The organism is Nonomuraea sp. NPDC003709, from assembly GCF_040610775.1.
Lineage (GTDB): Bacteria > Actinomycetota > Actinomycetes > Streptosporangiales > Streptosporangiaceae > Nonomuraea > Nonomuraea angiospora_A.
In genome coordinates, this window is record NZ_JBEXMW010000006.1 from 113,868 (window position 1) to 168,659 (window position 54,792).

Consider the following 54,792-nt stretch of genomic DNA (forward strand, 5'->3'; position numbering starts at 1 on the left):
GGTCTCGCGAGCGGTTCCGTGTCGCTCTTGACGGTCTTCGGCGTGCAGGCGGGGATCTTCGTGGTCCTCTTCCCGTACTTCCAGGCGGTGCTCGGCTGGTCCGGCCTTCGCTCCACGCTGGCGCTCATGCCAATGGCGCTGCTGATGATGTTCGCCTCCGGCCTCGCCCCGCAGGTGGCCGCGCGCATCGGCAGCCGTTCGACGATGGCCTCAGGGATCTTCCTGGGCGGCGCGGGGCTGGTCCTCATGGCCACCTTCGTCTCCGTGGACGGTGGCTACCTGTCGATCCTCCCCGGCATGCTCGCCATGGGACTCGGCATGGGTTTGACGATGACGCCCTCCACCGAGGCCATCACCACCGCCTTGCCGCGTGAGCGCCAAGGTGTCGCGTCCGCGCTCAACGACGTCACCAGGGAGTTCGGGACGGCGCTCGGTGTCGCGCTGCTGGGAGCGGTTCTGACCGCCGGGTACCGCGGCGCCATCGACTCCCGGCTCGCCGGAGTGCCGGACGCCGCCGCCGACACCGTCCGCGAGGGGGTCGCCAACGCCCTCGCGGGCGGTGTCGAGACGCAGGCGCTGATCCGGGCCGCCCAAGAGTCCTTTGTCGCCGGGTGGCAGCAGGCCATGTGGGCGGGCGCAGTGGTCATGGCGGTCCTGTTCGTGTACGTTCTCGCGCGAGGTCCGCGGCCACGGCCCTGGGGTTCCGACAGCGGCAGCCGTGAATCCAACGATGTAGTCGCCGACCTGCGCTGACTCACCGAGGCGACGGTTCTCAGGATGTCCTCCCGGTGTGCTCGCTGCCGTCCTTGCCCGTCTCGGTCCGTCCGAAGGCCCACAGGTCGTCCGGGGCGACAAGACCATGTACTGGTCGTGGCGGCCCGTCCCGTTCAGGACGAAGAAGGACTCGGAGAAGGTCCGGTGAAAGTGAGGTCCTCCCCCGGACGGCTCGGCGCCCATCTCCCACCGGTAGAGCCTGTACTGGCCGCCGGTACTCGCGCCGGTGGCCAGGTAGTGCACCCTCGTACGCCCGCCGATCAACAGGTCGGGCGCTTTGTGACACCCAGGCTCGGTGGTGTACGTCACATCGTCGAGTTGTCACAGGAACCGGGTGGCCGGCATCTCCATGCCGTCAGGACGCCGCGCGAACGATCCGCGCGGCGTGCAGCTCCACAAGTGAGGACGAAGTCATGGAACCCCGTATGAACCTGAACGCCAACGAGTTCGGCGCCAAGCTCGGCAAGCGGTTCTACAACGTCAGCCTGGCGATCGAGCAGTCGACGCTGCCCAAGCCCACCCAGGACCTGGTGATGCTGCGGGCCAGCCAGATCAACGGCTGCGGCTTCTGCGTCGACTACCACTCCAAGGATGCCGCGGCCGCCGGGGAAAGCGCGGTGCGGCTCAGCCTGGTCGCCGCCTGGCGCGAGTCCACCGTGTTCACCGAGGCCGAGCGGGCCGCGCTGGCGCTCGCCGAGGAGGGCACCCGGCTCGCCGACGCCTACCAGGGGGTGTCCGACGAGACCTGGGCGCAGGTGCGCAAGCACTACGACGACGACCAGATCACCGCGCTGGTCTACCTGGTCGCCATGATCAACGCGGCCAACCGGCTCGGCGTGATCGTGCGCACCCAGGGAGGCTCCTACGAGCCCGGCATGTTCGCGAGCATGTCGAGCTGATCGACGGGCGAACCCCGGTCCAGGATCGTTCGATCCGGGCCGGGGCCCGCCCATGGCCGGGTGCGGCGGCGGCCGGTTCGCGCCGCGCGGGCTAGGATCGCGCCATGCCTTTGACAGTGGACGACGTCGACCGGTTCGAGGCGTCCAGGCCGCGCCTGGAGGCCATCGCCTACCGCCTCCTCGGCTCCGCCGCGGAGGCCGAGGACGCCGTGCAGGAGACGTTCCTGCGCTGGCAGGCCGCCGACGTCGACCGCATCGAGGTCCACGAGGCCTGGCTGACGAAGGTCCTCACCAACCTGTGCCTCAACCAGCTCACCTCCGCGCGGGCGCGCCGCGAGACCTACGTGGGCCGATGGCTTCCCGAGCCGCTGCTCGCCGGGGACCCGATGCTCGGCCCGGCCGACACCGCCGAGCAGCGCGACTCGGTCTCGTACGCGGTCCTCACCCTCATGGAGCGCCTCTCCCCCAACGAGCGGGCGGTGTACGTGCTGCGGGAGGCCTTCGACTACCCGCACCGGGAGATCGCCGAGATCCTCGACCTCACCGAGGCCGCCAGCCAGCAGATCTTCCACCGCGCCAAGAAGCACGTCGCGGACGGCAAGGCCCGTACCGAGATCGACGCGGCCGCCGCCCGGCGGATCGTCGAGGAGTTCCTGGCGGCCGCCACCAGCGGCCGGACCGAGCCGCTCGTACGCCTGCTCACCGAGGACGCCATCTCGGTCGGCGACGGCGGCGGGAAGATCCCGGCCCGCACCAAGGCGTTCGAGGGCGCCGTCGCGGTCGCGAAGTTCCTGCGGGGCCTGTTCAAACCCGCCGAGGCCAAGCGCACCATGGTCGGTGGCTCGCCCGAGATCTACGCCTGGATCGCCAACGGCGACCCCGCCGTGGTGGCCGTCGTGGACGGCCGGGTCGTGGGCATCATGTGCCTGGAGGTCACCGCCGAGGGCATCACCGCGTTCCGCAACCAGGTCAACCCCGACAAGCTCGAACGCGCGACCGCGCAATGGGCGGCCGCCGACCACGGAGAGCCCCTGTTCGATATGTGAGGTGCTTCACATCCCGTTCCTGTCAGGAAACGGCGGGCTGCCCGGTTCAAGAGGCAACCGCACCAGACAGGAGCAGGAAATGCAGCACCGCATCGTCGTCCTCGGAGCCGGATACACCGGAGCCGTCGCCGCCGGCCGCCTCGCCAAGCGGCTCCACCGCGAGGACGTCGCCATCACCCTCGTCAACGCCGAGCCCGACTTCGTCGAACGCGTCCGCATGCACCAGGTGGCGACCGGCCAGGACCTCAAGCCCCGGCCGTTCAGCGAGATGTTCGCGGGCACCGGCGTCGAAGTCCGGCTCGCGCAGGTCACCGGCGTCGACGTCGACCGCAAGACCGTCGCCGTCATCGACGCGAACGGCGCCGGACAGCTCCCCTACGACACCCTCGTCTACGCCCTCGGCAGCCGCTGGAACGCCCAAGGCGTCCCCGGGACCGCCGAGCACGCCCACGAGATCGCCAGCCGCCCCGGAGCGCTCCGGCTGCGCGAGCGCCTGGCCCGCCTCGACGCCGGGCAGAGCGTGGTCGTCGTCGGCGGCGGTCTCACCGGCGTGGAGGCCGCGACCGAGATCGCCGAGGCCCGCCCTGACCTCGACGTCGCCCTCGCCGCCCGGGACGGCCTCGGCGACTGGCTCTCCCCCAAGGGCCGCGAGCACCTGCGCAAGGTCTTCGGCAAGCTCGGGATCACCGCGTACGAGCACGCCGCCGTCACCGGCGTCGAAGCCGATCGCGTCACCACCGCCGACGGCACGGCCATCCCGGCCGCGGTCACCGTGTGGACCGCCGGCTTCGCAGTTCATCCGATCGCGAAGGCGACCGCCCTGGAGGTCACCGGCAGCGGCCAGATCGTGGTCGACGGGACCATGCGCTCGGCCTCGCACCCGGACGTGTACGCCATCGGCGACGCGGCCATGGTGATGGGCCCCGGCGACAAGCCGCTGCGCATGTCGTGCGCCTCGGGTACCCCGACCGCGTGGCAGGCCGCCGACGCGATCGCGGCGCGCCTGACCGGCGGGAAGCTCCCGAACGTGTCGATCCGCTACTTCAACCAGTGCATCTCGCTGGGCCGCAAGGAGGGCTTGATCCAGTACGTCACCGCCGACGACCGCGCCGTGCAGGCGGTCCTGACCGGCCGGCTCGCCGCCGTCTACAAGGAGCTGATCTGCAAGAGCGCCGCCTGGGGCGTCGCCAACCCGACGCTCGGGCTGCCGACCCGGCGCCGCCGCGTCACGTGGGAGCGCGCCTCGACGGGCTCGGCCGTCAAGGCGTCGGCATAGAGCGCGAGGTGAGGCGGGCGCCCGCGCGGCCCCAGAGACGTCCTCGGCCCGGCTTGACCTTACCCTCAAGGGCAGGGTTTACCGTTCTTCGAGGTGAGAGGCATGCGGATCAGCGAGCTGGCCCGTCGGGCGGGCGTGACGACAAAAGCGGTGCGTTACTACGAATCGCTGGGACTCCTCACGCCCGAGCGGCTGGCCAACGGCTACCGGGACTACGACGAGCACGACGTACGACTCACGCGGGAGATCAGGGCGCTCGGCGACCTCGGGATCCCCGTCGAGCGCACCCGCCCGTTCCTGGACTGCCTCACTGCCGGCCACCGGCACGCCGACGACTGCCCGGCCTCGCTGGCCGGGTACCGGGACGCGATCGCCGAGCTCACGCAGCGGATCGAGGGGCTCACCGCCCGCCGGGCAGTGCTGATCGGGCACCTGGAGGAGGCCGGCCACCGCAACAGCCGCGTCTCACCGGCCACCGAAGGAGAGGACCCGATGACCGACTACGCGAGCCTGCCCGCTGACCTGCCCGTTCCCGAGGACGACGGCGCGGCCGCCCATCTGCCGGGCATGAAGGTGCCGCACCTGGAATTCCAGGGCACCGGCGGCGGGACGATCCGCCTTGACGCGCTCGGCGCGGGCCGGACGGTGCTCTACATTTATCCGCTCACGGGACGCCCGGGCACCGACCTGCCCGACGGCTGGGACTCGATCCCCGGAGCGCGTGGCTGCACCCCCGAGGCCTGCGGCTTCCGCGACCACCATCAGGACCTGCTCGCCGCCGGCGCGGCCGGCGTGTTCGGCCTGTCGAGCCAGGACACCGACTATCAGCGCGAGGTCGTCGAGCGGCTCCACCTGCCGTTCCAGATGCTCTCCGACCCTGCGCGGAGCCTGGCCCAGTCGCTCGATCTGCCCACGTTCGAGGCCGGCGGGCGGACGCTGTACAAGCGGCTGACCCTGATCATCCGCGACGGCGTGATCGAGCACGTCTTCTACCCGATCTTCCCGCCGGACGAGCACGCCGGCCAGGTCCTGACCTGGCTGCGCGACAACCCCCTGGTCAGGCCGTTTCGGCGCTGAGGGTCTGTGCCACGGGCCGACGGGCCGCCCAGCGTGCGGGTACGGCGGTGAGTGCCGCCGTTGCCAGGACGATCACGAGTGCGGCCGCCAGCATCCAGGAGACGGGCGGTGTGATCGTGTTCCCGACGCTGAAGAGCCCGAACAAGCCGATGCCCAGGGGAACGCCGGCGAGCGCGCCGAGCAGGGCGGGCAGGAGCTGGGCGGCGGACAGCCCCGCGGAGATCTGTCCCGGGGTGGCGCCGAGGGTGCGGGCGATGGCCATGTTCGCTCGGGCGTCCATCGCCGTGGTCCAGGTGAGCGTGATGGTGTTCACGACCGCGAGTGCGATCAGCAGGATGGCGACGGCGAGCATCAGCCGGCGGTCGTGCTCGCCCCGCAGGTTGGGCAGGGCGGAGGAGCCGTTGAGGCCGTAACCCCGCTCCGATTGGACGTAGAGGGTCAGCAGGGCGACGATCGCGATCATTGTGGTGGCGGTGGAGCACGCCTGCAGCACGGCGCGGCCCGGCCGGCGCGCGGTCAGCCGCAGCCCGAGCAGCAGCGGCGTGGGCAGCAGCGCGGACAGCGCGGTGAGCCAGGGCCGATGACGGGGCTGGTGCGCGGTGGCGGACAGCGCCGTGACGGTCGCCGTACGCATGGCCCGCAGGGTGGGACGCAGCGTGGACAGCACCGCCACCGCCACGGCGAGGACGGTCGCCGTGGCGACGGTGGCGCCGCCGGGCCCGACCGCTTCGCCGATCCGGCTGGCGGTGGGACTGGCGATGGCGGGCACGGTCAGGCGGGCGATCACCAGCCCCAGCACGTCCCCGACCAGCGCCAGCACCAGGTACTCGGTGAACAGGACGGCGGCGATCAGCCCCGGGGTGGCGCCGACGGCCTTGAGCAGCCCGGCCCGGCGCGTCTGCTCGACGGCGCGTCCCGCGGCCAGTGCCGCCACTCCGGTGATGGCCAGGAAACTGAGCAGCCAGCTGCCGACGACCAGGATCGGCTGGCTGTTCCTGAGGATGACCATGTCCTGTTGCGCGGTGAACTGCCAGGAGCGGAAGTTGACCCTGAGGGTGGGCACGCTGCGGGCGTCGATGAAGGCCTCGGTGGCGGCGGGGTCGCGCAGCTTGAGGTCCATGGCCGTGGTCACCGGGAGGTCTTGGGACGACGCCAGTGTCCGGGCGTCCGATCGGGTCATCCAGGCCAGGCCGCTGTAGTCGCTGGGGCCGCCGCCCGGGCCGATCTGCGCCGCCCAGGGGTAGATGGAGGTGGCCGCGGTGACGGCGATCCCGACGACGGGGTACGACCGGCCGGCGATGGTGACGTGGTCGCCGACGCCGACGCCCAGCGCGGTGGCGAAGCCCCGTTCGAGGACCGTGCCGCCGGAGCGGACCCACTGACCCGAGGTCACCAGGGGCCGGTTGACCGCGCCGGGCTTCTCGGCGAAGCCCTGCACCACCACTGGGGACGACGTGGAATCACGCGTGGTGAGGTCGGCGTAGACGATGCGATAAGGGCCATGGTGGGCGACCACTTCGGGAGTGTCCGTCAGCGAGACCAGGGTCGGGGTCACCGCGGGGCCCGTCTCGCCGGAGAGCACCACCACGTCCGGCCCTGCGGTGGTTGCGCGGGTCTGCACGTACAGCGCGTCACTCACGCCGCGCAGGGACAGGCCCAGTGCCATCGTGGCGGTGGCCACGGTCACCGCGAGCAGGAGCATCACGGCCTGGACCCGGTGCCGCCGCACGTCAGCCAGCACCAGACGCACGACGAGGACGATGGAGCCCATGCCGTTCAGCCCTCCAGCCCGATCAGGCCGCCGAGCCACCCGGTGCCGGTGCCCGTGCCGGCCATCCGGGTGTCGTCGACGAACATCCCGTCGCGCATCGAGATCAGCCGGTCCGCGGTGGCCGCGACCCGCTCGTCGTGCGTGACGATCACGAGGGTCTGCCCCGCCGAACGCAGGTCCTCGAAGATCCTCAGCACGTCGAGTGTCGCCGCGGTGTCGAGGTTGCCGGTCGGCTCGTCGGCCAGGACGACCAGCGGGTCGTTGGCCAGCGCGCGGGCGATGGCGATCCGCTGGCGTTGCCCGCCCGACAGCTGCGACGGCAGATGCCGGGCACGGTCGGTGAGCCCGACCCGTTCCAGCAGCAGGCCCGTGCGCCGCCTGGCCTCGCGCCGCGAGCGCCCGGCCAGCAGTACGGGCAGCTCCACGTTCTCGGCCGCCGACAACTCCTCCACCAGATGGAAGGCCTGGAAGACGAACCCCACCGACCGGCGCCGCAGCCGCGCCAGAGCCCGCTCGCTGAGGGTGTCGATGCGCCGGCCGGCCAGCCACACCTCCCCGTCGCTGGGCCGCTCCAGGCCGCCGAGCAGGTGGAGCAGGGTGGACTTCCCGCAGCCGCTGGGGCCCATCACCGCCAGCATCTGCCCCTGGGGCACCTCCAGGTCGACGTCGTCGACCGCGCGGACCCGGCCCTGCCCCTGACCGTGGTGTTTCACCAGGCCGCGGACACCGACCACGGGACTCGACTCGCTCATGCGTCCTCAACCTTGTCGTCGATCCTGGACCAGGCTCGCTCGCAGGCCGCCAGCCAGCGCAGGTCCGCCTGCAGCCGCAGCATGATCCCTTCCAGCAGCAGGGCGGCGCCCGAGCCCGCCGGCTCGGCCAGCGCCGCGTGCTGCGTCTCGTTCAAGCGGCGCAGCAGCTCGCGGCGCTGCGCCGCGACCAGTTCGACCGGGTCGGCCAGCCGGGCCGCGGCGGCCGCGACGAGCTTGAGGTGAAACTCCGCCAGGTCCGGTTTCGGCCAGCCCACCTCGGCCAGCCACGCGGCCACCCGCTGCTGTCCGGCCGGCGTCAGCGCATAGACCTTGCGGTCCGGCCGCTCGGGAAGGCCGTCGGCCCGCTCGCAGACCACGAGCCCCGCCTTTTCCAGCCGGGCCAGCGTCACATAGATCTGACCGCGGTTCATCGACTCACCCAGCGGCCCGAGACTCTGCCGCAGCCGGGCGTGCAGGTGGTAGCCGTGCGACGCCTCCTTGGCGAGCATCGCCAGCACTGCGTCTTGCACTTCCCTCCCTCCTAAGGCTTCCTGAGCCGGAACCCGGTGGTGACGTCGTCCCCTTCGAGGGGATCGCCGTCCTCGAACGGGTCGTCGCCGACGTCGTCGTCGGTGGACGGCTCCTCGGTCGGCTTGGGCGTCGGCTTCCGCACCAGGTCGTGCTGCCGGCCGCCGAAGGTCGGCGCCGGGAACGGCTCGACCGGCTTGCCGTCCATCGCGATCGTCATGAAGTCACGCCAGATCTTGGTAGGTGTCCCGGCGCCCTGGATGTTGCCCAGGGAGACCTCCTTGGGCAGGGGGTAGCCGTTGGCGTCCTTGATGACCTTCTTGGTCTTCGGGTCCGTCCGCGGGACCTCCTTGTACATCCCGACGGCCGCGGAGAGCTGCGGGGTGTACCCGACGAACCAGGCTTCCTTGTTCTCGTTGTTGGTGCCGGTCTTGCCGGCGATCGGACGCCCGCCGGGCAGCGAGGTGCCCCTGGCGGTGCCGGACTTGACCACCTGCTGCATCGCGTAGGTCGCGTCCGCGGCACTGTCCGGGCTGATGACCGTTTTGGGCACGCCGGCCTCCTCCATGACGGTCATCCCCTTGAACGTCTTGACCGAGACGACCACGTGCGCGTCGTGGTGGACACCGCCGTTGGCGAAGATGCCGTACCCGTCGGCCTGCTCGACCGGAGTGACCAGGCCGGCGCCGATGGACATGCCGAACGCGTGGTCCTTGACGGCCTGGTCCAGATTCTTCTTGTTGATCCCGGCGTCCCCGGCGATCCTCTCGACCTCTTTCAGGCCGACCTCCTGCGCCATCGTGGCGAACGCCGTGTTCACCGACTCGGCGGTGGCCCGGTCGATCTGCACGGCCGCGCCGACGTCGTGCGAGTTGCCGATCGGCTTGGTGCCCGGCAGCGTGACCGGGCCGTTGCCGGACACGTAGCTCTTGAGGCTGTAGCCGTTCTCGAGCCAGGCGGCCAGCACGTACGGCTTGAACGCCGACGCGGCCTGCTTGTAGGCGTCGAAGGCGTTGTTGGTGAAGCTCTTCAGGTAGTCGCGGCCGCTGTAGAACGCGATCACCCGGCCGTTGCGGGGGTCCACGGCGGCCATGTTCGCGCGGATGTGCTTGTCGTGGACGGTGGCGAGGTTGCTCTCCACCGCCTTCTTCGCGGCCTGCATGAGCTTCCTGTCGAACGTCGTCGTGACCCGGAAACCGCCGCTGCGCAGGCTTTCCCTGGAGATCCCCCGCTGCTCCAGCTCACGCTGCGCGATGTCGACCATGTAGCCGTTGATGCCCTTGAGGGTCTCTTTCTTGTCCAGCTTGGCGAGCTTGGGGAACTTCGCCGTCTTGGGCAGCTGCCCGTACTTCGCCGGGTCGACGATCGCCATGCCGCCGATGACGTACGCGAACCGCTCCCGGGTCGGCGCCCAGTTCTTCTTGGCCTCCGTCTTGTCGAAGACGACCGGGTTCTGGACCCGGCCCGCCAGGTAGGCCGCCTCGGCGGGGGTCAGCTTGTCGACGTCCTTGTCGAAGAACGCCTGGGCGGCGGCCTGGATGCCGTCCGCACCGCGGCCGAAATAGATGGTGTTGAGGTAGTTGGCGAGGATCTCGTCCTTCGACATCTCCTTGCTGGCGCGGATCGAGACGAAGATCTCCTTGACCTTCCGCTGGATGGTCCGCTCCTGGCTGAGGCCGTCGTAGTAGGCCCGCGCCATCTCCTGCGTGATCGTCGAACCGCCCTGGACCTGCTGGCCGGTCAGGGTGCTCCACGCCGCCCGCGTGATGCCGGACACCGAGATGCCCGGGTCGGTGCGGAACGTGCGGTTCTCGGCGGCGATGAAGGCGTCCTGGACATGCCGCGGGATCTTGGTGATCGGGACGATCTCGCGCTTGGTGCCGAGCCGGGCGATCTCGGTCTTGCCGTCCCGGTAGTAGATGACGCTGCCCTGCTCGGTTGCCTTCTGCTGGGTCGCCAGAGGCAGCGGGGTGTTGGCGTACGCCACCATGATCATGCCGAAGAGACCCACCGCCAGCACCGTGCAGGCGAGGACCACGACCTTCCAGCTGGGGATGAACCGCTTCCAGCCGGTCCGGCGCGGCCGGTCGCCGTCCTCGTCCGGCCCTCCCCCGGGACCTTCGCCGCCCGGTCCGCCTCGTCCCTGGCCGCCGGATCTCCGTAACCCGTCACCACCTGGCACCGTCGCCTGGGGGGTGGCGCGGCGCCGCCTCCTGCGCGGGCTTTCCCCGGCGCCGCTGCGGTCGGCCTCGCGCCGAGTATGTGAGCGGTACCCGTGCGACGGCTCCTCGGCCATTGCCAGCAATCCATCCCCCTAACGGTTAGCCAAATAGATAGCGGTTACCCAAAGGGGTGTCAAAGCGCCGGGGGCGCGAGGTCGGACTCGTTCCAGATCCGCAGGACTCCGTCGCCCCCGGAGGTGACGAGCACGCACCGGCCGTCGACGATCGCCGGCTCCATCGTCGTGATGCCGTGCCCGTGCGCGTTGACATGGCCGACCTCGGTCCCGTCGGTGGCGTCCCATAGGCGCAGCGAGTCCTGGGCCGGGGTCACCACCAGCGGCCGCCCGTCCACCGTCATCACCGCCACTGACTCCAGAGCCCCGCCCGAGGCAGAGACCGGTCCGTACAGCGGCTCGTCCGGTTCGGCGTCAAGGGCCCAGGCGTACAGTTCGCCCTTCTCGGTGACCGCGACGATCGCCGTGCGCTCTGCGAGAGCGCAGGCGGTCACGGCCCACACCCGCCCCTCGTACGGGTAGAAGGAGCCGAGCTCGGTGAGGCTCGCGGCGTCCCACACATGGGCTCCCGAACCGCCCGCCAGGATCAGACGGCGGCTGCCGACCTGTGCCGTCCCCAGGCAGGACAACTCGCCCACTTCGTCAAGCAGGGTGTCCGTGCCGTCCGGCGACCAGAGCCGCACCTCCTCGGAATACTGCTGCGCGGTGACGAACCGGCCGTCGTGCGCGATGACGTCGGCGAGGTAGGCGCCGTTGAGCGGCGTCCGCCACAGGAGCTCACCGCTGCCGAGATCCCACAGAGCCGGCTCCTGCTCGTCCCCGCCGGCCGCCAGGAGGAGCCTGCCGTCAACGGAGAGTGCGGCGACCATGTCGATGACGTTCGCGGCATCGGGGAACTGCGCCACGATCGGATCGCCCGCGTGCGCGTACGGCAGGGAATGCCCCGACCATTCGCCGGTCGACGGAGACCACGTCCACACCCCGCCCCACCTGTCCGCGCAGACGATCAGGGAGCTTCCCTCGTGGCGCACAACGGAGAGGTCGCGGATCGGGGAATCGGTGGGGATCGTTTCGCTCATGATCATCCGCAGAGTGTAGCCACCCGCTGCGGGCCACCATCGGATACGGCCGGAATGCGACGGAAGGTGCAGAGACCGTGAGGCCGGGGCCACGTTGTCGCTTCAAGCCGACTTGAAGTCAAATAGCATCATGGATGATGAGCTTCTTCCGATCGGCGAGGTAGCGGCGCTGTTCGGGATGGCAACCTCCGCCCTGCGCTACTGGGACGAATGCGGACTGCTGCCGGCGGCCGAACGCCGGTCAGGACGGCGTTATTACCAGGCCGAGGACCTGCACCGCATCGCTTTGATCCGGACGTGGCAGGAGACCGGGTTGATGAGCCTGGAAGAGATCGGCACGGTGCTGACCGCCGGGGGCGACGGGCAAGACTGGCGGACCATCGTGCGGGGGCGAGTGCGGGCCATCGACGCCCAGGTCGAACGGCTGGGTACCGCCCGTGCCTACCTGGAACACCTGCTGGAATGCCCCAACCATGATCCGGCGGGCGACTGCCCGTACCTGCGGGAGGCCACTCGCCGATGGACCAAGGCCGATCGCGGTCAGTCGAGCAGTGGTTCGGAGGCGGGCACCGACTCGGCGGGCAGTCGCTCGGGAGCCCGCCGCTGAACGGCCAGCAGGACGGCGGCCACGAGCGTCACGGTCCCGGCCACCAGCAGGCTGAGCCGCATCCCGTGCACGTGATCGCCGCTCCCGGCGACGATCGTGCCGAGCACGGCGACGCCCAGGGCCGTACCGACCTGACGGGAGGTGTTGACGGTGGCAGCGGCGATGCCCGACCGTTCCCGCGGCACGATCTCCAGCACCGCGGCCGCCGCCGGCGTGATCGCCAGCCCCTGCCCGATCCCCGCGACCACGAACAGCGCCGCGACCACCGCATAGGAGGTGTCGGTATCGAAGACGGCCATCGCGCCCAGCGCCGCGCCCGTCAGCACGTATCCGGTGAGCATCGGCAGCCGGGGGCCATGCGCGGCGTTCAGTCGCCCGGCGGCCAGCGAGGCCGGCAGGACCGCGAGGGTCATCGGCAACAGCAACAGCCCGGTCTCCATCGCCGAGTGCCCGCGCAACTGCTGCAGATACAGCGCCGACAGCAGGAAGAACGCGCCGTTGGCGGCGAATCCCAGTGCGATCGAGGCCAGGTTGGTGATGGTGAACCGGGCATCGCCAAACAGCCCCATCGGCAGCAGCGGCCGGACAACCCGGCGCTCGACCAGCGGCACCAATGCGGCGGCCAGCACAGCGGCAGCCAGTGAACCCATCGTGATCCATGATCCCCAGCCGTGAGTCCTGGCCTCGATGATCCCGTACGACAACGCGCCCAGCGCACCGATCACGAGCACCTGCCCTGCTGGATCCAGCGCCGCGTGCTGCGGATCAGCGCTCTCGGGAATCGCGCGCAGGCCGATCACGATGGCGACCAGCCCCACCGGCACGTTGACCAGGAAAATGCTGGGCCAGCCGAGCGTGTCCACCAGCAACCCGCCCAACAGGGGACCGGCGATGACGGCCAGAGCACCGGCCATGCCCCAGTACCCCATCACCCGAGCGCGGGCCCGCGGGTCAGGCACGGCCTGCCCGACCAACGACAGCGCACCGGGAACGATGACCGCCGCCGCGGCCCCCTGCAGGCACCTGCCGGCGACCAGGACCGCGAGTGCCGGCGCCAAGGCGCACAGCACCGAGGCCACCACGAAGACTCCCATACCGGAAAGGAACATCCGCTTACGGCCGTAGCGGTCTCCCAGCGATCCGCCCGACAACATCAACGCCGCCAATGCCAGCACGAACCCATCCACCATCCACTGCAGCCCGGCCAGATCGGTGTGCAGATCGGCCTGGATACTCGGCGCCGCCACATTGACGATCGTCAGGTCCAGCAACGCCACGAACGTCCCCGAGAACGCCGAGACCAGCAGCAGCACATTGCCGGGCCGCCCGCTTCTCACATCCACTTGCGCAATCTCCTTCGATGAGCGCGCCATCACGACGGGCCAACCGTAGAAGTTCAAGCCGACTTGAGCTCAAGGCCTCACCACCGAGGAACCCGGCAGGTCACTCTGCTTGGCAGGAATTGGTACACGCCGGTAACGTCCGATCCTGTGGGGCGATTGAGGACCAATTCCGGACTGGCCGAAGACTTGCTCATCGAACTGGACCGCGACGCCGGGGTGCCACTGCACCGGCAGATCGAGGCGTCCATCCGCGCGAGCATCCGGGCCGGTCGGTTGCGAGCGGGTACGTCGCTGCCACCCACCCGCACTCTCGCGGCCGGGCTCGGGGTCTCCCGCGGGGTGATCGTGGAGGCCTACCAGCAGCTCGTGGCCGAGGGCTACCTTGCCAGCCGATCGGGCGGTTACACCCAGGTCGCCGCGTCGATGCCACCGGCCGCCGCCAGCGCGAGCTCCGCGACTTCGATGGCGGCTTCGACGGCGGCTTCGACGGCGCAACCGGCCACCCGCAGCGTCGGCTTCAGGGTCGACTTCGGGTACGGGCGCACCGACGTGTCGCAGTTCCCGCGGGCCGCCTGGCTGCGCTCGGTTCGTACCGTGCTCACCACCACACCCAACGACCGGTTCGCCTACCTCGACGGGCGCGGCGTACCGGAACTGCGCCAGGCCCTGTGCGACTATCTCAACCGGGTACGCGGCACGCTGGCCGTCCCCGACAACGTGGTCATCTGCAACGGCTACGGGCAGGGCATCTCGCTGCTGATCCAGGTGCTCGCGCGGCGTGGCGCCAGGCGGATTGCCCTGGAGGACCCGTCGTCCGACGACGATGCCCGGGTGCTGGCCGGGGCCGCGGGACTGGACGTGGTCGGCATCCCGGTGGGTCCGGACGGCGTTCAGGTCGACGCCCTCGACCTGGCCGACGCCGACGCGCTGGTCCTCACGCCGTCGCACCAGTGGCCAACCGGCGGGGTGCTGTCGGCGGCGGCGAGGGCCGAGGTGATCCGCTGGGCGAGGCGCCGCGGCGCGATCGTGGTCGAGGACGACTACGACGCGGAGTACCGCTACGACCGGTCTCCGGTGGGCGCCATGCAGGGCCTGGCGCCCGATCACGTCGTCTACTGCGGCACGGCCAGCAAGACGCTCGCGCCGGGGTTGCGGCTCGGCTGGATGGTAGTGCCTGCCCAGCTGGTCGACGACGTCGCCGCGGCAAAGCTGCTCGCCGACCGCGGTTCGTCGGTCATCGACCAGCTGACGTTCGCCGACTTTCTCGGCCGCGGCGAGTTCGACCGTCACCTGCGCCGGATGCGTCCGGTGTACCGGCGCCGCCGCGACGCGCTGCTGGACGCGCTGCGCACCCGTCTGCCGGATCTGCGACTGGCCGGGATCGCCGCCGGGCAGCACGTGGTCGCCTGGCTCCCGCCCGCCCTCGACGAGGCGGCGGTGGTGGCGGCAGCCGCCCGGCACGGGCTCGGCATCCAGGGCGTCGGGCCGTTCCGGATCGCCGGCGCCGGGCCCGGTGGCCTGATCTTCGGCTACGCCATCCTCAGCGAGAGCGCCATCGCCGAGGGGGTCGCGCTGCTGGCGACGGCCATCCGGGAGGTACGGGGATCCTGACGCGCGCCGTCACAGTGCCGGACGGATGTTCTGGTTCAGGTGGAACACGTTCGCCGGGTCGTACGCGGTCTTCACCGCGGTCAGCCGGGCCAGCTTTGCGGCCGAGTACGCCCGCCGCACGCCGCGCTGCCCATCGGCCAGTTCGTCGGCCGTCAACGAGTTGACGTAGATCCCGCTGGCGTACGGCTCGAGCGAGGCACCGGCGGCGCGAGCGGCACCCATCCTGGCGTCGTCCTCGACCGGGTCGGTCCAGCGGGAGCCGGCACCGAACTCGAACATCGTGCCGCGGTGGCTGAACGCCGCGTCCGCTTCCGGGACATCGGCGATCGCGCCGCCGTGCGCCTGCAGGCCGACGCCCGGCAGGTCCAGGCTCGCGCTCAGGTCGGAGCCGCCGCGCAGCAAAAACGCCTCGATCGCCGCGGTGGGAAAGCTCCGCAGGTAGTGCCCGTTGGAATAGCGGCGGTATGCGTGGCCGCCGGTGGAGTCCTCGCGTTGCTGAAGTTCGAGGTAGGACGGTGTGGTGACGCGGGAGGCAACGGGACGCCCGAGCGCCCGCATCGCGGGCAGCAGCCGGCGACCCTCGGCCGGGTCGCCGACCCACACGAACCCCAGCGTGGCGATCGGGCCAGAGGGAGCGCTGCTGACACTGGCGGTGAACGTCGCCTGCCGGGGCGCGACGGCGTTCAGGTCGCGCCAGCCCTCGATGACCGGGACGGCGTCCTCGGCGCGGAAGTCGAACTCGGCGACCAGCGTCCGCGTGCCGGTGTGATGCAACTGGAACTCGAACTCGGTGACGATGCCGAAGTTGCCACCACCGCCGCGCAGGCCCCAGAACAGGTCGGGGTTGTCGGTACGGCTCGCGGTCACCACGTCGCCCTCGGCGGTGACCATCGTGTAGGAGACGACGTTGTCGCAGGCCAGGCCGTACTGGCGGGCCAGCCAGCCCATGCCGCCGCCGAGCGTGAGCCCGCCGACGCCGGTGTGTGAGACGTTGCCGGCGGTGGTGGCCAGGCCGTACGCCTGGGACGCCCGGTCCAGCGCACCGAGCAGCGCGCCGCCCTGCACCCAGGCCCGGCGACGGGCCGGGTCGACCCGCACGCCGCCCATGGGCGTCAGGTCGATCATGAGACCACCGTCAGGCACGGCGAAGCCGGCGGCGTTGTGGCCACCGCAGCGCACGCCGATCTCGAGGTCCAGTTCGCGGGCCATCCGCACGGCGGCGACCACGTCGGCGACGCCCGCCGCGCGGACGATCATGCGTGGACGCCGGTCGATCATGGCGTTCCAGACGGTACGGGCGGTGTCATAACCGGCGTCGCCAGGCGTGAGCACCTGGCCGTCGAAGCGAGCTGCTGTCGTCGTCATGCCACTCAGCCTGGCAGGAATCGGTACCCTCGATAAGGTCCGATTCCGTAGCCCAATTGAGGACCAATTCAAATTCGCCCGTCGTCGACGGGCTACGCGGCCGCGGCTTCGTGGACGTCGCGCAGCACTCCCGAGGGGTCGGTGGTGTACCCGACCATCAGGCGCTGCCGATGCGGAGTGCTTCCTTCAGGAACACGCGGTAGACGCTCGGCGTGCCCTCGGTGGTGATGACCTCGACGACGGAGCGGACGTTGCGCTCCTCGACGGCCTCGCGGATGAGCGCGTCGGCCAGGTCGCGGCGTGAGGTGAACCGGCCGACCATCTGCGGCGGGCCGACGGTGTAGCCGGTGACCGCGTCGCCGTCGAACAGGCCGGAGGGGCGGAGGACGGTCCAGTCGAGGTCGGTCCGGGCCACGAGCTCTTCCATGCGGGCGGCGTCCTCGTAGAGGGGGCGGCCCATTCTGAGGAGCATGGGCACGATCACCTTGCGGTAGACGAGGGTCTCGCCGGGCGGGGGTTTCATCGGCACGCCGGTCGAGGTCACGCAGACCAGGCGCCGGACGCCGTGCGCGGCCATGGCCGCGACGATGTTCGCGGCGGACCGGGAGAACGGGGTGGGCACCTCGGAGCCGTAGGGGACGCCGAGCGTCGAGATCACCGCCTCGTGCCCGGCCACCACCCGGTCCACCGCCTCGGGGTCCAAGGCGTCCGCCTTCGCGACGTCCAGCGCGGGATCGCCGAGAGGGAACGCCTCCGGATTCCGGGTGACGGCGGTGACGGTGTGGCCCTCGGCCAGTGCCTGGGCGGTGGTGAGCCGCCCTGTCGGGCCGTTGGCCCCGAAGATCACGAGCTTCACGTGCTTCCCTCCCGTGGCTTGCGCCGCGACATCGGCGTTTTACGCATCATATATTCATTATAAGTAGCGTAAAAGCTCGGCCCGGGTCGCACATGCACGGGCCGAGCCTGACGACACCGGCTCAGGCCGGGGCGGGCAGCTGGATCGAGGCGAGTTTGGCCGGGTCGACGACGATGTGGATGCCGGTGATCCGGCCTTCGGCGACGGTGAAGGCGATGACGGAGAGAGGGGTTCCGTCGGGGCGCCAGGACATGTGGCCGGGGATGCCGTTGACCAGCACGGGTCGGTGGCGGGCGGCCTCGCCGGAGAACATGCGGGCGCCGGCGGCGACCTCGGTGGCGCCGAGGGTGACCACCACGCCGCCGGGGGTGTCGACGGTCAGCTTCACGTTCGGGTCGAGGACCCGCAGGAGCGCTTCGAAGTCGCCGCCGAGGGCGGCGGCGCGGAATGCGTGGACGACCTCTCGGTGCTCGCGGCCGGGGCCCGCCGGCCGGTCCGTGGCTTGGACCTTGCGGCGGGCGCGGCTGGCGAGCATCTTGGTGGCGTCGGCGGATTTGCCCAGGATCTGGCCGATTTCGTGGAACGGGACCGCGAACATGTCGTGCAGGACGAACGCCAGGCGCTCGCCCGGGGTGAGCGAGTCGAGCACGACGAGCAGGGCGAGGCCGACCGAATCGGCCAGCGCCACCTGCTCGTCCGGCGCGGGTTCGTCGTGGGGCGTCACCACGAGGTCCGCATGCTCGTGCCCGTAGGCGGTTACGGGGTGGGCCTGGCGGGATCTCAGGAGGTCCAGGCTGATGCGGCCGACCACGGTGGTCAGCCAGCCCGCCAGGTTGCCGATGGTCGCCTCGTCCTGGCGGACGAGACGCATCCAGGCCTCCTGGACCACGTCCTCGGCGTCGGCGTGCGAGCCCAGCACGCGGTACGCAACGGCGCGCAGCCGATCGCGCTGGGCTTCGAACGCCTCGGTCACGAGGCCGGACGGGTGGGCGGTCACGGCTTTCGCTGCTGACGGAGCGAGACCCGGTTGCCGTCCGGGTCCACCGCCTCGACGCGGACCCCGAACGGATAGTCCACGGGTTCGGACTCTTCGAAAGTGACGCCGCGCCGGCGCAGGATCTCGAAATCCTTCCGCAGATCATCGGATTCGAGGATCAGCGGACCGGGCGCGCCATCCTGGCCCACGTCGCCCGGCCGGCCCGCGGCCGCCGCGTGCGACCACAGGAGGATCTGCACCGGGCTGTCGGGAACGCCCACGGTGAGGAAACGTCCGTCGGGCCCCCGGAAGTCGATCCGCTTTTCCAGGCCGAGTCCCTCGGTGTAGAACTCCAGCGCGCGGTCCTGATCGGTGACGTAGACCGTCACGTACATGATGTTGTTCAGCATCTTGTTCTCACTTCACTCGTTGGTGCGACGACCGTTCGTATTCGGTCGTCGCACTTATGACGAGTGCCGATGGGAGAAGGTAACAGGACCGCTCCGGGAGCCTCAATCGGCCGCGACTGCGTGCCGGACGCATTCGCGGAGCAGGGTGCGGCGCTGTTCGTGGACGTCGGAGGGTTCCTCGGCGGTCGCCGCATAGACGTTGCTGACCGGTGACCAGGCCATGGACATGGCGATGACCATGGCCATCACGTCGAACGGGTCTCCCTGGCGCACTCGCCCGGCGGCTTGGGCCTCGGCGATGGCACGCAGCTTGCGATCGTCGAGCCGGTCGTGCTCCTCCACGAGGTGGCCGGCCGGCCGGCGTTCCAGGCGCGCCCAGGTGGCCAACCGGATGAGGTCGGGACGGCGGAGGTACTCGTCGTAGAGGCGTACGGCCCAGTCTGCGAGGTCGGCGGCGTCGATCGGGACGACATTCACGATCCGCTCCAGCGAGCCGAAGAAGATCGCGTCGAAGAGCTTGTCCTTGTTGCCGAAGTAGGCGTAGAGCTGGGCCTTGTTGGTGTTCGCAGCGGACACGATCCGCTCGATCCGCGCCCCGGCGATGCCGTACTGAGCGAACTCCCGGGTCGCCGCATCAAGGATGCGCTGGTAGGTCGCGGCTCCGCGCGAGGTCAGGGGCTGGTCCGCCATGCTGATGACCTTACCAAACAGAACAGTTGGTTTGCCGAGCGCGCGACGCCGTGCCTACACTCCAATAAACCGAACAGTCTGTTTAAGGAGAACCGCAGTGCGGACCACGACCGGATGGCAGGCGGACGGCGCGACGGCGAGTCTGCGGCGCACACCGTTGCGGCGTCGCGACCTGCGCCCCGACGACCTCGCGGTCCAGATCGACTACTGCGGCGTCTGCCACAGCGACCTGCATGCGCTCCGCGACCACGACGACGAAGCCGGGCAACCCTTGGTTCCGGGGCACGAGTTCACCGGCGTGGTGACCGAGACGGGGCCCGCGGTCACCCGCTTCGCCGCCGGCGACCGGGTCGCCGTCGGCAACATCATCGATTCCTGCGGCGAGTGCGCCATGTGCCGGGCCGGCCAGGAGAACTTCTGTCACGCCTTCCCGACCCTGACCTACGGCGGCAGCGACCGGCAGGACGGATCGACCACCCTGGGCGGGTACTCCCGCGAGTACGTCGTCCGCGACCGGTTCGTCTACCCTCTGCCCCCTGGCCTGGACCCGGCCGGCGCCGCCCCGCTGCTCTGCGCCGGCATCACCGTCTGGGAGCCCCTGCACACTCTGGGGGTGGGGCCCGGCAGCCGCGTCGCCGTGGCAGGCCTGGGCGGCCTGGGGCATCTCGCGGTCAAGATGGCCGTGGCCCTCGGCGCCACGACGTCGGTCATCAGCCGATCCCCCGACAAGGCCGACGACGCGCGCCGGTTCGGCGCCCACGGGTTCGTCGTGTCCACGGATCCGGAACAGATGGCCGCGGCCCGAGACACGTTCGACGTCGTCATCGACACCATCTCCACCCCGCACGACCTCGGCCCGTATCTGCGGCTGGTCGCCATGGACGGCACCCTCAGCCACCTTGGACATCTCGGACCGCTCACCGTGGAGGCCATGGACCTGCTCGTGGGGCGCAAGAAGCTCAGCTCCGCGGGCAGCGGCGGCCGGCCTGCGACCGCCGCCATGCTGGACTTCTGCGCCGACAAGGGCATCACCGCCGAGATCGAACTGCTCCCCTCTGCGCGGGTGAACGAGGTCCTCGACCGCCTCCGCCGCAACGACGTCCGCTACCGTTTCGTACTCGACATGTCCGACCTGGATTAAGGACAGCCACGCGCTCACGGGAACGGCTGGAGGCCATCGCCCGGCAACACCGGGGAGTCTGCCGGCGACACCCCTGGGCGACCGCGCCCGCGATCTCCTCACCCCGGTTGATCTCGAGCGCGATGGTCCCCCTGGGGCTGGACCATGTGACTCTGCTGAGAGCCGTGACCACCCTGCTACGACGACATGGCGCCGTGGAATGTCAGGCGAGACCTCACATTCCACGGCGCTGTCTCGTCGTAGTGGTGAGAGCGATTGCGACAAGGAAAGACGACATATCATGACCACCCGATCAGAGCCAGGAGACAACCGGCGCGATCCGAGCCTGAGCGCGATCATGAGCGAGCGGCGTCGGCTGATCAATCTCGCCTACCGGCTGCTCGGCTCGCTGGCCGACGCCGAGGACGTCGTGCAAGAGACCTACACCCGCTGGTACGCCATGCCCCCGCGGCAGCAGGAGGCCATCGAGAGCCCCGGCGCCTGGCTGACCAAGGTCGCCGGCCGCATCTGCCTGGACCTGCTCGGCTCGGCCCGGGTCCGCCGCGAGAGCTACGTGGGCGAATGGGTTCCCGAGCCGCTGCCCGACCGTACGGAGTGGACCGGCGCGCGGCCGGGCGACCCCGCCGACCGGATCACCCTCGACGAGTCGGTCACCATGGCGTTCCTCGTGGTGCTCGAAGCGATGACCCCGGCCGAGCGTGTCGCGTTCGTCCTGCACGACGTCTTCCGCTACTCCTTCGCCGAAGTGGCCGAGGTCGTCGGCCGTACCCCGGCGGCCTGCCGCCAGCTCGCGTCCTCCGCGCGCCGCCGCATCCGCGAGTCACAGACGCCCGTGACGCCGGAGGCCCGGCAGGCCGACGTCGTCAGGGACTTCAAGCAGGCATGGGAGGCCAAGGACATCAGAGCCCTCGTCGACCTCCTAGACCCCGACGCCACGGCGATCGCCGACGGCGGCGGCCTGGTCACCGCCATGCTGGAGCCGGTCGAGGGCGCCGAGCGGATCGCGCGCTACCTGGTCGAGGTCGCCGGCCTGGCACCCGACCTCGTGTTCCTGGAGCGTACGGTCAACGGTCAGCCCGGCCTGGCGGCCCAGCAGGACGGGGAGACCGTGGTGGTCATGGCGTTCGACGTCGCAGGCGAGCGGATCAAGCACCTGTGGGCCGTACGCAATCCCAACAAGCTCCGGCCCTGGACGGCCTGACGCGCGCGGCGATGAAAGACGTCCACCTGACATTTCGCACGGCTCTGTCGTCAAACTCCTGAGACGAACATTGCGAAAGGAAACTGACCATGGAATCCGTCAACCTCGCGATCATTTACTACAGTGCCACCGGCACCGTGCATGCCTTGGCGCGAGCCGCCGCCGAAGGTGCGGAAAAGGCCGGTGCCAATGTGCGACTGCGCAAGGTTGCCGAAACGGCTCCGCCGGAGGCGATCAACGCCAATCCGGCCTGGGGCCAGCACATTCAGGACACCGCCGACGTCGTCCAGGCCGGCCTCGACGACCTGGAGTGGGCCGACGCGGTGCTGTTCGGTACCCCCACCCGCTTCGGCAACCCGGCCAGCCAGCTCAGGGCGTTCATCGACACCACCGGGCCCCTGTGGTTCCAGGGCCTGCTCGCCAACAAGGTGTACTCGGCTTTCACCGCCTCCAACACCGCCCATGGCGGGCAGGAATCCACCATCCTGGCGCTGGGGAACACGTTCTACCACTGGGGCGGCATCATCGTGCCTCCCGGCTACACCGACCCCATCCAGTTCCAGTCGGGCAACCCGTACGGCACCTCCCACGTGGCCGGCGACGGCGCACCCGGCGACGTGCCCTTGGACGCGGCCCGCTACCAGGCCCGCCGAATCGTCGACACCGCCGCCTCACTCAAGGCCGGCCGCGCCGCCTGACACCACACATTCCTTGAACGGAGGATGCAATGACTACGAACGATGCCGAATTTCTGGCCTTCCTGGAAGGTCGAGTCGATGCCTGCCAGGCAAAGGACATTGACCGGCTCATGTCCCACTATTCTCCCGACATCATTTATTACGATGTCGTTCCCCCGCTCCAGTTCGCGGGGTCCGACGAAGTCCGCCGCAATTTCGTGCGGTGGTTCGACGAATATGACGGCCCCATCGGCCTGGAAACGCACGAACTCAACATCGCCATCAGCGGAGACGTCGCGTTCGCGCACATGCTCCACCTGGACACCGGAACCCTGAAGGACGAGTCTGATCGCGTGATGTGGGTACGATCGACGGTCTGCTGCCGCCGGACCAGCGGCAAGTGGCTGATCACGCACGAACACATCTCGATGCCGTTCGACCCGGAGACCCTTCAACCCTGGGTCCCACCGGCGGTGTGAGCCGGCCGCTTGACGACAGCGACACCGCCCGCCCGGCATTCGTGACGGCCGATCCCGCATCGTGTGATGAAACGATGACAACCCGGCTGAGCTCCGCATTCGTCTGATTGCCTGCTGGCCATGCGATCGACGAACCTCTCTCGCCGGTTCCACCACGGGTACACCGGCCTGATCCTGGCTGTCGCGACCGGGCTCACACTCGCGGGTTGCGGCGCGTCCGCGACCTCCCCCGGCGCGGCGACCCAGCAGACCGCCACCGGTGTCAAGGTGCTCTGGATGGGTGACTCCATCGCGGGCGCGCAGGCCCCGGCGCTGGAGGCGGCGTTGAAGGCCGCGGGCGTGGCGTTCAGGAACGCCACGTCCGACGGCGGCGGCAACGTCGTCGCCGGTGACCACGAGGTGACGGCCATGGCGGCCAGGGACACCTGGAAGACGCTGAAGAAAAACCTCGCCTCCTTCCGGCCGACGGTGATCGCCTACCAGATCACCACCTACGACTGGGGCACCGCCCGCCAACAGCTGGCGGCCTACCAGCAGCTCTCCCGAACGGCCGCGGACGCCGGTGCCGAACTCGTGCTGGTGTCCGCGCCGCCGTTCAAGATCGACGATTTCTACAAACCCCACGAGAACGCGATCAAGACCGCGCCGGCGATGGCCGCCAAGTCCACGCACGTTCGCTACCTGGATGCCTCCGCGCTGTGGGGCAGCGACTACGCCGCCGCCAAGGCCCAGCGCGCCAAGGACGGCATCCACTCCTGCCAGCAGGGCTCGGCGGCCTTCGCCACCTGGTTCGCCAAGCAGCTCGGCGAGTTGGCCGGCTTCACCCCGGCCGCCCCCGGCGTCTGGGCCACCGGGCCGTGGACCGGAGACGAGCGCTTCGCCAAACTCGGCTGCGGCTGATGGGACCGACGACGTCGGCCCCGCGTCGCGCGCATGTCGGCGCGCTCGACGGGTTGCGCGGGCTCGCTGTCGCCGCGGTCCTGCTGTTTCACGCCGGGCATCTGCGCGGCGGGTTCCTGGGCGTCGACCTGTTCTTCGTCCTGTCCGGCTTTCTGATCACCGGCCTGCTGCTGGAAGAGCTCGGCAGGAACGGCGGTCTCCGCCTGGCGGCCTTCTGGGAGCGCAGGGCCCGCCGTCTGCTGCCCGCGCTGACCTTCATGGTCATCTCGACACTGCTGCTGGCCTGGGCGTTCGCCAGGCCTGACCTGCTGAGGTACGCCCTCCAGGACGCGCCGTGGGTGGCCGCCCAGAGCGTGAACTGGCACTACATCGGCGAGCGGATCGGCTACTGGAACGCCTCCGGCACCCGCCTGTTCGCCCACCTGTGGAGCATCGGCGTCGAATGGCAGTTCTACCTGGCCTGGCCTCTGATGCTGGCAGTGGCCGGGAGAGGGCCCGGCGGGCACCGGCGGGTGGCGCTCGTCGCGGTGGCCGGCGCGCTCGTCTCACTTCTGCTCATGATCAGGCTCGGGACGGCCGTGGACACCACCCGCGCCTACGAGGGCACCGACACCCGGGCCTTCTCCCTGCTCCTCGGCGCGGCCGCCGCCACGGCGCCCATCCGGAACGCGGTGGCCGGCCTGTCACGTACCGCCGTGGACGTGCTCTGCGTCCTGCTGCTGTGCGGACTGTTGGCCTCATGGCTGCTGACCGGCGGGGAAAAGGCCCCCGGCCTGTTCCAGGGCGGGATGTTCGCACACTCCCTGGCCGGCGCCGCGCTGATCGCGCTCCTGGCCCACGCACCGGACGGCCTGGCGGGCCGGGTGATCGGCAGCACCGTGCCGCGCCGGCTGGGCGAGCTCTCCTACAGCCTGTACCTGTGGCACTGGCCGGTCTACCTGCTGCTGCCCCGGCCGGTGACCGGGTTCGGCGGCTGGGGCTGGACGATCATCGCGGCCGGGCTGTCACTGCTGGCTGCGGTAGTCTCGAAAGCCACCGTCGAAGATCCGATACGGCTGCGCACCGGCTGGGCCACCGGGCGGCGCGGATGGGCGGCACTGGCCGCCGCGGCGGTCATGGCGGCGGGGCTGTGGGCGGCGATACCGCGGCCGCGGCCCGGCGCCGGGACGGTCGACGTGAGCAGGCTCAGCCAGTCATGGCAGAACGGTTCGCGCCAGGAAACGGAGGAACGGGCACATGCCGAGGGTCTTACGCCACGTGGCGGCCGGCCTGGTCGCCGCGGCGACGCTGGCGGGTTGTGGAATCAGCGACACCGATGTGCGCTCCGCCGGTGACCTGGTCCAAGGCGGCCTGACCGAAGACCTCGGTAGTTCGCTGCGGGTGTACTTCGTCACGCCTCAGGGCACCTGGCCGGTCTCCCGGCCGGCATCGGCCGCCGCCCGGGTGCAACAGGCCATGGATGCGCTGCTCGACGGCCCCACGGCGGCCGAGCGGGCACGGGGGCTGATCACGCAACTGCCCTCGGCGCCACGTCCGGTCCGCGCCAGGACGGCCAAGGGCCGCGTACAGCTGCATCTGCCATGGCTGGTGCGTGACCTGCGCCCGGCTGCGGTGAGCCAGCTGGTCTGTACGGCCGCTGAGGCCCCGGACGTCGGCGACGACCCCGTGATCGAGGTGTTCGAGCCCGGCATGCCGGGCCCGCCCTGGCCCGTCAGGTGCGACGAGAGCGGGTCGGCCGTCCCGGCCCACCAGGGAGCCTCCTCATGACCCGCGTCCTGGTGATAGAAGACGACCCGGCCGTACGCCGCGGCGTGAGCCTCGGCCTGCGCCACAGGGGCCACGAGACCCTGCTCGTCTCGACCGGCGAGGAAGGACTGGCCGAACTCATCGCGAGCGCGCCCGACATCGTCCTGCTCGACCTCATGCTGCCCGGCATGAGCGGCCTGGAGACCTGCCGCCGCATCCGCGCCTTCAGCCAGGTGCCCATCGTGATCCTGTCAGCCCGCGACGATGACGTGGACGTCGTCGTGGGCCTCGAAGCCGGCGCCGACGACTACGTGATCAAGCCGGCCAGCAGCGAGGTCATCGAGGCTCGCATGCGCGCGGTGCTGCGCCGTACCACCCAGCCCGCCTCCTCCGACCAGGCCCGCACCACCCACGGCGACCTGTTCGTCGACCGGGTCGCCCTGCGCGTGCTCAAGCACGGCGAGCAGCTCGCGTTGGCGCCGACGGAGCTGAAGCTGCTGCTGTTCCTGACGGCCGCGCCCGAGCAGACCTTCAGCCGCCAGCAACTCCTGGAACAGGTCTGGGAGCACAGCTTCCACGGCGACTACCGGCTGGTCGACGCGTGCGTGATGCGGCTGCGAGCCAAGATCGAGAACGACCCTCGCAACCCCCGCTACATCCAGACCGTGCGCGGCTTCGGTTACCGGTTCGGGCCGCTGTGATCCGCCTCGCCCGCGCCCGCGGCCTGAGAGCCCAGCTGGTCCTGGTGTTCCTCCTGGTCTCCACGATCAGCGCGCTGACCGCCGCCACGATCACCTACCGGCAGGGCCACACCGCGATCGTCGAACGCACCCAGGCCGACGTCCTGCAGGAACTACGCGCCAACCTCACCTCCCGGACGCCCGACCTGCCCGCCGACCCCGCCGAGGCGGATCTGCGCAAGCTGGCCCGGCAGCTGGACCTGGCGATGGGCACGCGGGGCCGGCACACCGCGCTGTCCTATCGTGGCGGCCCGCTCATCGCCGCCGGGAAGCAGGTGCCGCCGCTGCCCGCGCAGCTGCGCGACCAGGCGGCCTCGGCGCGCACCGCGCTGGCCCAGCGCTTTCACCACGCCGGGACGCCCTGGCTGGCCGTGGCCCTTCCCGTCACCGCCGCCGCACGCCCGCACGGCTCCCCGCCGCTCGTCGTCTACGCCTCCCTCTCCCTGGCCTCCCAGCAGCAGGACGTGGACAGCCTGGCGGCCGCCGCCCGCGCCGGAGCCCTCCCCGTCGCTCTGGCCTCCATCGTCCCCGCGCTGCTGGCCGCGCGCAGACTGCTGCGACCGGTACGGCGGCTGCGCACGGCCGCGGAACAGATGGCGGGAGGCAGCCTGGACACCCGCGTGAGCGTCACCGGCGACGACGAACTCGCCGACCTCGGCCGCACCTTCAACACCATGGCGGCCACGCTCCAGGCCGACGCGGCCGCACTCCGCGACATGGAAGCGCGGGCGCGGCGGTTCGCCGCCGACGTCTCCCACGAGCTGCGTACGCCGCTGGCGGCCATGAGCGCTGTCACCGGAGTCCTCGACGCCGACGCCGCCTCCGGCCGCCTCGCGCCGCTCACCGCCGAGGCGCTGCAGCTGGTCTCCGACGAGACGCGCAAGCTCACCCGCCTCGTCGAGGACCTGATCGAGGTGTCCCGCTTCGACGCCGGCGCCGCCGTACTGAATCTCGACGAGGTCGACCTGGGCGAGCTCATCGCCAAGACGCTCGATCTGCGGCACTGGCACGATCGGGTCCGCACCGACATCCCCTCGGGCCTGCGCGTCCGCCTCGACCCGCGCCGGGTCGATGTCATCCTCGCCAACCTCGTCGGCAACGCGCTGCGGCACGGCGGCCCGGCGGTGTCGGTCCTCATCCAGGTCCAGTCCGGTGCCGACCGGACCGTCGTCACCGTCTCCGACGACGGGCCCGGCATCCCCGCCGACCTTCTGCCCCACGTCTTCGACCGGTTCACCAAAGGCGACGCCGCCCGTACCCGTACCGAGGGCAGCGGTCTGGGCCTGGCCATCGCCGCCGAGAACGCGCGCCTGCACGGCGGCACCCTCACCGCTGCCAACGCCCCTCACGGCGGAGCCATCCTGGCCCTCGCCCTCCCCCGGACCTCACCCTGAACTCGTCCCATCCCCCGTGAGAGCTATCCCGAATGTCCCGTCCGGTGGGATGGTCACCGTGATCGCCCTGGTCGTGTCCGCCCTGCTGTTCGGCGCGACGCCTCTGGTCAACGTCAACGCCACGCTGTCCGGCCCGGCCCCGCTGACCGGCGGTACGTTCGGCCCCGAGGCCAACCTGCTCGCGCTGCTGGTCTGCCTGGGACCCACGGCCTTCTGGCTACGACGGGCCGCCCGCGTCGGCCGGATCCGGCACCGCCCGCGCCGGGCCGTGGCTCACGCCGGCTCGGATTCGTCCTCGAAGACGAAGTAGATGCTCAGGACGTACGGTTCCGCTTCACCGGTCGCGTAGTCCCACGAGACGTCCACCAGAAATACGTTGTGAGCCCCCACCCACTCCTGGGCCTTGCCGAACGCTTCCGCGGCGGTCCGTGCGGGAAACAGCAACCTGGCCATCGGATGGACTTGCGAGTCGGCATCGGAGTCGTCGAAGTCCGCCGGAACGTCGAGGCGCAAATCGGGCTTCATGCCCCGCACTCTGCCACATTGATCGCAGCGCCCGCCGATGAACGGCCCCGAACCCCGGGCCGACGCCTGCGGCGCGAGCGATTACGGGACGCTGATCGTGCTGTCCACAGTGCAAGATGTGATGCATGTTCGGATCGCCGCTGTCCGCCCGGCTTGAGCGTTGCAGCCGGATCCTCGTCGCCGGCGCAGGCGGGGGTTCCGACGTGTACGCCGGGTTACCCCTCGCCCTGACCCTCCGAGAGGCCGGCAAGAAGGTGCACCTGGCGAACCTGTCGTTCAGCCACCTCGACGCGCTCGACCTCGACGTCTGGCTGTTCGAGGACGTCGCGGAGATACGCCCGGACACCGAGGCCCGCGACTGGTACTTCCCCGAGGGCTGCCTGGCCCGCTGGCTGGCCATGCACGGCCAGCCGTCGACCGTGTACGCCTTCCCCAAGGTCGGCGTCCGCCCGCTGCAGGCCGCGTACGCCAAGCTCGCCGCGTACCTCGACCTGGACGCGGTCGTCCTGGTGGACGGCGGCACCGACATCCTCATGCGCGGCGACGAGGCCGGTCTCGGCACGCCGGCCGACGACATGACGAGCCTGGCCGCCGCCCACGCCCTCGACGTCCCCGAGAAGATCGTGGCCTGCCTGGGCTTCGGGGTGGACGCCTATCACGGCGTCAACCACGCACAGGTCCTGGAGAACCTGGCAGCCCTGGAGCGCGACGGCGCCTACCTGGGCGCGTTCTCCGTCTCCAGGTCCACGAAGGCGGGCGCGCTCTACCTCGACGCCGTCGCCCACGCCCAGGCCGAGCTGCCGGCGTACCCGAGCATCGTGAACGGCTCGATCGCGGCGGCCGTGCGCGGCGAGTTCGGGGATGTGCGCTTCACCGACAGGACCAAGGGCAGCGAGCTGTTCGTCAATCCACTGATGGCCATCTACTTCGCCGTGGACCTCGACGCGCTGGCCCGGCGCTCGCTCTACCTGGACCGGCTCCAGGACACCGTGCTCATGCGCCAGGTCCACTCCGTCATCGAGGCGTTCCGCGACGAGGTGACGCCCCGCCCGCCGAAGGCGTTCCCGCACTAGAGGCAGCCACCGTTCTCGTGTTTGTGTAATGGTAGCGCGGCATGAGACCGTTGCGAGGTGGACACCCTGGAACTGCTGGCGCATCCGGTACGGCTGCGGATCGTGCACGCGATGCGCGGAGGGCGCGAACTCACCACCGCTCAACTGTGTGCCCGCATCCCCGACAGCTCGAAGGCCATGATCTACCGGCACGTCGACCTGCTCGCGGCCAACGGAATCCTGGAGGTGGCCGACGAGCGGCGCGTGCGCGGCGCGGTGGAACGCCGCTACCGGCTACGCCTTGACCGGGTCGTCGTGGACGCCGACGCGGCGGCGGCGCTGTCGGCCGACGACCACCGGCGCGTGTTCGCCACGTCGATGGCCGTGCTGGTGGCCGAGTTCAACGCCTACCTCGATCGCGACAACGCCGAGCCGGCCGCGGACCTGGTCGGCTACCGGCAGCACGCCGTCTGGCTCAACCGCGACGAACTGGAGAAGATGATCCTCGAGCTGCGGCGCGTGATCCTGCCCCTGCTGGCCAACGAGCCGACGCCGGATCGCGCGCAGTACCTGCTCAGCCCGGTTTTCTTCCCGATCGAGCAGGCGTCCGCGGCCGAGACCGAGTGAGAGGATCCAGGACCCTTGACCGAATACACGCTGCGCCCGATCGGGCGCGTCGAGTCGACACTGACCGATCGGGCGGCGGCGCCCCGGCAGGCCGATGAGGGAGCGCCCGACGCCTGGCTCGTCTTCGACGATCGGTACGCCCCCGCCCTGGACGGCCTGACCCCGGGTGCCGACGTCCTGCTGCTCACCTGGCTCGACCGCGCCGACCGCGAGACGCTCACCGTGCACCCGCGCGGCGACACCACCCGGCCGCTCTCCGGCGTCTTCGCCACCCGCGCGCCCGACCGTCCCAACCCGATCGGCCTGCACATCGTCCACATCCTCGCCATCGGCGGCACGCGCGTCCACGTCCGCAACCTCGAAGCCCTCGACGCGACCCCGATCCTGGACGTCAAACCCCTCCTCACCCCCGACCGCTGACAGCCCGAGCACTGACCTGTCTAGAGCCAGCCGGCGTCGCGAGATATGCGGATGGCGTCGATGCGGTTGCGCCCGCCCACCTTGCTGATCGCGTTCGACAGGTAGTTGCGCACCGTGGCCTGCGAGAGCGAGAGCTGGGTGGCGATCTGGGCGACGCGGTTGCCGCTCGCCGCGGCGCGCAGCACCTCGGTCTCGCGGGCCGTCAGCGGGCTGCTGCCGGTCTCGAGAGCGGCGGCGACGAGCTCGGGATCGATCACCCGCTCCCCCGCCGCGATGCGCCTGATCCCGTCCGTGAGGGTCTGCGCCGGGGCGTCCTTCACGATGAAGCCCTTGACGTGCACCTTCAGCGCGCGCAGCAGGTTGCCCGGCTGGCTGAGCCCGGTGAGCACGAGAGTGCGGCAGCCGGGAAGCCGCGCGGACAGTTGCTCGGCCGCCGACAGCCCGTCCAGGCCCGGCATGTCGATGTCCAGCACCGCGACGTCGGGGCGTACCCGCAGCGCGGCGTCCAGCACCTCGTCCCCGCGCTCGATCTCGGCGACCACCTCCATGTCGTCCTCCAGCGACAGCAACGCCACCAGCGCGGACCTGATCATGTGCATGTCCTCGGCGATCAGCACGCGGATCACGCGACCTCCTCCGGAACCTCGACCGACAGCCGGAACCGGCCATCACGGACACCGGCCTCGGACGAGCCGGACACGGCTTCGGCGCGCTCGGCCACCCCGGCGAGCCCGGAGCCGCTCCCAAGGCCGGCGGCGCCGCGGACGCCGTCGTTGACGATCTCCAGCCGTATTCTCCCGTGCTGCCGGGAAAGCGTGATGGTGCAGGAGCCGGCCTCGCTGTGGCGCAGCAGGTTCGTGGTGCCCTCTCTGACGGCCCAGGCCAGGGCGCTCTGCGCGGACCCGGGCAGCGACCGCAGGTCGGCCACGTCGAGCCGGGTCTCCACGCCTGCGGCGCCGAGCAGGGCCGCGGCCCCGTCGATCTCCGTACGCAGCGACACGGCGTGCTGGTCCCGCGTGATCGCCCGTACGTCGTGCAGCGCGTCGCGGGCCACGCCGGTCAGGCTCTCGATCTCGGCACGGGCGGCGACGGCGTCCCTGGTGAGCAGCCGCAGCGCCAGGTCACCCTTGAGAGCGATCGCCGACAGGCTCTGGCCGAGCAGGTCGTGCAGGTCGCGCGAGACCCGGATCCGCTCCTCGCCGACGGCGGTCGCGGCCAGCTCGGTACGGGCGCCGTCCAGCTCGTTCAGCAGCCGGACCAGGCGGGCGCCCCCGACCAGAGCCGCGGCGTACAGGCCGGTGACGACCACCGCGTACAGGCCGAGGAGGACGGCCTGCGGGATCGTGCCCTGGCTCTGCAGCATCGTCAGCACCTCCCTGGTGGCGTTGGCCGTCAACTGCAGCGTGGCGGCCGCCGCCAGCACCCACCCGCCGCGCAGCAAGGTCATCATCGAGGCGAGCGCGAAGATCCCGAGGGCTTCCCAGTTGGAGCCGAGCCACCAGATCGGCAGGTCCGCGAGCAGCACCAGCGCCGCGAGGCTCCAGGGCCAGCCCGCGGGACGCTCGCCCCGGGCCGCCGCGAGGCTGTGCCGCAGCTGGATCGCGCCGGCCGCGGCGGCCCCCAGGATCGCGGCGACCGGGTTGCCGGGCGGGCCGTCCATGCCGAGGATCGTGTAGACCGGCACCTGCAGGGTCAGCGGCACGTGCAGGGCGATCAGCGGCCAGTGCGGGTGCCGCAGGACCCAGCGGGGCGGGATGGACGCGGTCATGCCGGTATCTCGATCGTCTCGGTGGCCTCGCCGGTGCGCAGCTCCAGCCGTAGGCGACCGTCCGTGGAGGTCACCGTGATCGTGCAGGAGGGTACGGTGTCGGCGCGCAGCAGCCGGGTGACCGTCGCGCGCAGCGCGGCCCGGGACTGCGGGGCGATGGCGTCGGGGACGCCGCCGCGCGGGAGTTCGAGGCGGGTCTCGATGCCGGCCGCGGCCAGCAGGGTCGCGGCGGTCTCCAGCTCGGCGCGCAACGACGGCTGACGGTAGCCGCGTACGCGCTGCCTGGCGTCGGCGAGCGTACGTCTGGAATCGTCGGCGAGCGCGGCCAGCTCGTCCGACAGACCCTCGGGCGCGGCCGCCCCGAGCCTGCGCCCGGCCTGTTCCCCGCGCGCCGCGATCGACTCCAGCGCGCGGCCAAGGCTCCGGCGCAGATCGTCGTCGAGGCGGCGGCGTTCCTGTGCCACCGCCTGCTGGGCAAGCAGTTCCCTGGCCGCCCGCAGCCGTGTCAGCGCGGCGGGGAGCCAGACCAGCAGCAGCAGCGCCGCGCTCCCACCCAGCACCGAGAACAGCAGCCACGGCGCCGTCGTCCACGGCAGCCCCAGCGCGTAGGCAATCGGCGCCGCCGCGGCCGCCACCGTCACGTACACGATGTACGACCACGGCGCCGGCAGCACCAGCAGCGCCGACACCACCAGGGCCGCGTAGGACCGCGGCCACATGTTCCCGGCCAAGGGAGTGGCGCCGAGGATGACGGCGGCCATCACGGCGAACGTCCAGACGCCGGCCGGTGGCCGCCGCGCGTGCGCCGCGTACCAGACGTGGCGCAGGTGCAGCGGCAGGTACGTCACCACCGCCGCGAGGCTCCACAGCCCCGTGCGGGTGTCGTTGCCCATGTAGCCGAACGCCAGCATCACCTGCACCACCGGCAGCAGGGCACTGCAGGCGACGGCGCCGACCGGCGCCAGCCGGACGACGCGGTCGGATCGCCACAGCTCCGCCAATCCTCCCACCGCCCGTCCTCGCGTCCTGGCTGACCAGAGTAGAGGCCGCGGCCGGGTGCCGGATCCGGCGCGGGTGGGCGTCCTGGACGGGCCGGCATGCCCGCGACCTGGATCCGCTCCGATCGCGCGGCGGCGCAGGCGGGGGGCTAGAGCAACGGTGTCGTGACCGTTCAAGGGAGAGACGATGCGCACCACGAGCGTGAGGGGATCAGACTTCTCCGGCGTCGATGACCCGGCCGAGGTTGTCCAGCTCGTTGCCGCGGCCGGCCGTCAGGCGCTGGGTCCACTCCTCGTCGTGCATCGCGTCCATGGTCATGACGACGTGGACGCCGTCGCCGGTGGACTGGATCTCGACCACGGTGAGGAAGTCGTACGGATCCACCCCCGGGATGAAGTCGGCCAGCGAGGTGTAGGAGAGCCGCGTGGGCTCGTCCACCTCGACGAAGGTCTTGCGCGACTCGGTGCTCAGCGGCAGCCCGGCGCCCTCCATGAACGCGATCTGCTCGGGCGCGGTCGCGGTCATCGTGTAGATCAGCTCGCCGCCGGGCCGCAGGTCCAGCTTCCCGACGTTGACCGTGAAGCCGTCGGGCGACCACCAGGACTCGATGCCGGCACCGGTGGTCCACAGCCGCCACACGTGCTCGGGCGTGGTCGCGTAGGTGCGCTCGATCCGGACGGTCTTGGCCACGGGCGAGACGGTCATGATTGCTCCCTTTGAGGTGCGGTTACGCGAACGATCCTCCTCGTGAGGGCCCGTGGCAGACAGATGTAAATGTCACGAGACAGGTGATGAGTTTCGGGCCGGCCGGGCGGTGCACCCGGCCGGCTCCGACCGCTCGTGGCCGCCGTGCCGATCACCAGCGGAGTTCCGTCACTTACGGCCTACTCCCTTATTCACTCCAGGCCGCCGTCCGACGGGTCGGCCGCGCTGAGGCGCAGGATCGGGTCGAGCAGGCCCGGGAAGCGGTCGCTCAGATCGTCGGCGCGCGGCCGGATCCGCCGGTGCCGGCCGTCGACGGTCATGGTGATCAGCCCGGCCTCGCGCAGGATCCGCCAGTGGTTGGACAGCGTCGACAGCGGCACGTCCAGGCCGTCGGCGAGAGCGGAGCAGGTCGACTCGGGGTTGTCCCAGGCCCGCCGTACCAGCTCCAGGCGCACCGGATCGCCGAGCGCGTGGAGGACTGGCGCGAGCGTCAACGACTCGCGGGCCGGCTGGGGTAGCGGTCGCATGCCCTCCACAATACAACGCTTCGACACTTCGGAATTATCGAACTATGGTGTGCCAGAGCATCCGCCCCATGAGAGGGAGCAGCTTTGACCGCACACGGAAGCACGAACCGGACAGCGTTACTCGCAGTGGCCTGCCTGGGCCAGTTCATGGTGCTGCTCGACAGCACGATCGTCGGCGCGGCGCTGCCCGACATGCAGCAGCGGCTGCACACCCAGCTGACCGGCCTGCAATGGATCGTCGACGCCTACGTGCTGCTGGTCGCCATGCTGTTGCTGTCCGGCGGCGTCTTCGCCGACCGCTTCGGCCGCAGGCGGGTCTTCCTGGCCGGCGTCGTGGTGTTCACCGTCGCGTCCGTGGTGTGCTCCGTCGCACCCTCGATCGGCTGGCTCATCGCCGGCCGGGTGGTGCAGGGCATCGGGGCCGCGGCGCTGAGCCCCGCCTCGCTGGCCCTGCTCGCCGCCGCGTATCCCGTTCCGCAGGAACGGGTCAAGGCGATCGGACTGTGGGCCGGATTCAGCGGGATCGGCCTGGCCGCCGGACCGTTGGCCGGCGGCATCCTGGTGGACGCCTTCGGCTGGCCCGCCATCTTCCTCGTCAACGTGCCCATCGGCGCGATCCTGCTGCTGGTCGGTATGCGCGTCCTGAGCGAGTCCCGCAATCCGAACGCGCCGGCGATCGACCTCCCGGGGACGGTCCTGTCCGTCCTGGGCGTGGGGGCGCTGACCTTTGGGCTGATCGAGGGCGGCTCCCGTGGCTGGACCTCGCCGGTGATCCTGGGCACCTTCGCCGCCGCGGTGGCGATCCTCGCCGCCTTCGTCGTCGTCGAAGGACGTGGTGCGACGCCGATGCTGCCGCTGCGGCTGTTCCGGCAGCGGCTGTTCACGGTGTCCAACACGGCGATGGTCGTGGTGGGTTTCGCGCTCATGGGTTCGTCCTTCTTCTTCTCCCAGTTCTTCGTGTACGTCCAGGGCAGTTCGATTCTGCTGGCCGGCCTGCAGACCTTGCCGGCCTCGCTCGCCATGGTGATCGTCAGCCCGTTCGCGGGCCGGTTCGCGGCCAGGTACGGCTTCCGGATCGTGGTCACCATCGGCCTGGCGCTGGCCGGGCTGGGGCTGCTGGCGCTGGGCTTCGTGCACGCGGACACCGGCTACGGGAACGTGTGGTGGCGGCTGGCCATCGTCGGCGTCGGTTTCGCCCTGACCATGTCCCCGCTGACCGGCGCCGCCATCCAGGCGGTCAGCCCGCAGGAGGGAGGCCTCGCGTCGGGCATCAGCAGCACCACCCGGCAGATCGGCGCGGTGCTCGGCGTGGCGGTGCTGGGAGCCGTCGTCCGCACCCGTGAGGCCGGCGGCGCGTCCTTCGAGGCCGGCCTCGACAGTGCCTTCGTCGCGGCCGGCGTCGTCACCCTGGCCGGCGCCGTGTTCACCGGCCTGTGGCTGGTGAGGTCCGGGCCCGCGGAGGTCTCCACGCCGCAGGCACCCACGGTCACGACGCCGTCCGGATGAGCCGTCAACCGGTCCCGCTCAGGGGAGCTGACCTGCGAGGGCTCTGTCCCAGTCGACCGTCTTGGCCCACTCGGCGTAGCTGTGCCAGCGCACGGCGGGGTACGTGGCGTGCAGGGTCTCGATGTCGAGGAAGTCGGTGTTGTTCTCGAAGCTCTCGAACATCGTGGCCACCTCCTCGCCGGCCCACTGCCGCACCATCTCCAGCGGCAGTTGCTGGTACGGAATCTCCCGGCCCAGCACCTCGCTCAGGATCCGGGCCGCCTCCTGCCCGGTGACGCGGTCGGAGGCGATGTCGATCCGCTCGCCGACGAGCTCATCGGGGTTCTCGATCGCGTGTACGGCCATGCCGGCGATGTCCAGGACGCTCACCTGGTCGAGCGGCTTGCCGGGAGTCAGCGGGTTGGCGAGGATGCCGTCGCCGAGCCGGCTGAAGCCGAGGTTGAGCGCGTTCTCCATGAAGTACACCGGGCCGAGCACCGTCGCGCGCACCGGTAGCTCGCGTAAATACGCCTCGATGAGCTGCTTGCTGTCGGCGTGGTCGACGTTGGTGGCCTCCAGCCGGTCGCCGCCCCGTACGGACGAATACACCAGGTGGGCGTCGAGGCGGGCGACGGTGTCGACGAGCAGGCGTCCCTGCGCCACCTCCTCGTCCTTGCCGCCCTCGCCGAACGGCACCGAGAGGCCGAAAACCGCGTCGGCGTCCGTACAGGCCCGCTGGAGCGCGTCGGGATCGGCGAGGTCACCGGTGGCGAGCCGCGCCCCCTGAGCAGAAAGCGCCTTCGCGGCCGGGGACTCCTCCGAGCGCACGTACGCCACCACCTCGTGACCGCGCTGCAGAAGCAGGTCGGCGACGGCGCCGCCCTGCCTGCCGGTGGCGCCGATGACGACGATTTTGGTCATGACAAATCTCCATGGTTGGGATGAGAGGCGATCCAGAACAGGCGGGCGGGCCGCCCGCGATCAGCAATTCTGGGATCTCAACCGCGGTTGAGGTCAAGCAAGGACGAGGTTCTTGAAGTAGGCGGCGCTCTCCGCGTCCTCCGGGTAGTACGACTCGATCGCGACCTCGTCCAGCGTGATGTCCATCGGGGTGCCGAACGTCGTGGTGGTCGAGAACAGCCGCAGTTCCCGTCCGTCGAAGTTGAAGATCATCGGGATCACGACCTCGGACTCGATCGGGTGGCCCGCGTCCTCGGAGCCGGGTGCCAGCAGCTCCTCGTAGAGCGCGGTGAGCTCGGGGTCGGGGGCGGTGGCGAGCTGACGCGCGATCCTGGTACGGAGCACCACGCGCATCTCGGCCAGATTGACGATCCGAGGGGCGAGCCCGCGCGGGTCCAGTCCCAGGCGCAGCATGTTGATCGGCGGCCGCAGCAGGTCGGGGGCGACGTCCGCGAGGAACGGGCCAAGAGCGCGGTTGGTCATCACGATGTTCCACCGGCGGTCGATGACCAGCGCCGGATACGGCTCGTGCGCGCGGAGCACCCTCTCGACCGCGTCCCGGGCCGCCGACAGCGCGTCCCCGGCGAGCGGCCGCTCGGCGTAGCGGGGTGCGAAGCCGGCGGCCAGCAGCAGCCGGTTGCGCTCACGCAACGGCACCTCGAGCTGATCCGCGAGCCGGAGGATCATGTCGGCGCTCGGGTTGGACTTGCCGGTCTCCACCAGGCTGACGTGACGAGCCGAGACGTCGGCGGCGATCGCGAGATCGAGCTGGCTGATTCGCCGGCGATGCCGCCACTGCCGCAACAGCTCCCCGACCGTGTACATGCCCGTCGATGCTACTCCTCGTGGCGCCGGGCGCCATGAAATGCGAGTTCATCGACAACCGTGGGCGACGGTCGAAACACTGCCGCCATGACTACGCAGAACCTGACCACAGACAACAAGAGCATCGTCCAGCGGGCGCTGACGGCACTGGTCGCGACGGGCGACGTCGATGCGCTCGCGCCGTTGCTGAGCGAGGACTTCGTCCATCACCGGCCGGGTCCGACCTCGTCGACCAAGGCGGAATGGCTCGCCGCCGTACACGCCGCGCTCGGCCCGCTCGCCGGCATGCAGGTCGAGATCCATCATGTGCTGGCCGAGGGTGATCACGTCGTGATGTACTCGCGACGCCGGCTCCCCGGTGCCGGGCCAGAGATCGCGGTCGTCGACATCTGGCGGTTTGACGACGGGCTGATCGCCGAGGCGTGGGAGATCATCGAGCCGGTGGCCCAGGTGGCCGCCAATCTGGTGTGGTGGGAGTCCGCCTGAGCGATCAGCGGCGGCGTAGCGACGGGTCGAGCAGGGAAGGCGGGGTGTCGTACTTCTCCTCCGGGGCCAGGTCGACGCCGGGCGCGACGATCGTGTCGATGGCGTCGAGCACGTCGGCGGAGAGCACCGTGTCGGCGGCGGCGAGGTGCGAGCGCAGGTGGTCCAGCGTGCGGGGGCCGATGATCGCGCTGGTCACGGCCGGGTGCGCGGTCACGAAACCGAGCGCGAGCTGGATCATCGTCAGCCCGGCCGCGTCGGCGACCTTCGCCAGTCGCTCGACCGCGTCGAGCCTGGTGCGGTTGGACGGGATGGAGGTGTCGAAGCGCCGCGGCATGAACGCCGAGCGGTTGGTGGCGATCTCCCGGCCCTGCCGGATCGCGCCCGACAGCCAGCCCGAGGCCAGCGGGCTCCACACCAGCACGCCGAGCCCGTACTGCTCGGTCACGGGCAGGACGTGGCTCTCGATCCCGCGCTGCAGGATCGAGTAGCTGGGCTGCTCGGTGACGTAACGGCTCAGGTGGTGTTCGCGGGCGGCCCATTGGGCCTGGACGACGCGGTGAGCGGGGAAGGTCGAGGAGCCGAAGTAGCGGATCTTCCCCGCGCGCTGCAGATCGGTCAGGGCCGACAGCGTCTCCTCGTCGCTGGTCGTCGGGTCCCACCGGTGGATCTGGTAGAGATCGACGTGGTCGACGCCGAGGCGGCGCAGGCTGTTGTGCAGCTCGGTGACCAGCCAGCGGCGCGAGCCGCCCTGATGGTTGCGCTCCTCGCCCATTGGCAGGCTCGCCTTCGTGGCCAGCACGATGTCGTCGCGGCGGCCGGCGATGGCCTTGCCGACCATCTCTTCCGACTCGCCGTCGCTGTACATGTCGGCGGTGTCGATGAGGTTGATCCCGGCTTCGAGGGCGGCGTCGACGATGGCGGTGGCGTCGTCCTGGGTGGTGCGTCCCATCCTGCCGAAGTTCATCGCGCCGAGCACGAGGGAGCTGACCTGTACACCGGTACGGCCCAAGGTGCGGTACTGCATGACTCTGTTCCTTCCGATTTAAACGGAACCGTGTTCCGATAAAGATAGGGAATGTGGTTCCGTTTTGGCAACTTGCCTGTGCTGTGCATGCGGAACTGGTTTCCGGAAGTGCGGTGTTGACCTTCCCCTAGGGTGAAGCCGCAGCATCGTCGGTACCGGCCACGGGGGCCGGGACGAGGAGGAATGGTGCGGCTGCTGACGATCGGGGCGTTCGCTCGGGCCGCGCGGTTGTCGCCGAAGGCCCTGCGGCTCTACGACCAGCTCGGGTTGCTGCGACCGGCCGCGGTGGACGGCGAGTCCGGATACCGGTTCTACGATCCGGGACAGCTGGAGCGGGCCCGGTTGATCGCCTGGCTGCGGCGGCTGGGCATGCCGCTGGCACGCATCCGGCGGGTGTGCGACCTGCCGGCGGGCGCGGCGGCCGAGGAGATCGCCGGCTACTGGGAGCAGGTGCTGGCCGAGACCGCCGCCCGTGGAGAGCTGGCCACGTTCCTCGTCGACTATCTGTCGGGGAGGGGAAGCACCGTGGAAGAGACGGCGACGATGCTGGGAATCCGTTACGCGGCCCGGTCGGAGTCGGGCCTGGTGCGTACGAGCAACCAGGACACCGCCTACGCCGGCCCCCGGTTGCTGGCAGTGGCCGACGGGGCCGGCGGCTCGGGCGGGGACCTGGCGAGCGCGGCGGCCGTCGACGCGCTCAAACCGCTGGAGACGCTGGCCGTAGCGGCCGAGGACCTGCTCGGCGCGCTCGCCGAGGCGGTCGGAGAAGCCGACCGGGCCATCGGGGAGATCGCCGCCTCGACGCCGTCGGGTGAGGCGGTGACCACGTTGACCGCGCTGCTGTGGTCGGGGTCGCGGCTGGCGCTGGTGCACATCGGTGACACCCGGGCGTACCTGGTGCGGGACGGCGAGCTGTTCCAGATCACCCATGACCACACCTATGTGCAGGGGCTGGTCGACGAGGGCCGGTTGACCGTGGAGGAGGCGGCCTCGCATCCGCAGCGCGCGCTGCTCGCACGAGCGCTGACCGGAACGGGCGGGGCCCGGCCGGAACTGTCGCTGCACGCCGCCGCGGCCGGCGACCGGTACCTGCTGTGCTCCGACGGGCTGTCCACCATCGTCCCGGCCGGAGCGCTGCGCGCGGCGCTGACCGGGCCCGGCGCCCCCCAGCAGGTGCTCGACGAGCTGGTGGCGCTGGCGTACGCCGCCGGCGCCCCCGACAACGTCGCCTGCGTCGTGGCCGACGTGGTGAGCCTGGACGCCGATGAGGCCGGACGGTGATCACCTCAACGGCCCGGTCGCTCGGCGCCTACACCGTCGACCGCCGCCCGCTGGCCATCGCGGCCTACCGGCGCTTGTGGGTGTCATCGGCGGTTTGCGCCGTCGGGGGTTCGTTCAGCGTGGTCGCCGTGCCGGCGCAGCTGTTCACGGTGACCGGCTCCTCGGCGGCCGTGGGCGTGGCGGGGGCGGTGTCGTTCGTCGCGCTGGTGGTGGCGGCGTTAGGGGTGGGCGCGCTCGCCGATGTCATGGACCGGCGAAAGGTGCTGCTGGCGGCCCACTGCGGCCTGGTGCTCACGTACGTGGCCTTCTGGGCCCAGGCCGTGCTGGGCGGACGTTTCGTCCCCGTCCTGATGGTGCTGGTCGCCTGCCAGGGACTGTCCTTCGCCGCGATCATGACCACGATGGGCGCCGTGGTGCCCCGCCTGGTCCCGGTCGAGCTCCTGCCGGCGGCCAACAGCCTCAGCGCCCTGACCCGCTACGCCGGGTCGATCCTCGGACCGGTGCTGGCCGGCGCCTTGATACCGGTGGTCGGGCTCGGTGCGCTGTACCTGTTCGACGCCGTCGCGCTGCTGGCCGTCGTGTGGGCGGTCGTCAAGCTCCCGCCGCTGCCGCCCCGGCCCCACCCGGCCGCGCAGCGCCGCTCGGCGGCCGGGTTCCGGTATCTGGCGGCCAGCCGGCTGCTGGTGGCGGTGCTCCTGGTGGACCTCGCGGCGATGGTCTTCGGCATGCCGACGGCCCTGTTCCCGGAGCTCGCCCAGCAGACCTACGGCGGGCCCGCGGGAGGCGGCCTGGAGCTGGGGCTGCTGTACGCCGCCTATCCGGCCGGAGTGGTCACGGCCGGGCTGATGTCGGGCACGTTCACCCGGGCCCGACGCCACGGCGCGCTCATGGCGGCGGCCGCCGCGGCGTGGGGCATCACCGTGGCGCTCCTCGGGCAGGCCGCCCAGCTGTGGCTCGCCCTGGTGGCGCTCGTCCTCGGCGGTGCGGTCAACTTCGTCCTGAGCACCTTCCGCAACGCCATCACACAGGCGCACACCCACGACTCCATGCGCGGCCGGATCCAGGGCTCGCTCACCGTCGTCCTCTTCGGCGGCCCGCACCTCGCGAACCTGCTGCACGGGGCCGCCACCTCGATCCTCGATCACCGGCTGGTGATCTGCGTCGGCGGGCTGCTCACCACGGTGACCGTGGCCGTGGTCGCATGGGCACTGCCGGAGCTGCGCAACTACACCGCCGGCCCCTGAGAGGCGACCGAGACGACGTGGCGGACGGACGACGGGTCGTCGATGAGGTCGAGCATGCAGTGGGCCACGTCGGCGCGGGTGGTGCTGAGTCCTCCTCTGATGTTGAGGTCCCGTGCGGTCCGGTACCGACCGGGCCGCTCGGTGTCGAGCAGCCGGGAGGGTCGCACGATGGTCCAGTCCAGGCCGGAGGCGCGCAGCAGCTCCTCCGCCTGGGCCAGGTCGGTGTAGGAGTGGCGGAGCAGGCGTTGCACGATGAGCGGCTTGAGCACGTACCGGGTGAAAACGCCATCCCCCGCGTCGGCGACCAGGCCGCTGGCGCTGACCAGCAGCATGCGGCGGGCCCGCGCCTGGGTCATGGCCTGGATGATCGAGGTGGTGCTGGCGCTGTGGACGGTGGTGGGGCCGCGATCGCGCGTGCCCATCGCGGACAGCACGGCCCCGCAGCCCTTGACCGCCGGGACGATGGCGTCGGGGTTCATCACGTCGGCCTCGACGACGTCCAGCCGCCCGCGCAGCTCGGCGGGCAGCCGGGACGCGTCGCGTACGACGGCGGTGACCTCGTGGCCGAGACCGAGGGCCTGGCGCAGGAGCTGCAGGCCGATACCGCCGGTCGCGCCGAAGACCGCGAGTCTCATCAGTGTCGCCCCTTTCGGTAGGTGAGTATTCACTCACCTTACCTCGCGGGGACGGATCAGGCGAAGACCGTGCCCGCCTCCGTGAACAGGGCATTCAGCGCGCGCATGCCGCGCCACGCCTTCGTCAGGCCGAACTGGGCGGAGAAGCGCACCACGGCACGCGCCTCCTCCGGCGTGGCACCCGCCTTCAGGGCCCGCGTCACATGGACGCGGAAGCTCTCCTCCAGCGTCTGGAAGAGCACGTCGACGGTCATGGTCGCGAACGCGCGCTCGCGAACGGTCAGCCGCCGCATCCCCGCGCGCATGCGCGACTGCAGGTCCATGTAGTCGGCGAAGGCGGGGTCGAGATTGCGTACGGCCTGCCGGGTCGGCGCGGGGATCGGGCTGGTCAGCCCGTCGGCGTCGATCGGATGCCCGTCGCCCGTGGGGCCGGGCAGGCCCTGCTCGCGTTCGATGTCGACCAGGCGGGCCAGCGCCGACAGGGCCGCCGGGTAGCCGCTGTCGTAGGCGATGAAGCGCAGGAGTTCGCGCAGGTCGTCGGCGGACAGCCCGTTCTCGTACGCCATCGCCACGTGCGCCTCGAAAGGCAGCCCGAGGGTCTGCTGGCAGACGTCGCCGACCAGGGACAGCAGGATTTTCTCCCGCATGGACAGCTCGGTGATCTCCTCCCAGATCATGCGGTCGGTGGCCTCGCTCATCTCCGCGAACACCGGGTCGAGCGTCTTGGCGTGGACTTTCATCGAGCTCCTCGATAACTGTACGGCTGTAGCGCTACGACTGTAGTGCAACGCCCGTCTCGTTACAATGGCTCCCATGAACGCGACCAACCCCCGCTCACGGGGCCGCAACCCCCGAGGTCAGGGCGAGCGGCTGCGCGAGGACATCGTCACGGCCGCCGTACGGCTGCTCGACGAGCTCGCCGACGACCAGGCCCTGTCGATGCGCGCGGTCGCGCGTGAGGTCGGCATCGCCGCCACCTCCGTCTACATCCACTTCGCCGACCGCGACGCCCTCGTCCTGGCCGCTCTGGAGCAGTGCCACCGCGACCTCGTACGCGCCCTCGACCAGGCCGAGACCGCCGCCGACCCGGTGGCGCGGCTACGCGCCCGGCTGCTCTACCTGGGCGACTGGGTACGCCGGCACCCGGGCCTGTACAAGGTCCTCCACGAGAGCACGCTCAACCAGCGGGCCAGCATGGAGTTCAAGCAGGAGCTGGGCGAGCGCACCACGGCCGCGGTGCGGCGCTGCATGGACGCCGGGCTCGCCGCCCCCGGCGACGCCGCGGAGGTCTCGCTCGACCTCCGGGCGGCGGTGCACGGGGCCGTGTCGATGCGGGTCAACCAGCCCGACCTGCCCTGGCCGCCGCTGGAGGCGCAGATCGACCGGTTCCTGATCAAGCTGGCCGGGATCTCTCTGGGCCAGACGCTTTGATCTCCCGGGCCGCCGGGTGATAAAAGGTTGATTGGTGCGATTCCAAGGTGCGGCGGTGACAGCCCGCCGGTTCTGCCGGTTCCGGCGGGACGACTCGGTGCGACTCCGGGCCACGCGGTGACACCCCGCCACCTCTCGGGCCTGTCCGGCCCCTGGTTCCCGCTGTCGAGAGGTGGTGTCGCATGTTCACCGGAAATATCCAGGAAATCGGCACGGTGGTGGCCGTCGACGAGGCGCGCATCGCGGTCAGTGCCCCCGGGGCCGCCGCCGGCGCGCCGGGTTCGATCTGCCTGAACGGCGTGGGCCTGACCGTCCTCCGGGCCGCGCACGAGACGCAACCGCTGGAGGCCGGGCTGTCGGCGGAGACGCGGCGCAGATCGACCCTCGACCAGATCAGGCCGGGCACGCGGGTCAACGTGGAGACCCCGTTGACGCTGGGCGACCCGCTCGCCGGTCACCTGGTCCAGGGCAACGTGGACGCCGTGGGCAAGATCGTGCGGATCGATGACGAGGGGGTCGCACGGCGCTTGTGGATCAAACCGCCCGAGCGCTTCCTCTCGCTGGTCGTCGCGAAGGGTCAGATCGCGGTCGACGGCGTCAGCCTGACCGTCGCCGAGGTGGCCCGCGACCGGTTCTCGGTGGCGCTGATCCCGCTGACGCTGCGGGCCACCACGCTGTCGGAGCTGTCCGTCGGCGATCGGGTGAACCTGGAGCCCGACCTGGTCGTCCGCCTGGCCCGCCGCCGCCTGCCCGACCTGGCGAAGTCGGTGACCGAGGTGGTCGCGGCGCTTCCGTGGGCCGGACGGCTCGCGGGCGCGCGCGGCGTGCAGCAGGCGCTCGCCCAGCTCGCCGCCGGAGGAGCCGTGGTGATCTGGGACCCTGAGCGGGAGAGCGAAGGCGACGTGGTGTTCGCGGGGGCCCGGTTGCGCCCGGAGGCGTTCACGTTCCTGCTCACCCAGGTGTGCGGCCATCCGACCGTGCCCTGCGCGCCCGAGGTCCTCGACCGGCTGGACATCGGCCCCGTCCCCGGCCCCGGCGACCGGCACGGCACCCGCCCGCACATCCCCGTGGACCTGACCTCCGGGACCGGCACCGGGGTCTCGGCCGCCGAACGCGCCGCGACCGTGCGCCGCCTGGCCCATCCGGACGCCAGGCCGGCCGACTTCCTGCGGCCTGGACACGTCTTCCCGCTGGCCGCCCGCCCCGGAGGGCTGGCCGAACGCGCCGGACACACCGAGGCGACCGTGGCCATGTGCGCGGCGGCGGGACTGCCGCCCGTCGGGGTGTGCTGCGAGGTCATGAACCCCGACGGCACCATGGCCTGCGCCGCCGACCTGGAGATCGCCGCCCTGCGCTGGGGCCTGCCCCTGCTGGACGTGGCCGACCTCGGGAAGCACCTGTGACCGCCAATCCGTACGAGTCGATAGGGCTCGGATACTCCCACCACCGCCGCCCCGACCCCCGGATCGCCGGCCTGATCGACCAGGCCCTGGGGCCCGCCCGGACGGTGGTCAACGTGGGCGCCGGGACCGGCTCCTACGAACCGCGCGGCCGGCAGGTCACCGCCGTGGAGCCGTCCACGGTGATGATCGAGCAGCGTCCCCCCGGCTCCGCGACGGTCGTCCAGGGCTATGCCGAGTCCCTGCCCTTCCCCGACCGGTCGTTCGACGCCGCGATGGCGATCCTCACCGTCCACCACTGGACCGACGCGGCCGCGGGCCTCGCCGAGCTGCGCCGGGTTTCCGCCCGGCAGGCCGTCCTCACCTGGGATCCCGCCGTCACGGCACGATTCTGGCTGGTCGCGGAGTATCTCCCGGAGATCGCCGAAGCCGACGCCCGGCTTGCCGCCCTCGAGGTCGTCGAGACCCACCTCGGGCGTGACGGCACGCCGGTGACCGTCGTCCCGGTCCCGGTGCCGGCCGACTGCACCGACGGGTTCCTGGGCGCGTACTGGCGACGCCCGCACTGCTACCTCGACCCGCAGGTCCGCGCCGCCATCTCCGCGCTGGCGACCCTCGACCAGGAGCGGGCCGAGGATGCGATGCGGCGCCTCGCCGCCGACCTCGCGACCGGGCGCTGGCACGAACGCCACCGGGCTCTCCTCGACGCCGGCACCCTCGACCTCGGCTACCGCCTGGTGACAACGTCCGGCACGGCCACCGCCTGATGATGGTCGGCGATCAGGCAGGAACGCAGAGGGCCGTCCCAAGCGGTCGAGACGCCGGCTCGCGTGTCCGAATCCCGGGAGGCCCAGGTCAGGTCCGCTTGCGGCACACCGCCGCTGCCTTGATCGCCGCCAAAGTCCGGAAAATGTCCGGTTACTGACCTGGTCAAGCGCGTTTCCGCAAGCCAAAATCAGTGCGGTGTTTCGCCCCTGATCATCGACACCGACCGGCGGCCGGCATCGAGTGGCCTGGCCCCCGAACTTCGGGAAGATCACAAAGCACTTGGAGGTGCAGCGATGGACACACCCGCGTATGTGAAGGCCGTTGTCGAGCAGACGGGCGCGTTCGCCGATTGGGTGCACGGCAGGGATGCGGCGGCCCCGGTGCCGACCTGTCCGAAGTGGACGCTGGCCGATCTTGTTGACCATGTCGGCGGGACACAGCGTATGGTAGCCATGCTCGTGGGTGCGCAGATGACCGAGCCGAGCAGGGCGTTCGCCGGCTACGTTCCGGGTCCGGCCGATTCGGGCCAGTGGCGCGCCTGGCTGAACGACGGCGCGGCCGAGGCGAGACAGGCGTTCGCATCGGTCGCCGATGACACGCCGGTGTGGGATCCGTCGGGCGGCGCCGCAGGCGTGCCGTTCTGGTCACGTCGGCTGTTCGGCGAGGCTTGCGTGCATCGTGCGGACGCGGCTGTGGCGCTCGGCATGCCGTACGAGTTGGCGCCGGAGCTCGCCGTTGCGGCCATCGAGGACTGGCTGGACACGATGGCGTCCCGCGGCTATTGGGAGAACAGGGCGGGCTTCGCCGATGCGATGCGCGGGGGCGGTCAGACTCTGCACTTCCACGCAACCGACGCGCCTGGGGAATGGGTGGCACGCCGGGAACCGGACATGGTCGTGCTGGAGCGCACGCACACCAAGGCGGACGTCGTGGTACGCGGCCCAGCCGTCGAGCTCCTGCTCGCGATCAGCAGGCGTCGCCCACTGGATGCGGCTCCTGCGCTGGAGTTGCAGGGGGATCGGGCGCTGCTCGACCACTGGATCGAACACATGGACTGGGTCACCAACGGCTGACCCACGCTCGGATGCGACCTCGCGCCCAGAGCGCAAGCCCGACGAGCCAGCCGTGGCCCAGCGGGTGCGCCGCAACTCGCTGCTCGGTTCGGTCCTCGAAATCACAGTAAATGTCCACTGGGATGATCTGTCGAGCGCAAGCCCCGTGGAAGGCGGAGGATGGCGATGGCGCCACCGTCGGGGGCGTTGGCCAGGGTCAGGTCGGCGCCGATGACCTGGGCCTGGCCCAGCGCGATCGTCAGCCCGAGGCCGTGGCCACGGCCGCGTTCGGCGGCGCCCGTGCGGAAGCGGCTCGGGCCGTCGGCGAGGAGCTCAGGAGGGAAGCCCGGCCCCCGGTCGCGGACCTCGATCACGTGGTCCCGGACCGTGATCTCCACCGGGGGCGCACCGTGGCGGTGGGCGTTGAGGACGAGGTTGGCGAGGATCCGGTCCAGGCGGCGCGGGTCGGTCTCGGCCACCGGATTCCCCGAGGCCGTCACGCGGGTCTCGACCCCCACCCGGGCCGCGGACTCCTCCGCCACCTCGGCCAGCGGCACCCGTACGCGCTCGGCGACCTCGGCGCCCGTGTCCAGCCTGGAGACCTCCAGCAAGTCCTCCACCAGCGAGCGCAGCACCCGGACCCGGTCGCGTACCAGATCGGTGGCCTCGCTCTCCTCCAGCAGCTCGACCGCGGCGACCAGGCCCATCAGCGGGGTCCGCAGGTCGTGGGCGACGTCGGCGGTGAAGCGCTGCTCGGCCAGCAGCCGGTGCTGCAGGCTCGCCGCCATGGAGTCCACGGCGGCGGAGATGCCGGCGATCTCGTCGCGCCCGCCCCACCGGGAGAGGCCCCGGCGGTCGGCGACGCGGGCGTCCAGGTCGCCGTCCGCGATCCTGCGGGCGGTGGCGGCGACCCGGCGCAGGCGCCGGTTGGCCAGCTCGGCAATGCCCATCGAGACCGGCAGCACCACGGCGAGCGCGGTCAGCGCGGCCCGGACCATGGCTCGGTCGAGGGCACTCAGCCCGCGCATGTCCGAGGTCATGTCGATCTTCGGGGCGGCCACGAGCCCATCGCCCACCGGCCATGCCGCCCACATCCACCGCTGTTCGGCCCGCAGGTCGTCGTACCAGGTGGCGGGCGACTCGACGGCCAGCCGCGCGCGCAGGGGCGGGGGCAGCTCGTCCACATTCATGATCGACTCGGTGTACGGGACCAGTCCCTCCTCGGGAGGAGCGTCCCTGCGGTGCTTGTCGGCGACCTCCGCGGCCGACACCAGCGCCCGCTCCTCGCCCAGCCGCATCGTGCGCTCGAGCGTCGTGCGGTGGACCAGGATCCCGACCACGGTCACGATCGCGCAGCAGGCCAGCGTGATCAGTGCCGCCAGCTTCCAGCGCAGCGAGCCCAGCATCACGACCTGCGCAGCTTGTAGCCGAACCCGCGCACCGTCTCGATCCGGTCCGTGCCGATCTTCCTGCGCAACCGCTGCACGCAGAGGTCGACCACGCGGCTGTCGCCGTCCCAGCCGTAGTCCCACACGTTACGCAGCAGCGTGGCGCGCTCCAGCACGATCCCCGGATTGGCGGCGAACTCCAGCAGCAGGCGCAGCTCGGTCGGCGCCAGTTCGACCAGCCGCCCGCCGAGCCGTACCTCCAGCGCGGCCGGGTCCACCGTCAGCTCCCCGAACGTCAGCACGCCCGATGAAGGGGCAGGAGCAGTGGTACGGCGCAGCAGCGACCTGATCCGGGCCACCAGCACCGGGATGTCGACCGGCTTGACCACATAGTCGTCGGCACCGGCCTCCAGGCCCGACACCACGTCCAGCGAGTCGCCGCGCGCCGACATCATCAGGATCGGCACCTGGCTGGACTCCCTGACCCTGCGGCACAGGCCGATGCCGTCCAGGCCGGGCAGCATCACATCCAGCAGCAGGAGGTCGTGGCCGCCCGCCCGGGCCGCCTCCAGGCCGCTCAGCCCGTCGGCGACGGTGGTCATCCGGTAGCCGTAGCGTTCCAGGGCCAGGCCGAGGGACTCACGGATCACCGTGTCATCTTCGACGAGCAGCAGAGATGTCATGAAAGGGCACCATATCTAGCGAAGTGCGTTGACTGGTTCCATGCGAGCGGCGCGCAGGGCCGGGTAGAGGCCCGCGAGCAGCCCGACGACGGCACCGGCGGCAGGCGCCATGAGGGCCAGCCGTACGTCCATGACCGGCGTCCACTGCTTGACGGCGCAGACCGCGACGATCACGACGATCCCTCCGGAAGCGCCGATGACGCCACCGGTCAGGCCGGTGAGGGTGGACTCCAGCAGGAACTGCGCGGCGACGTGGCGGCGCGCGGCGCCGAGGGCGCGGCGCAGGCCGATCTCGGCGACGCGCTCCATCACGGTCACCAGCGTGACGTTGGCGATGCCGACCGCGCCGACCACCAGGGAGACCAGCCCGAGGATCAGGAAGAGGGCGTCGACGTCGCCTTCCACCGCATCGCGGGCCCTGGTGGGGCTGGGCGGCGAGCCGACCTGGAGGAGGGCCTCGTTGCCGGGGCTGAGCGCGGCCGGGGCCTGCCTGGCGATCAGTTCCGCGGCGCCGAGGCCGGTGTTGATCAGGACCCGGGTCACGGTGCTCAGGCCGTAGCGCCTGCCGACGGACGGTGGCAACATGACCGCGCTCGCGAGGCTCTTCTCGCGTCGCAGGTCGCCGAGGACGCCGATGACGGTGTACGCCTGCGTGCCGATGAAGACGGCCGGAGCCCGGCTCAGCCGGGTGATGCCCAGCAACTCGGCCGCGTGCCGGCCCAGCACGACGACCTTGTCCCCGCGGGCGATGTGCCCGGCGTCGAAGTAGCGGCCCTCGATCATCCTGCCTTTGACCGCGGCGGGCAGGTCAGGGCTGCTGGCGACCACGGTCAGGGTCTGGTCGGTGACCCGGGTGGGGTCCACGATGTCGTTGGAGCGGACGCTGAGGTTGGCGCTCTGCTTCGACTCGGCGAGGGCGGCGGCGGAGACCACCCCGCGCAGCCGGGTCACCCGGCCGATGTCGGCCCAGTCGACCAGCGGGAACGGGTTCTCCGGGACCTCGACCGTGACGGAGGTGGCGGTGAGCTCGTCGAAGCGGCCGACGATCTGGTTGCCCGCCGTCGCGGCGACACCCAGGGTGACCACGAGCGTCGTGATGCCCAGCACGGTGCCCAGCGTCGTCAGCGCCGAGCGCACCGGGCGGGCCAGCAGCCCCGCCACGGCCTCGTTCAGCAGGTCGCGAGGGTGCACGTCTACTCCTCCGTGAGGACGCCGTCGGTGATGCGCACCCGGCGCGCGGCCCGGTCGCTCACGTCGGTCTCGTGAGTGATGACCACGATGGTCATCCCCTGGGCGCGTAGCTCGTCGAACAGGTCGAGCACGGCGTCGGTGTTCCTGCTGTCGAGGTTGCCGGTGGGTTCGTCGCACAGCAGCAGCGACGGTTCGCCCATGAGGGCGCGGGCGATGGCGGCGCGCTGCCGCTCACCGCCGGACAGCCTGCCGGGCAGGAAGTCCACCCGGTGCGACAGCCGTACCCGCTCCAGGGCCCGCAGCGCGCGTTTCCGCCGCCCCGCGCGCGGTGCCGCGCCGTAGACCTCGGCCAGCATGACGTTCTCCAGCACGCTGCGGTGCGGCAACAGGTGGAAGGACTGGAAGACGAAGCCGATCCGGCTGCCGCGGATGGTGGTCCGCGCGCCGTCCTTCAGGGTGGTGGTCTCGATGCCGTCGAGCCGGTAGCTGCCGCTGGTCGGCCGGTCGAGCAGGCCGAGCGTGTTGAGCAGCGTGGACTTCCCGGACCCCGAGGGGCCAACTATGGCGACATAGTCTGATTTTTCAACTCTTAGGGTGACGGCGGAGAGCGCTCTGACGGGAGGGTCGGCGGCGAACTCCTTGGTCAGGCCGTCGAGCAGGATGACCGGCTCAGGCACTGTTGATCACCACCAGGTCGCCCGGCTTGAGCTCTCCGGTCACCTCCACGGCTCCGTCGGCGGACAGGCCGGTGCGTACCTCGACCTCCTTGGTCCGGTCGGGCGCGATCTCCACCTGCACCCGGGCCCGGCCGTCCGCGGCGGTGACGACCGCCGCGGCGGGGACCACGAGCACCTCCCGGTCGGTGGCGCCGATGGTCACGCGAACCGTGACGGGCGCGCCGGCGAGCTTCTTGAGGCCCTTCATCGACCTGGGAGTGATCGTCACCGGCACGGCGCCCTTCGCGTCGCGTCCGCCGAGGGAGGTCACCGTGCCGGGGACGGTCTTGCCGGCCTCGGTCTCGATGCTCGCGTTCAGGCCGGGTTTCACCCGCTCGGCCTCGGCCACGTCCACCGAGCCCGAGACGACGAACGAGGCGCTGGTCACCGTGGCGACCGACTTGTCCACCAGCTCGCCCGCCTTGACAGCCGGCTTGTGCAGGCGGGCGGGCAGCCTGGGCAGGAAGACGACCTCTCCCGGCGGGACGGTGACGCCGTAGGTGCGGGAGAACTCGGCCAGCAGCGCCCGGGCGGCGGCCAGGTCACGCTGGGCGTTGGCCACCTTCAGCTTGACGGGCGAGAGCTGCCTGGCCTGCCTGAGCGCCTGCTCGGCGGTGGCGACCGCCTCGCGCGCCAGCCGGACGTTCTTCCCCAGCTCGGTCAGCCGCGCGGCCCGCGTGATCCCGGCCTCCTTCAGTACGCGCTCCAGCGCCGACCTTGCGGCGGCCAGGTCCGCTCGGGCGTTGGCGACCCGGAGTTCGAGCAGGCGCGTGTCGGCGGGCGGCCCGGCCGTGGCATTCACTGTGGGGCTGGGCCCGAGGCTGGGCGCGGCGGTGGGCGTCGCGGTGGCCTGGGCGAGCTCCTGCTGGGCCGCCAGCAGCTTCTCCTCGGCCGCCCGTACGGCGCTCTCGGCGGCCTCGACCTTGGCCTCGTCCTCGGTGGTGCGGTCCTGCGCCCGCGCGCTCCCGAGCGCCTGTTCGGCCTCCTTGAGATCCTGCCGGGCGCCGGCGAGCTTGAGTTTCCGCGGGAGCACATCCTTGCCCTGGTCAAGGGCCATGCGCTCGGTCGCGAGCACTTCCTGGGCGGTCCGTACGGCCCGGCGCAGGTCGTCGCGCTTCTGCCGGAGCTCCAAGGTGGGCTGCTGCGCCTCATAGCCCTTCTTGGCGTAGAAGCGCGACACCGCGGCGACGGTCGCCCGGTCGAACACGCCGGTCACGGGCGCGCGGTGACCGAGCCTGCGCAGCGCCTTCTGCAACTGCTCGACATCGGCCCCTTTGGCGCCGGAGACGATGCTGCGGTGCATCGGCACCGTGCCGGAGAAGACGAACACCGGGCGCCCGTTCACCTCCATCATCACCGCGCCCTCCGCCAGGGTGCCCCGCCGGGGAGCGCGGGTCGCGCGCTGGGTGGTTTCGCTGCCGCCCACCACCCCGGCCAGCGACACCGGATAAGGCGAGCCGTACTCCAGCGCGCCGCTGACGACGACGGTGGCGACCAGCTTGCGCCGCTCGACCGCGACGGTGACCAGCGACGGTCTGGGCGGCTTGCGCGCCGCCGCCTCGTCGGCCGGGGAGCGCAGCAGGGCGGCCACTCCCCAGCCGGTCCCCGCGACCGCCAGGACCACGGCCAGCACGAGCAGCAGCTTTCCGCGAGGGGTACGCATCACCGCTCTTGGAACCCGTACTTCACCCTGGCCTCGTTGGTGAGCCGCTTCTGCAGGGGGATGAAGGCGGCGTAGAAGTCCTTGCCGCATTCCAGGTCGACCAGCGCCGACTTGATCTCCCTGGCGAGGTACGGCCTGGCGGCCTCCGCCGTGACGGTGCCCGCCTTGCCGAGCCGGTCGGCCTGCTCGCTCCACAGCACCACGCCGCGGCTGCTCAGCGCGACCGGCTTCTCGGAGGTCACCCGCTCGCCCTTGGACTTCAGGCACTCGGCGAACGGCGCGGTGAGCTCCAGCAGCTTGGGGTCGCCGTCGAGAGTCTTGTCGATGTTCTCGATCTCCGTGGCCATCTGGTCCTGGTAGTCGGCGACCGAGGTGGCTTTGAGGCCGTTCACCTGCCGGAGGGCGGTGACCCGGCACTCGTTCAGGATCTTGAGGTAGGCGTCCCGCCTGGCGCCGGAGAGGCCGTCGATCGTCGCCTGGTTGGGGTCCGGGGCCTGTGTCTCCGGCGGCTTCGGATAGACGACGGCGGAGAAGACGCCGAAGCCGTTCTTGCCGCGCTCGGCCTTCATCGCCGCGTAGTCAGCGGGGTTCGCCGCGGACTTCCTGGGCGGGCTGACCGAGGGGGTGTAGGTGAAACCCTTCTGCTTCATGCAGGTGGCGATGACGGTCTCGCGCTCGCGGGCCTTGTCCATCGTGGCACCGCCACCGCCACCGCCGTCGGCCGCGGGGGCCGGGTCTCCCCCGCAGCCGGTCAGCACCGCCAGACCGAGCAGGCCACACATCAGCACACGCATCGGGGACTCCTTCCCGGTGACTCACGCCGCCCTTCGCGACGCCGTGGCCACTTTGGAGCCCTCTCCCGGCCGATCTGTATTGACCGCGTATCCGCGCGTGCTCAGCCGTGTATCCGCCGCGTATCAACGCTCCGGTTCGGGGGCGTAGAAGGCGGTGGTGGCGGCGACGGCGGCGGCGACCTCGTCGGGCTCGCCGCCCGCGGCCAGGTGGGCCTCACCCCAGGCCCGGCTGCTCTCGGTGATGTAGCGCCGCCCCTCACTGGACTCGTGGAAGGTGGCCGCGTCGACTCCTGTGTCGCCACCGGTCGACAGGTGCAGGGCCAGGCCCAGCAGCGCCAGATCCCAGCCCACGCCGGTCGCGCCCGGCCCGAACCGCCCCCAGAACTCCGGCGGCACCTCGGCGCTGTGGCGCAGCTCGAACAGGGTGCCGCCGTCCTGGGCGGACAGGTGCACCTCGACCTCGGAGAAGCCGGGGTTCTCGCCGAACAGCCAGCTGACCTTCAGCAGGCTGGGCGGCTCGCAGCGCAGGATCTCCCCGCCCGCGTTGCCCTGGAGCTGGTACGTCCCCCCGACCCGGAGGTCCCCGCTCACCGGCAGGAACCAGCGGGACAGGCGCTCGGCGTCGGTGCAGGCGTCCCAGACGTCCTCGACCTCGGCGTCGTAGTGCCGTCGCAGCACCACGCTCTTGACGTCGCCGTCCTTCACCTCGCGCTGCGCCTTGAGCAGCTCGTCCACGATATCCATCAGGTGTCCTTTTCGTTCATGCGGCGCTCGCGCTTGCCGCGGGCCAGCTCCGTCGCCAGCGCGTCCAGTCGTTGGGTCCAGAAGCCCCGAAATCGCTCCAGCCAGAGATCGACCTCCTGCAGCGGCCCCGGCTCGACGGCGTAGAGCCGCCGGGTGCCCTGGGCTCGTACGCTGGCGAAGCCGTTGTCGCGCAGCACCCGCAGGTGCTGGGAGACGGCCGGCTGGGAGATGCCGAACTCGCGCTGGATGACGCCGGTGAGCTCTCCGGAGCTCTGCTCACCGGCGGCGAGCAGCTCCAGGATCCGCCGCCGGACCGGATCGCCGAGGACGTCGAATGCGTGCACGACCTGATTGTTCAGGATCGGCTTATATAAGTCAAACCTGGGATAAGCCCGCGCTCAGTCGTCCAGGCCGCGGGCGCTCAGGGCCTCGCCGAGCGCATCGGCGTGCCGGAGGGAGCCGACCACCAGCGGCACGGCGAAGGCCCGGAAGCTGCGTTCGACGCCCCTGGCCCGCTGGGCCTCCCGGACGCGGGTGGCCAGCGCGGCCACGACGGGCACGCTGCGTACCGTCAGCGACAGCAGCAACGACAGCCGGAACGGGTCCAGACCCACAAACCTGGCCGGCGACAGGCAGCGCTCCAGCGCCGACATCATGGCCGAGGTGCGGGTGGTGAGGGTGACCAGCCCGGCCAGCGCGACCGCGAGCACCACGCGCAACGTCGTGGACACCGCCCCCGGCAGGTCCACGAGCACCCACTGCATCCCGAACAGCCCCACCGCGAACCACCGCACCGGCCTGACCTGCGCCCACGCCGCCGCCACG

Annotated in this window: 60 protein-coding genes (2 of these 60 running past the window's edge); 29 read left to right on the forward strand and 31 right to left on the reverse strand. The window is 71.0% G+C overall.

The features are described from left to right. The 6 genes from ABZX61_RS19720 to ABZX61_RS19745 all read left to right on the forward strand — a co-directional run. Positions 1-753, forward strand: partial view of an MFS transporter gene (locus ABZX61_RS19720; protein WP_355196338.1) — the end only. 816 nt of this gene lie to the left of the window's left edge; only the last 753 of its 1,569 coding nucleotides appear in the window; the start codon falls outside the window, past its left edge; its stop codon occupies positions 751-753. 37 nt (positions 754-790) lie between these two features. Continuing rightward, complete coding sequence (locus tag ABZX61_RS19725) at positions 791-922, forward strand: hypothetical protein (protein ID WP_355196340.1); 132 nt, start codon at positions 791-793, stop codon at positions 920-922. 265 nt (positions 923-1,187) lie between these two features. After that, entirely contained in the window at positions 1,188-1,673 is a 486-nt protein-coding gene (locus ABZX61_RS19730) for a carboxymuconolactone decarboxylase family protein (protein ID WP_350730464.1), read from the forward strand. Between the two features lie 104 nt (positions 1,674-1,777). Then, a complete protein-coding gene (locus ABZX61_RS19735; protein WP_350730466.1) occupies positions 1,778-2,719 on the forward strand; it encodes an RNA polymerase sigma-70 factor in 942 nt (313 codons plus the stop codon). 79 nt (positions 2,720-2,798) lie between these two features. Further along, entirely contained in the window at positions 2,799-3,995 is a 1,197-nt protein-coding gene (locus ABZX61_RS19740; protein ID WP_355196343.1) for an FAD-dependent oxidoreductase, read from the forward strand. Between the two features lie 102 nt (positions 3,996-4,097). After that, complete coding sequence (locus ABZX61_RS19745; RefSeq protein ID WP_355196345.1) at positions 4,098-5,072, forward strand: MerR family transcriptional regulator; 975 nt, start codon at positions 4,098-4,100, stop codon at positions 5,070-5,072. Here ABZX61_RS19745 and ABZX61_RS19750 read toward each other — a convergent pair. Genes ABZX61_RS19750 through ABZX61_RS19770 form a run of 5 tightly spaced genes read right to left on the reverse strand, consistent with a single transcriptional unit; the run spans position 5,053 to position 11,444 of the window. After that, positions 5,053-6,843: an FtsX-like permease family protein gene (locus ABZX61_RS19750; protein WP_355196347.1), complete on the reverse strand. Its 1,791-nt coding sequence runs from the start codon at positions 6,841-6,843 to the stop codon at positions 5,053-5,055. The two genes, ABZX61_RS19745 and ABZX61_RS19750, sit on opposite strands and share 20 nt — an antisense overlap. 5 nt (positions 6,844-6,848) lie before the next feature. After that, positions 6,849-7,595, reverse strand: a complete 747-nt coding sequence (locus ABZX61_RS19755) for an ABC transporter ATP-binding protein (RefSeq protein WP_355196348.1) — start codon at positions 7,593-7,595, stop codon at positions 6,849-6,851. Further along, positions 7,592-8,125: a PadR family transcriptional regulator gene (locus ABZX61_RS19760; protein WP_355196350.1), complete on the reverse strand. Its 534-nt coding sequence runs from the start codon at positions 8,123-8,125 to the stop codon at positions 7,592-7,594. The genes ABZX61_RS19755 and ABZX61_RS19760 overlap by 4 nt, the downstream gene beginning before the upstream one ends. An 11-nt stretch (positions 8,126-8,136) precedes the next feature. Continuing rightward, positions 8,137-10,419: a transglycosylase domain-containing protein gene (locus ABZX61_RS19765; RefSeq protein ID WP_355196352.1), complete on the reverse strand. Its 2,283-nt coding sequence runs from the start codon at positions 10,417-10,419 to the stop codon at positions 8,137-8,139. A 59-nt stretch (positions 10,420-10,478) separates the two neighbouring features. Next, positions 10,479-11,444, reverse strand: a complete 966-nt coding sequence (locus ABZX61_RS19770; protein WP_355196354.1) for a hypothetical protein — start codon at positions 11,442-11,444, stop codon at positions 10,479-10,481. Between the two features lie 124 nt (positions 11,445-11,568). On the opposite strand from ABZX61_RS19770, the gene ABZX61_RS19775 reads away from it, so the two are divergent. After that, positions 11,569-12,045, forward strand: a complete 477-nt coding sequence (locus ABZX61_RS19775; protein WP_355196356.1) for a MerR family transcriptional regulator — start codon at positions 11,569-11,571, stop codon at positions 12,043-12,045. On the opposite strand, the gene ABZX61_RS19780 is transcribed toward ABZX61_RS19775, so the two are convergent. After that, a complete protein-coding gene (locus tag ABZX61_RS19780; protein ID WP_355196357.1) occupies positions 11,979-13,445 on the reverse strand; it encodes an MFS transporter in 1,467 nt (488 codons plus the stop codon). The genes ABZX61_RS19775 and ABZX61_RS19780 overlap by 67 nt on opposite strands. A 90-nt stretch (positions 13,446-13,535) precedes the next feature. Between ABZX61_RS19780 and ABZX61_RS19785 the strand changes: the two genes are divergently transcribed. Beyond that, a complete protein-coding gene (locus tag ABZX61_RS19785) occupies positions 13,536-14,999 on the forward strand; it encodes a PLP-dependent aminotransferase family protein (protein WP_355196359.1) in 1,464 nt (487 codons plus the stop codon). Between the two features lie 9 nt (positions 15,000-15,008). Here ABZX61_RS19785 and ABZX61_RS19790 read toward each other — a convergent pair whose 3' ends face one another. From ABZX61_RS19790 to ABZX61_RS19810, 5 genes are all read right to left on the reverse strand, one after another. Next, on the reverse strand, positions 15,009-16,364 hold the full coding sequence (locus ABZX61_RS19790; RefSeq protein ID WP_355196361.1) for an FAD-binding protein: 1,356 nt from the start codon (positions 16,362-16,364) through the stop codon (positions 15,009-15,011). 157 nt (positions 16,365-16,521) lie between these two features. Next, positions 16,522-17,220: an NAD(P)H-binding protein gene (locus ABZX61_RS19795; protein ID WP_355196363.1), complete on the reverse strand. Its 699-nt coding sequence runs from the start codon at positions 17,218-17,220 to the stop codon at positions 16,522-16,524. A gap of 121 nt (positions 17,221-17,341) precedes the next feature. Continuing rightward, on the reverse strand, positions 17,342-18,217 hold the full coding sequence (locus ABZX61_RS19800; RefSeq protein WP_355196365.1) for a sigma-70 family RNA polymerase sigma factor: 876 nt from the start codon (positions 18,215-18,217) through the stop codon (positions 17,342-17,344). Then, positions 18,214-18,606 (reverse strand): VOC family protein, encoded by a 393-nt coding sequence (locus tag ABZX61_RS19805; protein ID WP_355196367.1) that lies wholly within the window; start codon positions 18,604-18,606, stop codon positions 18,214-18,216. Before ABZX61_RS19805 ends, ABZX61_RS19800 begins: the two co-directional genes overlap by 4 nt. Positions 18,607-18,708: 102 nt before the next feature. Further along, the gene (locus tag ABZX61_RS19810) at positions 18,709-19,296 is read right to left on the reverse strand and encodes a TetR family transcriptional regulator (RefSeq protein WP_355196369.1); all 588 of its coding nucleotides are present in this window, start codon (positions 19,294-19,296) and stop codon (positions 18,709-18,711) included. 97 nt (positions 19,297-19,393) lie between these two features. Between ABZX61_RS19810 and ABZX61_RS19815 the strand changes: the two genes are divergently transcribed. From ABZX61_RS19815 to ABZX61_RS19860, 10 genes are all read left to right on the forward strand, one after another. Beyond that, positions 19,394-20,437, forward strand: coding sequence for an NAD(P)-dependent alcohol dehydrogenase (locus tag ABZX61_RS19815; protein WP_355196370.1), 1,044 nt, complete (start codon positions 19,394-19,396; stop codon positions 20,435-20,437). Positions 20,438-20,717: 280 nt separating this feature from the next. Next, positions 20,718-21,638, forward strand: a complete 921-nt coding sequence (sigJ, locus tag ABZX61_RS19820) for an RNA polymerase sigma factor SigJ (protein ID WP_355196372.1) — start codon at positions 20,718-20,720, stop codon at positions 21,636-21,638. A gap of 89 nt (positions 21,639-21,727) precedes the next feature. Continuing rightward, positions 21,728-22,336 (forward strand): NAD(P)H:quinone oxidoreductase, encoded by a 609-nt coding sequence (gene wrbA, locus ABZX61_RS19825; RefSeq protein ID WP_355196374.1) that lies wholly within the window; start codon positions 21,728-21,730, stop codon positions 22,334-22,336. Between the two features lie 29 nt (positions 22,337-22,365). Further along, positions 22,366-22,794: a nuclear transport factor 2 family protein gene (locus ABZX61_RS19830; protein WP_355196376.1), complete on the forward strand. Its 429-nt coding sequence runs from the start codon at positions 22,366-22,368 to the stop codon at positions 22,792-22,794. A 120-nt stretch (positions 22,795-22,914) separates the two neighbouring features. Beyond that, positions 22,915-23,694, forward strand: coding sequence for an SGNH hydrolase domain-containing protein (locus tag ABZX61_RS19835; protein ID WP_355196378.1), 780 nt, complete (start codon positions 22,915-22,917; stop codon positions 23,692-23,694). Then, on the forward strand, positions 23,694-25,028 hold the full coding sequence (locus ABZX61_RS19840; protein ID WP_355196380.1) for an acyltransferase: 1,335 nt from the start codon (positions 23,694-23,696) through the stop codon (positions 25,026-25,028). Before ABZX61_RS19835 ends, ABZX61_RS19840 begins: the two co-directional genes overlap by 1 nt. Beyond that, a complete protein-coding gene (locus tag ABZX61_RS19845; protein WP_355196382.1) occupies positions 25,012-25,461 on the forward strand; it encodes a GerMN domain-containing protein in 450 nt (149 codons plus the stop codon). Before ABZX61_RS19840 ends, ABZX61_RS19845 begins: the two co-directional genes overlap by 17 nt. Next, positions 25,458-26,141 (forward strand): response regulator transcription factor, encoded by a 684-nt coding sequence (locus ABZX61_RS19850; protein ID WP_350730502.1) that lies wholly within the window; start codon positions 25,458-25,460, stop codon positions 26,139-26,141. The genes ABZX61_RS19845 and ABZX61_RS19850 overlap by 4 nt, the downstream gene beginning before the upstream one ends. Further along, on the forward strand, positions 26,138-27,574 hold the full coding sequence (locus ABZX61_RS19855; RefSeq protein WP_355196384.1) for a HAMP domain-containing sensor histidine kinase: 1,437 nt from the start codon (positions 26,138-26,140) through the stop codon (positions 27,572-27,574). Before ABZX61_RS19850 ends, ABZX61_RS19855 begins: the two co-directional genes overlap by 4 nt. Before the next feature lie 49 nt (positions 27,575-27,623). Then, positions 27,624-27,884, forward strand: a complete 261-nt coding sequence (locus ABZX61_RS19860; RefSeq protein ID WP_355196386.1) for a hypothetical protein — start codon at positions 27,624-27,626, stop codon at positions 27,882-27,884. On the opposite strand, the gene ABZX61_RS19865 is transcribed toward ABZX61_RS19860, so the two are convergent. Continuing rightward, positions 27,848-28,099 carry a hypothetical protein gene (locus tag ABZX61_RS19865; protein WP_355196388.1) on the reverse strand — a complete coding sequence of 84 codons (252 nt, stop codon included), beginning with the start codon at positions 28,097-28,099 and terminating at the stop codon, positions 27,848-27,850. The genes ABZX61_RS19860 and ABZX61_RS19865 overlap by 37 nt on opposite strands. A gap of 125 nt (positions 28,100-28,224) precedes the next feature. Between ABZX61_RS19865 and ABZX61_RS19870 the strand changes: the two genes are divergently transcribed. From ABZX61_RS19870 to tsaA, 3 genes are read left to right on the forward strand one after another with little or no spacing between them, the layout of a single operon-like run. Beyond that, complete coding sequence (locus ABZX61_RS19870) at positions 28,225-29,172, forward strand: DUF1152 domain-containing protein (protein WP_355196390.1); 948 nt, start codon at positions 28,225-28,227, stop codon at positions 29,170-29,172. A gap of 57 nt (positions 29,173-29,229) precedes the next feature. Continuing rightward, positions 29,230-29,778 (forward strand): helix-turn-helix domain-containing protein, encoded by a 549-nt coding sequence (locus ABZX61_RS19875; RefSeq protein ID WP_355196392.1) that lies wholly within the window; start codon positions 29,230-29,232, stop codon positions 29,776-29,778. Between the two features lie 15 nt (positions 29,779-29,793). Further along, on the forward strand, positions 29,794-30,198 hold the full coding sequence (gene tsaA / locus ABZX61_RS19880) for a tRNA (N6-threonylcarbamoyladenosine(37)-N6)-methyltransferase TrmO (RefSeq protein ID WP_355196394.1): 405 nt from the start codon (positions 29,794-29,796) through the stop codon (positions 30,196-30,198). A gap of 20 nt (positions 30,199-30,218) precedes the next feature. Here the strand turns inward: tsaA and ABZX61_RS19885 are convergent, their stop codons facing one another. The 5 genes from ABZX61_RS19885 to ABZX61_RS19905 form a co-directional block, all read right to left on the reverse strand. Next, positions 30,219-30,824 carry a response regulator transcription factor gene (locus ABZX61_RS19885; RefSeq protein WP_192784114.1) on the reverse strand — a complete coding sequence of 202 codons (606 nt, stop codon included), beginning with the start codon at positions 30,822-30,824 and terminating at the stop codon, positions 30,219-30,221. Next, positions 30,821-31,966 (reverse strand): histidine kinase, encoded by a 1,146-nt coding sequence (locus tag ABZX61_RS19890; protein WP_355196397.1) that lies wholly within the window; start codon positions 31,964-31,966, stop codon positions 30,821-30,823. The genes ABZX61_RS19885 and ABZX61_RS19890 overlap by 4 nt, the downstream gene beginning before the upstream one ends. Then, the gene (locus ABZX61_RS19895) at positions 31,963-32,976 is read right to left on the reverse strand and encodes a hypothetical protein (protein ID WP_355196399.1); all 1,014 of its coding nucleotides are present in this window, start codon (positions 32,974-32,976) and stop codon (positions 31,963-31,965) included. The genes ABZX61_RS19890 and ABZX61_RS19895 overlap by 4 nt, the downstream gene beginning before the upstream one ends. A 199-nt stretch (positions 32,977-33,175) precedes the next feature. Further along, entirely contained in the window at positions 33,176-33,670 is a 495-nt protein-coding gene (locus ABZX61_RS19900; protein WP_355196401.1) for an SRPBCC domain-containing protein, read from the reverse strand. 191 nt (positions 33,671-33,861) lie between these two features. Then, on the reverse strand, positions 33,862-34,197 hold the full coding sequence (locus ABZX61_RS19905; protein ID WP_355196403.1) for a helix-turn-helix domain-containing protein: 336 nt from the start codon (positions 34,195-34,197) through the stop codon (positions 33,862-33,864). Positions 34,198-34,281: 84 nt separating this feature from the next. Between ABZX61_RS19905 and ABZX61_RS19910 the strand changes: the two genes are divergently transcribed. Further along, the gene (locus ABZX61_RS19910) at positions 34,282-35,703 is read left to right on the forward strand and encodes an MFS transporter (protein WP_355196405.1); all 1,422 of its coding nucleotides are present in this window, start codon (positions 34,282-34,284) and stop codon (positions 35,701-35,703) included. Between the two features lie 18 nt (positions 35,704-35,721). On the opposite strand, the gene ABZX61_RS19915 is transcribed toward ABZX61_RS19910, so the two are convergent. Then, positions 35,722-36,603, reverse strand: a complete 882-nt coding sequence (locus tag ABZX61_RS19915; protein WP_355196407.1) for an NmrA/HSCARG family protein — start codon at positions 36,601-36,603, stop codon at positions 35,722-35,724. Between the two features lie 93 nt (positions 36,604-36,696). Beyond that, positions 36,697-37,467 carry a helix-turn-helix transcriptional regulator gene (locus ABZX61_RS19920; protein ID WP_355196409.1) on the reverse strand — a complete coding sequence of 257 codons (771 nt, stop codon included), beginning with the start codon at positions 37,465-37,467 and terminating at the stop codon, positions 36,697-36,699. 87 nt (positions 37,468-37,554) lie between these two features. Here ABZX61_RS19920 and ABZX61_RS19925 point away from each other — a divergent pair, with 87 nt between their 5' ends. Next, positions 37,555-37,953: a nuclear transport factor 2 family protein gene (locus ABZX61_RS19925; RefSeq protein WP_355196411.1), complete on the forward strand. Its 399-nt coding sequence runs from the start codon at positions 37,555-37,557 to the stop codon at positions 37,951-37,953. 4 nt (positions 37,954-37,957) lie between these two features. Here the strand turns inward: ABZX61_RS19925 and ABZX61_RS19930 are convergent, their stop codons facing one another. Beyond that, positions 37,958-38,977, reverse strand: a complete 1,020-nt coding sequence (locus tag ABZX61_RS19930) for an aldo/keto reductase (protein WP_355196413.1) — start codon at positions 38,975-38,977, stop codon at positions 37,958-37,960. Between the two features lie 183 nt (positions 38,978-39,160). Here ABZX61_RS19930 and ABZX61_RS19935 point away from each other — a divergent pair, with 183 nt between their 5' ends. Together ABZX61_RS19935 and ABZX61_RS19940 are read left to right on the forward strand one after the other, a co-directional pair. After that, complete coding sequence (locus ABZX61_RS19935; RefSeq protein WP_355196415.1) at positions 39,161-40,258, forward strand: MerR family transcriptional regulator; 1,098 nt, start codon at positions 39,161-39,163, stop codon at positions 40,256-40,258. After that, on the forward strand, positions 40,255-41,502 hold the full coding sequence (locus tag ABZX61_RS19940) for an MFS transporter (protein WP_355196417.1): 1,248 nt from the start codon (positions 40,255-40,257) through the stop codon (positions 41,500-41,502). Before ABZX61_RS19935 ends, ABZX61_RS19940 begins: the two co-directional genes overlap by 4 nt. On the opposite strand, the gene ABZX61_RS19945 is transcribed toward ABZX61_RS19940, so the two are convergent. Both ABZX61_RS19945 and ABZX61_RS19950 read right to left on the reverse strand, forming a co-directional pair. Continuing rightward, positions 41,484-42,137 carry an SDR family oxidoreductase gene (locus ABZX61_RS19945; RefSeq protein ID WP_355196419.1) on the reverse strand — a complete coding sequence of 218 codons (654 nt, stop codon included), beginning with the start codon at positions 42,135-42,137 and terminating at the stop codon, positions 41,484-41,486. The genes ABZX61_RS19940 and ABZX61_RS19945 overlap by 19 nt on opposite strands. Positions 42,138-42,193: 56 nt before the next feature. After that, positions 42,194-42,877 carry a carboxymuconolactone decarboxylase family protein gene (locus ABZX61_RS19950; RefSeq protein WP_350730538.1) on the reverse strand — a complete coding sequence of 228 codons (684 nt, stop codon included), beginning with the start codon at positions 42,875-42,877 and terminating at the stop codon, positions 42,194-42,196. Positions 42,878-42,950: 73 nt separating this feature from the next. Here ABZX61_RS19950 and ABZX61_RS19955 point away from each other — a divergent pair, with 73 nt between their 5' ends. The 4 genes from ABZX61_RS19955 to ABZX61_RS19970 all read left to right on the forward strand — a co-directional run bounded on the left by ABZX61_RS19955 (position 42,951) and on the right by ABZX61_RS19970 (position 46,809). Continuing rightward, complete coding sequence (locus tag ABZX61_RS19955) at positions 42,951-43,568, forward strand: TetR/AcrR family transcriptional regulator (protein ID WP_355196422.1); 618 nt, start codon at positions 42,951-42,953, stop codon at positions 43,566-43,568. Between the two features lie 182 nt (positions 43,569-43,750). After that, on the forward strand, positions 43,751-44,971 hold the full coding sequence (locus ABZX61_RS19960; protein WP_355196424.1) for a riboflavin synthase: 1,221 nt from the start codon (positions 43,751-43,753) through the stop codon (positions 44,969-44,971). Further along, positions 44,968-45,735, forward strand: a complete 768-nt coding sequence (locus tag ABZX61_RS19965) for a class I SAM-dependent methyltransferase (RefSeq protein WP_355196426.1) — start codon at positions 44,968-44,970, stop codon at positions 45,733-45,735. The genes ABZX61_RS19960 and ABZX61_RS19965 overlap by 4 nt, the downstream gene beginning before the upstream one ends. 294 nt (positions 45,736-46,029) lie before the next feature. Beyond that, positions 46,030-46,809, forward strand: a complete 780-nt coding sequence (locus tag ABZX61_RS19970; protein ID WP_355196428.1) for a maleylpyruvate isomerase family mycothiol-dependent enzyme — start codon at positions 46,030-46,032, stop codon at positions 46,807-46,809. A 101-nt stretch (positions 46,810-46,910) separates the two neighbouring features. Here ABZX61_RS19970 and ABZX61_RS19975 read toward each other — a convergent pair whose 3' ends face one another. The 9 genes from ABZX61_RS19975 to ABZX61_RS20015 all read right to left on the reverse strand — a co-directional run. After that, positions 46,911-48,194, reverse strand: a complete 1,284-nt coding sequence (locus tag ABZX61_RS19975; RefSeq protein WP_355197064.1) for a HAMP domain-containing sensor histidine kinase — start codon at positions 48,192-48,194, stop codon at positions 46,911-46,913. Further along, positions 48,194-48,859 (reverse strand): two-component system response regulator CseB, encoded by a 666-nt coding sequence (gene cseB, locus ABZX61_RS19980; protein WP_355196430.1) that lies wholly within the window; start codon positions 48,857-48,859, stop codon positions 48,194-48,196. Before cseB ends, ABZX61_RS19975 begins: the two co-directional genes overlap by 1 nt. Positions 48,860-48,874: 15 nt before the next feature. Next, a complete protein-coding gene (locus ABZX61_RS19985) occupies positions 48,875-50,050 on the reverse strand; it encodes an ABC transporter permease (protein ID WP_355196432.1) in 1,176 nt (391 codons plus the stop codon). Positions 50,051-50,052: 2 nt separating this feature from the next. Beyond that, positions 50,053-50,727, reverse strand: coding sequence for an ABC transporter ATP-binding protein (locus tag ABZX61_RS19990; protein WP_355196434.1), 675 nt, complete (start codon positions 50,725-50,727; stop codon positions 50,053-50,055). Continuing rightward, positions 50,720-52,429, reverse strand: coding sequence for a peptidoglycan-binding protein (locus ABZX61_RS19995; RefSeq protein WP_355196436.1), 1,710 nt, complete (start codon positions 52,427-52,429; stop codon positions 50,720-50,722). Before ABZX61_RS19995 ends, ABZX61_RS19990 begins: the two co-directional genes overlap by 8 nt. Beyond that, positions 52,429-53,223 carry a hypothetical protein gene (locus ABZX61_RS20000; protein WP_355196438.1) on the reverse strand — a complete coding sequence of 265 codons (795 nt, stop codon included), beginning with the start codon at positions 53,221-53,223 and terminating at the stop codon, positions 52,429-52,431. The genes ABZX61_RS19995 and ABZX61_RS20000 overlap by 1 nt, the downstream gene beginning before the upstream one ends. Before the next feature lie 123 nt (positions 53,224-53,346). After that, the gene (locus ABZX61_RS20005) at positions 53,347-53,967 is read right to left on the reverse strand and encodes an SRPBCC family protein (protein WP_355196440.1); all 621 of its coding nucleotides are present in this window, start codon (positions 53,965-53,967) and stop codon (positions 53,347-53,349) included. After that, a complete protein-coding gene (locus tag ABZX61_RS20010) occupies positions 53,967-54,311 on the reverse strand; it encodes a metalloregulator ArsR/SmtB family transcription factor (protein WP_192784068.1) in 345 nt (114 codons plus the stop codon). The genes ABZX61_RS20005 and ABZX61_RS20010 overlap by 1 nt, the downstream gene beginning before the upstream one ends. 54 nt (positions 54,312-54,365) lie before the next feature. Then, on the reverse strand, positions 54,366-54,792 hold the 3' portion of the coding sequence (locus ABZX61_RS20015) for an energy-coupling factor transporter transmembrane protein EcfT (protein WP_355196443.1). Its footprint extends 179 nt past the window's final position; only the last 427 of its 606 coding nucleotides appear in the window; its start codon lies beyond the right edge, outside the window — the gene reads right to left on this strand; it ends in the stop codon at positions 54,366-54,368.

Excerpts from the sequence above, each read along its gene's own strand:
- ABZX61_RS19810 (WP_355196369.1), bottom strand. The coding sequence starts at position 19,296 with ATGGCGGACCAGCCCCTGACCTCGCGCGGAGCCGCGACCTACCAGCGC.
- ABZX61_RS19905 (WP_355196403.1), bottom strand. The coding sequence starts at position 34,197 with ATGCGACCGCTACCCCAGCCGGCCCGCGAGTCGTTGACGCTCGCGCCA.
- ABZX61_RS19950 (WP_350730538.1), bottom strand. The coding sequence starts at position 42,877 with ATGAAAGTCCACGCCAAGACGCTCGACCCGGTGTTCGCGGAGATGAGC.
- ABZX61_RS19900 (WP_355196401.1), bottom strand. The coding sequence starts at position 33,670 with ATGACCGTCTCGCCCGTGGCCAAGACCGTCCGGATCGAGCGCACCTAC.
- sigJ (WP_355196372.1), top strand. The coding sequence starts at position 20,718 with ATGACCACCCGATCAGAGCCAGGAGACAACCGGCGCGATCCGAGCCTG.
- ABZX61_RS19955 (WP_355196422.1), top strand. The coding sequence starts at position 42,951 with ATGAACGCGACCAACCCCCGCTCACGGGGCCGCAACCCCCGAGGTCAG.
- ABZX61_RS19945 (WP_355196419.1), bottom strand. The coding sequence starts at position 42,137 with ATGAGACTCGCGGTCTTCGGCGCGACCGGCGGTATCGGCCTGCAGCTC.
- ABZX61_RS19740 (WP_355196343.1), top strand. The coding sequence starts at position 2,799 with ATGCAGCACCGCATCGTCGTCCTCGGAGCCGGATACACCGGAGCCGTC.
- ABZX61_RS19920 (WP_355196409.1), bottom strand. The coding sequence starts at position 37,467 with ATGTACACGGTCGGGGAGCTGTTGCGGCAGTGGCGGCATCGCCGGCGA.
- cseB (WP_355196430.1), bottom strand. The coding sequence starts at position 48,859 with ATGACATCTCTGCTGCTCGTCGAAGATGACACGGTGATCCGTGAGTCC.
- ABZX61_RS19970 (WP_355196428.1), top strand. The coding sequence starts at position 46,030 with ATGGACACACCCGCGTATGTGAAGGCCGTTGTCGAGCAGACGGGCGCG.
- ABZX61_RS19770 (WP_355196354.1), bottom strand. The coding sequence starts at position 11,444 with ATGATCATGAGCGAAACGATCCCCACCGATTCCCCGATCCGCGACCTC.
- ABZX61_RS19775 (WP_355196356.1), top strand. The coding sequence starts at position 11,569 with ATGGATGATGAGCTTCTTCCGATCGGCGAGGTAGCGGCGCTGTTCGGG.
- ABZX61_RS20000 (WP_355196438.1), bottom strand. The coding sequence starts at position 53,223 with ATGCGTGTGCTGATGTGTGGCCTGCTCGGTCTGGCGGTGCTGACCGGC.
- ABZX61_RS19995 (WP_355196436.1), bottom strand. The coding sequence starts at position 52,429 with ATGCGTACCCCTCGCGGAAAGCTGCTGCTCGTGCTGGCCGTGGTCCTG.
- ABZX61_RS19850 (WP_350730502.1), top strand. The coding sequence starts at position 25,458 with ATGACCCGCGTCCTGGTGATAGAAGACGACCCGGCCGTACGCCGCGGC.
- ABZX61_RS19745 (WP_355196345.1), top strand. The coding sequence starts at position 4,098 with ATGCGGATCAGCGAGCTGGCCCGTCGGGCGGGCGTGACGACAAAAGCG.
- ABZX61_RS19750 (WP_355196347.1), bottom strand. The coding sequence starts at position 6,843 with ATGGGCTCCATCGTCCTCGTCGTGCGTCTGGTGCTGGCTGACGTGCGG.
- wrbA (WP_355196374.1), top strand. The coding sequence starts at position 21,728 with ATGGAATCCGTCAACCTCGCGATCATTTACTACAGTGCCACCGGCACC.
- ABZX61_RS19790 (WP_355196361.1), bottom strand. The coding sequence starts at position 16,364 with ATGACGACGACAGCAGCTCGCTTCGACGGCCAGGTGCTCACGCCTGGC.
- ABZX61_RS19935 (WP_355196415.1), top strand. The coding sequence starts at position 39,161 with ATGGTGCGGCTGCTGACGATCGGGGCGTTCGCTCGGGCCGCGCGGTTG.
- ABZX61_RS19870 (WP_355196390.1), top strand. The coding sequence starts at position 28,225 with ATGTTCGGATCGCCGCTGTCCGCCCGGCTTGAGCGTTGCAGCCGGATC.
- ABZX61_RS19765 (WP_355196352.1), bottom strand. The coding sequence starts at position 10,419 with ATGGCCGAGGAGCCGTCGCACGGGTACCGCTCACATACTCGGCGCGAG.
- ABZX61_RS19915 (WP_355196407.1), bottom strand. The coding sequence starts at position 36,603 with ATGACCAAAATCGTCGTCATCGGCGCCACCGGCAGGCAGGGCGGCGCC.
- ABZX61_RS19835 (WP_355196378.1), top strand. The coding sequence starts at position 22,915 with ATGCGATCGACGAACCTCTCTCGCCGGTTCCACCACGGGTACACCGGC.
- ABZX61_RS19805 (WP_355196367.1), bottom strand. The coding sequence starts at position 18,606 with ATGCTGAACAACATCATGTACGTGACGGTCTACGTCACCGATCAGGAC.
- ABZX61_RS19730 (WP_350730464.1), top strand. The coding sequence starts at position 1,188 with ATGGAACCCCGTATGAACCTGAACGCCAACGAGTTCGGCGCCAAGCTC.
- ABZX61_RS19860 (WP_355196386.1), top strand. The coding sequence starts at position 27,624 with ATGGTCACCGTGATCGCCCTGGTCGTGTCCGCCCTGCTGTTCGGCGCG.
- ABZX61_RS19735 (WP_350730466.1), top strand. The coding sequence starts at position 1,778 with ATGCCTTTGACAGTGGACGACGTCGACCGGTTCGAGGCGTCCAGGCCG.
- ABZX61_RS19865 (WP_355196388.1), bottom strand. The coding sequence starts at position 28,099 with ATGAAGCCCGATTTGCGCCTCGACGTTCCGGCGGACTTCGACGACTCC.
- ABZX61_RS19840 (WP_355196380.1), top strand. The coding sequence starts at position 23,694 with ATGGGACCGACGACGTCGGCCCCGCGTCGCGCGCATGTCGGCGCGCTC.
- ABZX61_RS19755 (WP_355196348.1), bottom strand. The coding sequence starts at position 7,595 with ATGAGCGAGTCGAGTCCCGTGGTCGGTGTCCGCGGCCTGGTGAAACAC.
- ABZX61_RS19925 (WP_355196411.1), top strand. The coding sequence starts at position 37,555 with ATGACTACGCAGAACCTGACCACAGACAACAAGAGCATCGTCCAGCGG.
- ABZX61_RS20005 (WP_355196440.1), bottom strand. The coding sequence starts at position 53,967 with ATGGATATCGTGGACGAGCTGCTCAAGGCGCAGCGCGAGGTGAAGGAC.
- ABZX61_RS19830 (WP_355196376.1), top strand. The coding sequence starts at position 22,366 with ATGACTACGAACGATGCCGAATTTCTGGCCTTCCTGGAAGGTCGAGTC.
- ABZX61_RS19975 (WP_355197064.1), bottom strand. The coding sequence starts at position 48,194 with ATGCTGGGCTCGCTGCGCTGGAAGCTGGCGGCACTGATCACGCTGGCC.
- ABZX61_RS19930 (WP_355196413.1), bottom strand. The coding sequence starts at position 38,977 with ATGCAGTACCGCACCTTGGGCCGTACCGGTGTACAGGTCAGCTCCCTC.
- ABZX61_RS19960 (WP_355196424.1), top strand. The coding sequence starts at position 43,751 with ATGTTCACCGGAAATATCCAGGAAATCGGCACGGTGGTGGCCGTCGAC.
- ABZX61_RS19890 (WP_355196397.1), bottom strand. The coding sequence starts at position 31,966 with ATGACCGCGTCCATCCCGCCCCGCTGGGTCCTGCGGCACCCGCACTGG.